The following is a 57,671-nucleotide window of genomic DNA, read 5'->3' as shown; positions in this document are numbered from 1 at the left end:
AGCAAAAGAATCCTGGCTTCCTGTAAATTCAAAGTTGACTGGTTATTTACGGGCAAATCGGCTTGACGTATCTGCGGCAAGTACTGTATTGGATTATGTAATGACCCATATTTTCCCTTCAGAATTATTTCGGGGAAATGATCATGAATGGAAGAATATATTTTCAAAAATGGAGCATGAGCTATTCTCAATTATCCAAGGCTTATGGGATCCGGTCTATACCAACCAGTCATTGCCGGTAGAACTTATCCGGGAATCCCGTAGGAAAAAGAAACGCAGAAGATATTAACAAATTTACCTAAATAAAAAACACCTATGAGCACGGGGGAAAACGAACAAGGATTAAGAGTAATTTTGGACTTTGTCAGAAAAGGAAGTATTGTGATACTTATCCTTCACTTCTACATTTTCTGTTATGGAACCTTTGAAAAATGGGGATTGACATTTTCAATTTTGAAATCAATACTCTTGGGTTTTTCGGGTATCGGTCTTTTTAATCATTCGATATATAGTAAACTTTTCGCGCTCGGGCTTCTCATATTGTCCCTGCTAGGTGTAAAAGGGAAAAAGGATGAAAAAATTAATGTATCGGCTATTATTGTTTTCATTTTATCCGGGCTATTACTTTATTTTTCTTCTGGTTTACTTTTCTATACTGTACTGCCCGCAGAGCCTTTGGCAGTATGTTATATTACCCTGACTTCATTTGGGTTTCTTCTTTTCCTGGCTGGTGGCGCCCGCTTGTCCCGGTTGATTAAACTGAATCTAACCAGGGACATATTCAACGAGGAGAACGAAACGTTTCCGCAGGAGGAACAGCTATTGGAAAACAAATACAGCATCAACCTTCCGGGAGTTTATAATCTAAGAGGAAAAATCCGGCAAATGTATCTTAATCTGATTAACTGTTTTAGAATGGTGCTCATAATCGGCTCGCCTGGAGCAGGTAAGACGTTCTACCTTGTTCGTGAGATAATTTTGCAGTGTATTAAGAAAAAATACTGCATCGTACTTTATGATTTCAAGTATGATGACCTGACGATCATTGCATATAATGCCTGGCTCAAATACAAAGGCAGCTATCCTGTTGAGCCTAAGTTCTATATTATTAACTTCGATGATCCTATTAACCGGTGTAATCCTTTAGAGCCTTCTACCCTTTTGGATATTACGGATGCAACAGAAAGTTCTCGTACTATTTTGCTTGGATTGAACATGCAATGGATCCAGAAAACCGGGGATTTTTTCGTGGAATCCCCAATAAATTTCTTTACCGCCATCATTTGGTTTTTAAAAAAATATAAAGATGGACTGTACTGCACACTCCCTCATGCTATAGAGTTAATGCAGGCAAATTATGACGATCTTTTCCCGGTTCTCTCTACTGAACCGGAAATCGAAGTATTGATTAATCCTTTTATCAGCGCTTATATGAACCGGGCAATGGAGCAATTGGAAGGACAGGTTGCATCGGCGAAAATTGCACTGGCGAGGCTGTCCTCACCATTGCTTTATTATGTTTTGTCGGGAAGTGATTTTTCTTTAGACGTAAACAATCCAAAAGAACCGAAGATTGTGGCCCTGGCTAATAATCCTGAAAAGACCCAGGTCTATGGCGCAGTTATATCATTATATATAAATCGGCTATTTAGAATCCTCCCAAAAAAGGGGCGGCAACATACGGCGATCATCGCTGATGAAGCAGCATCTTTTTTCGCCAATGGCATCCAGGAATACTTATCAATTGCGAGGGGATATTTATTGGCAACTTTTTTGGCGATCCAGAATGTGGCTCAATTAAGAAAATCTTATGGCCGGGAGCAAGCCGATGTTATATTCAATCTTGCTGGGAATATTATCTGTGGTCAATCAACCGGAGACACAGCAAAAGCGGTTTCTGAATCCATTGGAAAAATTGTACAAGAGCGGGAGAGCGTCTCCATAAATCGTAACGACACCAGTGTCAGCAGAAATACGCAACTGGATTTTGCAGTACCTACTTCAAGAATTGCGGGATTGAGTGCCGGAGAATTTGTAGGAATTGTCTCTGACAATCCGGACCAGAAAATCAAACGAAAGGCGTTTCATTGCACAATTGTAAACGATCCAGCATCTATAAATGCTGAGGCTCGTAGCTACAAGCCCCTGCCTAAAGGGAAAGTGTCAGCACGTGAGATTCAAAACAATTACATAAGGATTAAAAATGATATTACTGAGATTATTGAGTCAGAAATAGAAAGAATTAGAAAGGACCCAGAACTTGCCCATTTGCTGTTTGTAAAACCTGGTAAGGATTCACAATCCCCTCCATCCGAATAGTCCAGTACTGGTTCGCTGTAATAGTGCCGTCTCTATTGGGCGTTCAGATTTGCTAGTAGTTATTTGAATCCCCGATCTCTCAGTATTTTGTCAATCTTTTCCTGGATATTTGGCTTAGGTTGCTCTGTTGGCGTACCTGGTGTTGATCTTGAAATTTCGCTTATCCTGATTACCATTTTTCCATCGGGGTCTATAAATGGAGTCTTTTCGATTTCTTCAGCAATATCTAAGACTCCGAATTTTTGGATAAAACCAGTTTTCATTGGACAGTACCAATAGTCAGTAGTGAAAAACTTTTCTTGTGTATAGAATGTAGATTCTTTCTCATTTCGCCAGGATAATAAGTGATTTTTATAGTCTGCTAATTCAAACTCAAGTACTACGGGATTAAACGCGACTAGCATCATAAAATGTTGATGATAGTGGAGTTCTTCGGTACTTGGTGGAATTGAGGGTTTGAATGAAGGAGAAAGTAAAATCTTGTAAAGAAAATTAAACCTATTCTTAGCGTCATTTAGAGAACTGAAATGGATCAGTTCTGAAACATTACTATCTCTCACAATTAACGAATCAATATCATTTAGTTTTGATCCGAGCAGATATACTTTTGTACTGGTTTTTTGATGTTCCATTTGGCAATTTTTTTCATATTTGACCCTCCGGCTTTTAAATTTACGATATTTATTCATGCAATCGTCAGACCCGCAGTTCTTCAACAATCAAATTTATAATTATTTCCATCGCTTAGTAACTTATGGTTGACAAGGTTAAGCAAATCTGTTTTGTAAGTTTTTCCAATAGGTATCTGATCTCCGCAGTTTTTAAGCATTAAAAAATTGTTTTGAATCAGCGCTATTTTTGAAATCGGGATAATGTATGATTTATGTATTCTTTTAAAGTTTGATGAGGAAAGGGATGTTTCAATGTAATTCATTGTTGAATAGACCATAATTATTTTCTTACCACAATGGAATGCAATGTAATTGTTCTTAGCTTCAACGAAATCGATATCAACAAAATTTACCCTGAGTATTTTACCCTTAGATTCTGTTTTTACATAGATGTAATCGTCAGCTATTTCATCCGGTCCAATTTTTTCCGAACTGCTTGGGAACTTTCGGATTTTCTTTACTGCTTTCATGAAACGGTCAAATGGTATTGGTTTCATAAGGTAGTCAAGAGCTTCAAGATCATAACTTTCTACTGCAAAATCGGAAAATGCCGTGCAAAAAATCACTTGAATTTCGTGGCTCAGCATACTCATAAGTTCGATTCCAGAAAGTTCATCCATTTGGATATCGAGAAATATCACATCCGGATTGGTGCTTTTTATCAAATCAAATCCTTTGATGGGGTCCGTAGAAGTTCCAACCAATTCCAAATCAGAAACTCGCCTGATGTAGTTTATTAATACATCAATGGCAGCCTGCTCATCATCAATTACGACGCATTTAATCATAAATTAAGCTTTTATCGTTAAATAGAAAAAGTACATTTCGCCCTTTTTTTCTGCATTCATTTTATACCGGTTGCTAAATGCGACATCAAGCCTTTTACTTAGGTTGGAAATGCCGATATTGGATGACGAAATCTGAACACTACTTTTTTTAATCTTATTGGAACAGTAAAAAGAAACTTCTCCTGGAGTTAGACCCACCTTAATCGTCATAGGACAGTTTGGGTCGGTTAAATCGCCATATTTAAAAGCGTTCTCCACAATAGTTATGAATGAAAGCGGAGGGACCATATGACCGTTTATATTGCCTTCTATTTCATAGACAATCATCTTTCTTTCCCCAAAGCGAAGATTATGAATATCTATAAGGTTTTGGAGATGCGTCAACTCCTTCTGAACGGAAACTTTTCCACTGTCAAATTCCAGCGCTTCCATCGAGTATCTCATAATGGAGGCCAGTTTAAGTATGTTATCAGCAAATTCCGGGGAGTATTGCATGGCTTGTGAGAAGAAGGTATTCAAAGTATTATGCAGAAAATGTGGGTTTATCTGAGATCTTAAAAATGCATATTCGTACTGAAGTTTTTCTTGTTGGGCTTTAAGCTCCTGCTGTTTTAGTCGTTCGTTCTCCAGCTCTCGTTGGGACTTTTCCTGCTGCAGCAATCTAAGATTTTTTTCTTTCCGTATTGATTCCCGAATATAGAAATAAAGCATAGCAAATGAGAAGAAGCGGACGTAGCCAAGAACGGCTTCTTGAATAAATGGTTTAAATTGTTTTGATGTATATACTACAATACCAAACTCCGGAAGAATAAAGTACACATAGAAATATCCCAGGGATGCCATGAATATGAAAACGATAAAAAACGAGGCAATGGTCCAAGCGACTCCTTTTTTCTTATTAATTCCAAGGACGTATATGCTTATATAAAAAGTAAAACAAAATGGAAGCAGGTACAATAAAGTATTGATTATAGAAATATCTGGCTTAGTTAGCATCGCTGCTATATGGAGAAATATAGTGTAAAGAAGCCAGGCAAGAAAATGCCAGCCCAAGAGCTTTGTCGCTTTTTTATTTATTAAAAGAGATGAGTTGGGCACAAACTAGAGGTTAAGAAGCTATTAATACACCCTTTTTATATAGGTCCTGCAATAAAATTACATCAATAGTTTTTGATTTTGCGGCTCGATTTTGAAATTTGTTTAATAAAGCGTACAGCTGTGGTTGAATTTTGTAAGAAAGGAGATCCTTTTTATCAAAGATATAATTGTTGTTGTCCAGGGTAAATAGGCCATACCACTTACTATTGAAAGTTAGCACTTTAGGCATTTCATGCAAATGTTCCGGGATTTCCTTGTTTCTTTCTGTTTGTACAGCTACTTTATACAAGTAAAGCCAGGCCTCCCATTGCCCTGGGTATTTTTTTATATAATCGCTGGCAAAGTCATATATCTGCTGCATTAGTTGTGATGAAAACCGTCCGCGATCCATACCATTGTCAGGGAATATGGGATCCTTGAATTTGATGTTTATTGAGGTTAGGCTTTTCCGGTAGCAAATGACAGGCAGTACTGGCACCCTTGCTGCATGAGATAAAACCCCTACTCCTTTGCGCACAAAAATTTTGTTATTCAGGAAACTTACTTCGCAGCAGTTTTCATTTAGAATTGAAGGCTTTCCTGCACCTGTGTTCCCATCAAGATATACAACGAGGCTTTTATTTGATCTGAGGGCCTTTATCATCTTTAATCCCGCAGATGACTGCTCAGCGTCGATTAGGTCCAATTGCGCGTGCTTTGTCAAATTGCTAGAACGAAAAGCCTCCTGGATCAATTCTGTCTGCTTTTGAATAACGTTTCTTGAGACAACCAGGGAAAATGGAATTTGATTTTCAGCCAAAAACAGATTTATTAGTCTGTAGGATCCGAGATGAAAGGTGCATATAATAGAAGGGGTTCTTTTTAATAAATTAATAGCACTAAACTTATTTTCATATCGAACTGCATGCAACAATTCGGGTAGTTCCTGCTCTAGTAGGCTGAGTTTTTGATTAAAGAGAATCTTTTTAAAAAGATGACTGTGATCTTTGTAATCGATTGACGGTAAATAGTTTAATAACTCTGCGCTGACCAGGTGAAAAAGTCTTAATAAATGAGCATCTATATTTATATCGAGTCTTTCGTATTCTGCCATTATTTTAAATAAGCGCAGATAATGTTGTTTTAAAATGTCATTCATGTCGCAAGATTTATGGATTAAAAAAGGAACCATTAGGGCTCCTTAGTTTTACTTGAAATTGATTTCTCTGATTTAGGTTTGAGGGTAACAGGATGTTTCGATTGGGATATCCGATCCGGGAATCTCGTCCATGCTCATTCCATTTTCAAAGATTGTTGTAAGTGTTGGCATAGTACTTTTTTTTATGGTTTAGAATTTTGTTTGCACCCAAACTTCTAAAGTTTTGAAGCCCATAAAAAATGTGTTACGTGAAAGCAATGATGCTCTATGCACACACCTTTATTAGAGTTGTGAATGACTGATTAATTGAACCCTACATTTCGAAAATTTACCCGCCAATTTTCAACTTTGGGGTTAGCGTGTTAAATTTTTAGATATGCAGTTAATCTTTGTATGCTCTTGAAATGAATTGAAAGAATAAAGGTAAAAAATAGCCCCTTGTAGAAACAAGGGGCGTAACCAAAACTAACTGCTTATGAGAAATTTTAAATTTCTTTATTATATCTTAATTCACATTTTTAAGACAATACCATTATAACGGCATTTGTGAAAAAAAAATGTATTCCAAACTCTATTTGCCGTTTTTCGTGCGGATCTCTTCAATATTGTGGCACCATAACCATTTTCTAAATTTTACAACATCATCTGGCTTGAAATGAACAACGTCTCCCGATGAAAGCATTATCGAAAATATTTCAGAAGCGAATACAAATTTCTTAAGCTCTGATGACGGATATTTAAACCCGGGAAAATAGCTTGGGTCCTTCATGTATTTTTAATTTTTGGTTGCTGGCTGCTTTCAGGTTCAATACATATTTGGTATAAATGTAATAATTTAATTAAATACTCAGCCATAGGTTTGTGGTTTTGGGATATTTTTCAAATCATTTTTAGCGTTTTCAACATATTTTTTTGAAGTAATAAAATTTTTGTAATTTAATTATGGTGTTTTTCATAGGTTAGCAACGGCCTGTTTTTTTAAACGGGACTTTTTATACTTATCCATATACTGATGCTCCGGTAAACTCGGGCTGATAAAAAAATCAAATTTCCGTGCTTTCGTTATTGTAAATATGCAATTCAAAAGCCTGCATAAATGGGAGAAGTATTGGCTAGCTCCTTAGTGCTGATTGCGGCCTTGCTGTTTGTATTGGCAATTGTTCCTTTGTCTACACCAAGCTGCTCTAAATGATAAATATAGGTATAATGAGTTCCAGTGCCGCTTGCGTTAATTTCTACATTGATATTTTGATTAAGTGCAACGTTATCTTCCACTTTTATGGAAGTGACCTCAATTTTATCCTGCTCCAAGAGGGGTTGTTTTTTCTTAGAACATGTTGCTAGAAGTGATATTATAAGAATAGAAAGAAATAGACTTCTCATAAAATGTTTTCCGGTTTTAAAGCAGATCATTTGTACTTGGCATATTGGTACTTATTCAATGGTTAAATTTCAAACTGGTACACAATAATTAATTTCTTGTTAGTTTAATACTTCTTTATAATTCAAAAGCCGGTTGTCAAACTGGAATTAAGGGTTTTTAGAAATTTTTGAAGAATAGTATTTTTTAAACCATTCGGGAATATTGGCCTTGTTTGCTTTATCCCAGATCTTTTTGTTGTTTGTCTTTTTGAAATGAGCAAACATTTTAGATTCTCCTTCTTCCTGCGAATTGTCAAAAAAATAGGCTTGATAAGCAATCTGACTGGCATCATACAGCAGTTCCATTGACCTAAAATACCTGCTGATTATTTTTTCTTCCGGAACTCCATGCCCATTTTGTGCAACTCTTTTTTTTACGCGGTCAACATTAACTGTAGGCCCGCTTGTGGATATGAAATACAGATAAACTTTATAGCCGGCAGCAGCAGCTGCTTTCATTATATCCAGCTTACTCGAATGGGAAAATACTGTTTCAAACGAAAAGCGCTGACGACTTTCTAAAAGTAGTTTGCGTAAAGCGTCTGCTAAAATTTGGGCAATCCTTTGAATTACCTGGTCGTCGGTTGTTTTTACTCTGAAAATGTTTTTTCGAAGAGAATAACTTTTAAGGAACAGAGTTGATGAAAAATCATCGTTTACCAGTCCTGATTCGAGAGCTATTTGTTTAAACGTTGTTGGGGTAACAGATAGTTTATATTTTGTAAAATCACAGTAACTTTTCCTTAGTAAAGTTGCAAGATCATCTGCATTAACATAGTGCCCAATATCGTAGTTGGCTAATTCTTTTAAAATGGTGCTTTTCCCTGAGCCATTTGGCCCGGCAAACACCCTTAGGCGAAGGGGTTTTTCAGCAGGCATATTTTCTTAATCAAAGAGTACGGATACATGGTATCTTGCAATTTTAGATAATCTTTCTACTCTTCCACTCTGATAAAGTTTTACAATCCACCCATTTTTGGCCACAATATTATACCCATCTATGTTCATCCCAACTGCTGCTGCTTTTTTGGTGCCTCTTTTTGCAGCTGCCACAAGTGCTTTTTTTGTAATTGCTCTAGTTTTACTAATTGTACTCATACAACCTCCATTTTTATGGTCAATTGCCTCGTCCTTCAATTTATTTAAGAACGGTTAAAATGTTTTTAGGTTTTATCCACATCAAAGGTACGTAAAATAAAAGAGAGATTAACGGTATAAGACGATTACAACTTATTGCCCGCCTAAGCGTTTAACCTTTTCCTCCAGCTCATTAATCAATTTTCTTTGTGTTTCTACCAATTCAACCTTGGTGGCCAGCAATTCCTCTTTTTCTTTTAGCTGATTTTGAAGCTGTTCAATTTTTGCATTCCATTCATCAACTTCTTTTTGCCGGAATGAATTTAAAGGCTCTTTATCATAGTAATATTCCAGAAAATTCTGATTAGCTTTAGTGGAAAGCAATAATATTCTACCTATTAAAATGTCATCTTTTGTTAGAAGTTTTTCAAAGGCTGATTCTGATAATCCAATAACATTTCCTGCCTGTTTGTTGGAAATATCTTTAAATCGTAACCATTTTCGTATGTGCTGACCTATTGATTCGCTCATTTACAAATGTTTCAATAAGTTAGATTACCACAGCCCTCGACAACCTCCGTATTTTGGATAAAAAACATAAATATTTGGAGGTTTTAATTAATTTACATACATTTGTGATAAGCAACAATCGATTTATTATGGAAAAACTAAAAAAGAGTGACATAATAAAATTGAGCCTTCATAAATAAGGCAATATGATTACGTTTGGCCCTCCCCAGCCAAGAGAATGGAACCAAACGTATCGAGTGTAGCCCCATGTCGGAGTTTGTAAATATTTGTAATATATTTATGGACAAAAGCATGGGCAGCTCACTCGTCTTTCCGAACCTGGCTGGGGAGGGGGGCGAGTTGCAGCGGCCCGTGCTTTTTTCCTTGCTGCATTCTAAAACGATTCTAATTATGCTTGATGCAGCGGGGGATCTTCTACATATCGCCTACATATAATTCTTGCAACGCAAAGCTTTTATTTTTGTATGCCTGTAAGCCACGGCAACCACAATAGGTTATTGCCGGACAGGCAGGCTGCTTTTTTGTTTGATACCATCATTGCGGCCTCGCCTGCTCCGGCATCTGCCACGGCCATAAAGTGCATATGCACCTCATTTAGCTAACCTCCTTCCCCAATGGCCAACTTCTCCTACAACATTGCTTAATTCCTAAAATGCTATTACATGAAAAAATATTTGCTGGCGTATGCCCTGGCAGGGGCATGCCTATACGCGCAGGCCCAAGGTGGTATACGTCCATTAACTATAGGCGATACCGTACCGGATATAACGTTTAACAACCTGCTTAATTACCCTGCTAAAACAGCCAAACTATCTGACTTCCGTGGCAAACTGGTTATTCTTGACTTTTGGGCCACCTGGTGCGCGAGCTGCATTGCAGCATTTCCGAAACTCCAAAAACTGCAGGAAGATTATAAAAAGGATCTACAAGTGCTAATGATAGCATCTCCAGAAAGTGGAGATGACTTCCCAAAAATTTCTTCTCTTTTAAACCGCCTTAAAAAAAACAATAAAGCGGTAAACCTGCCGATTACGATCAACAGTGAGGCAACAACATTATTTCCGCATACTGCTCTACCCCACTATGTTTGGATAGAAAGAGATGGCCGAGTGCTTGCCATCACTGGTGCTGACGAGGTAACGACGGATAATATAAAAACAGCACTTACCAAGGGGGCTTTGGAAGTTGGACAAAAAAAGGATTTTAACAAAAACAATCTATTCGGACTGGATTCGTCAATTGTACCATTAAAGAAAATTGAAGGGTATTCTATTTTAATAAAAGGCCGAATGACGAATCTGAACGGAGGTGGTGGATTTGGATATTATAGGCAGCGGGATAACAGTTATTATGGCTACTTTTTTGCTAATGCTTCTTTAATTTCAATTTACAACCAGATAGCCGGAGAAACCATCAACGATTTTGATGGCGATTTTGCAAGAATAGTATTTCCCGCAGCAGACAGTAATCTATTGGGGCTCTGGCATTACCCGGATACAGATTCACTGATTCGATGGTATAATAAAAATGGCTATACACTTGATTTTTATGGCCCACCTACCAACCATAAGGAATTGTTTAAAAAAGCGCTATGGTTATTAAACGAAGGAACACCTTTTAATGCAGAGATTGTAATTCGAAAAACTACCTGCCTGGTATTACGGAGAATAGATACCGCTAAGGAATGCGGTAATAAAAATTATACTACAATTCAATATAATGGACAACAACGAACCGTTGCCATTTCTGATATTAAATCAATTTATAAAGATTGGCTAAATGGGCGCATGCCCTTTGTAGATCGCAGTGGCTTAAAGGGTGATCGTTACTTTAAGCCCGATAAATATCCGTTAGGCATTTATGACGCCCAAAAAGTGCTGGCAGGGAATAATTTAAAAATAACTGAAGAGCAGCTGGCGCTGCCTCTGATGATCATTACAAGTAAACCTAAACTTTAATGCTATGCTGCATAATCTATATAAATTTTACATTTCAGTTGTTCTGTTGTTTGTATTTCCCGTAGTGCTTTTTGCACAGATTGACAGAGGCACAAAAAATGATGCCTCAACGGTTAGCAATATTGAAGGGGTCATTAGTGATTCCTTAGGAACAGCCATAGCGGGTTGCACCATTCAAAATAAAAAAAATGGTCAAATGACTTTTAGTAACAAGATAGGCCACTTCCAAATAGCTGCTTCACTCGAAGATTCCCTGCTTATCAGTCATACCAATTATTTACCACAAACAATCGTTATTACTTCTGTGTACAAACTATATATCCACTTAATAGAACGAAATGGATTGGAAGAAGAAGTATTTGTCAGCAGTGGTTATCAGCGGATCTCTAAGGCGCGGACAACCGGAGCCTTTTCCAAAATAAATGAAGCTGTATTAAGGGAACAGGTTAGCCCGAATATTTTGGACCGATTAAAGAATGTATCCAATGTGTATTTTGACACTAAAAACCTAAGCGACCGAAATACCAATATAACATTGAGGGGATTAAGCACGATAAACGGTAATATGGCCCCTTTAATTGTGCTGGACAATTTTCCCTATAACGGTAAAATATCGGATATAAACCCGGAAGATGTAGAAAGTATCACGCTGTTAAAGGATGCTACAGCAGCTTCCATCTGGGGAGCAAAATCAGCAAACGGGGTTATTGTAATTACCACCAAAAAGGGGCGTTATGATCAGCCGATTGCGGTAGACTTCTCTACAACCGTTTCTGTCAGTGAATTGCCTTCGTTCACAAAACCGTATGATATGAGGAGGAGTGATTATATAGCTGTTGAGGAGTATCTATATAAAAAAGGATATAAATTATCCGACACATCTTCCTCAATCCACCCGCCTTTTACACCGGTTTATGAGATGCTGTTGCAAAAACAGAAGGGGTTAATTTCAGAGTCAGATTCGGCAGCTTTTATTCAAAACTTATTAAATGTAAACACGCAAGATCAATATAGAAACGCGTTTTACCGGAAAGCCATTACACAACAGTACAGCATTGGATTAAGGGGAGGTGGGAAAAATTATACATGGGCTATTTCAGGCGGGTATAATAAAATGGCAAGTACGCTCCTGCTGAATAACAGTGACAAAAAGAACCTCCGGCTGGAAAACCGGTTTAAACCTGTAAAAGGGCTTGAAGTGGGTTTAAATTTATTTTATACCCAAACCAACGTCAATACCCACCCAACACCGAGCTATAATAGCATAAAAATCGGCTCTAAAACAGTACCATATCTGAGTTTTACAGATGCACAAGGCAGTCCGGCTGCCATTGACCAATATTATAGGGGAGAGTTTATAGACACATTGGGCGGTGGACGCTTACTGGACTGGCATTATTATCCCCTAACTGATTATCGATATAACCAATCCATTAGCAGCATGCAAAACCTTCTGATGGGTCTTACAATTAACTATAACTTTTTAAAGCACTTCAACCTTTCTTTGAATTATCAGCAGGAGGGACAGCAGTCCGACATCAAAGAAATACATGAAAAGGAAAGTTATTATACCCGCAACCTAATCAACCTTTTTACAATGCCAGCTACACTTTCCAGCAACCCTTTAACTTATAATATACCCTTGGGAGACATTCTCAACCGAAGTAGCCAGAAGCGGTTGGCTCGATACGGGAGGGTGCAACTTAGCTACCAAAATGCATGGGAGGAGTTTAATTATACCGGGTTTACTGGCGCCGAAGTAAGTGAAACAAAATTGTACAACCAGGATGCGTCTACGTATTATGGATATAAGGAGGATCCTTTGTCATTTGCCACTCTGAGTTTTAATACCTATTACCCTACCTATATTGATGGTAGTTTGCAGTTTATTCCCGGAGCTCCCAAGTTAAACAGTTCAAACTTTAATCGCTTTATAAGTGGCTTTATGAACCATGAATTCACGTTTAAGCAGCGGTATATTATTAATGCCAGCCTCAGGAGCGATGCTTCCAATTTGTTCGGACTTAGCGCTAATGACAAATGGAATCCGTTTTGGTCGGGCGGTGTTGCATGGAACATAGCAAACGAAAGTTTTTTCTCAAAGAAAGTCTTTTCATTTTTTAAATTGAGAGCTACTATTGGCATCGGTGGTAATGTAGATCCTACCCGAACGGCATTACCGGTTGCAACCAGCTGGAATGACCCGGTAACCAACTATTATTCTTTGAATATTTTCCAGATCAATAATCCTTCCTTAAAATGGGAACAGTCAAGACAAATAAATTTTGGCGCCGATTTTGAAATATTGAACCAACGCATTTCCGGATCTGCTGATTTTTATCTGAAGAAAGGCACTAACCTTTACGGTCCATCTTCAATAGATTATACGGCCTGGGGTAAAACAAATACCGTGATAAAGAACGTTGCGGCAATGAAAGGAAGTGGTATAGAACTTTCATTACAAAGCAAAAATTTAACTGGACCATTTGTATGGACCAGCAGTCTACTGTTCAACTACAATCAAAGCACAACCACGGACTATTATCAAAGTAATGCTTCAAATGTTTATTACTTTATTTTGAGTGGAGGCGAAATAGCGCCGGTTGTTGGCAAACCGTTATACGCCATTGCGGCGTATAAATGGGGTGGTCTTGACAGCAAAGGAGATCCGCAGGGCTATATAAACGGGGAGCTAAGTACGGATTATGATAAAATAAGAGAAAGTGCCTATAATGGAGACCAAAGCGGTATTGTATATATTGGACAGCAGGATCCAAAGTTTTTCGGAGCCTTGAACAATAGTTTTGGGTATAAATCCTGGCAGTTGTCTTTTAATCTATCCTATAAGTTAGGGCATTATTTCCAGCGGCCTGCATTAAACTACAATACTCTATACGCAACCGGAACAGGCAATAGTGAATACGAAAACCGCTGGCAACAGCCAGCCGATGAAACGAGAACTAATGTGCCGGCAATGGTATATACAGATTATCCCAGTTTCTCTGGAAGGGATGCTTTTTATACCGCTTCGGAAATTAGTTATTTAAGAGCTGATCATGTTCGGCTGGAGTACATCAATCTAGGCTATTCATTCCCTCATGACGGCAAAGGTCACTCCTTTTTTAAAGAACTATCTGTCAACAGTAATATAACCAATTTGGGGATAATCTGGCGAAAAAACAAAGAGCACTTAGATCCGGATTATTACTATACGAATATGCCGCCACGCCAATACAGTCTGAGCTTGCGTGCTACTTTTTAATTATCCAAAATACCCTTAAAATTTTAAAGCAATGATGAAACCTATAAATATTTTATACTCCCTTCTGCTTCTGATCATTTTTACAGGAACAGCGTGCAAAAAGTATCTTGAAAAAAAATCATCCACCAGTTTTGTTTCGCCTCAAACGCTCGAAGACCTTCAAGGTTTGCTTGACGATGGGGCAGGCGTTATGAACAAGAGATTAACTCCATCTCTTGGAGAAGCATCAACAGATGATCAGTTTATGTTACCCTCAACGTTCGCCAACCTGATAACACTTGACCAGCATTTTTACCTATGGCAAAAAACGCCTTACTATTTTGAAAATGACTGGTCAAAAAGCTATGCGGCGGTTTACAACGCCAATTTTTGTTTGGACGGTTTAACCAAAATAGAGCGGAGGGTGGCAAATGCCAGCGCCTGGGACTTGGTAAAGGGTACAGCCCTTTTTTACCGGGCATACTGTTTTTTAAACCTTCTTTGGAACTATTCAAAAGCTTATAACAACCAAACATCGGAAAGTGATCTGGGAATCGTGTTGCGCGACGGTTCAGATTTCAACGTACCCTCAGTTAGATCGAGTGTGAAGGAATGCTATCAGCAGGTAATAGACGATGCTAAGGCATCTATTACACTATTGCCGAACCTTAACACTCACGTTTATCGCCCCTCTAAGTGTGCGGCTTATGGATTGCTGGCAAGGATTTATCTTTCCATGCGAGAGTACGACAGTGCACACAGATATGCGGATCTCTGCCTTTCTATAAAAAGAGATCTACTCGACTATAACAGTATCAGCAGTTCTTCTAACCAGCCTTTCCCAGCCTTTAACAATGAAATTATTTTCTATACCGAAATGTTCCCAGTTGTCTCAGTAGTAGGGTTAGGCTTAATGGATACTTTATTGTATAAATCCTATGAAGCAAATGATTTAAGGAAGACAGCTTTTTTCAGAGCAAAGAGCGGGTATTATGCCTATAAGGGCAGCTATGCTACCAGTGGATTTTTTACAGGAATTGCCACAGATGAATTATACCTGATCCGGGCGGAATGCAATGCAAGAATGGGCAATGATCAGTCCGCGCAAAACGATCTAAACGAATTATTGAAAAACAGGTATCTGCAACCTTATATTCCTTCAACTGTTTCGAAGGACTCCATCCTGCCGATTATATTACAAGAACGAAGAAAGGAACTGTTACGAAGGGGGCTGCGCTGGATGGATATAAAGCGGCTGAACCTGGAAGGCGCAGATATTAATTTGGAACGAGTTCTAAATGGAATAACCTACAATTTAAAGGCAAATGATAATTATTTTGCGTTGCCTTTGCCAACAGATATCATAGAAATATCAGGTATTGAGCAGAACCCATAAAATTCCTATTAGGAAAGCGGCAGGAACTTCCTGCCGCAATTAACTAGAAAACAATATGCCGTAATTTATTAAGGCTCTTCTCCCAATGTTTCTGAATACTGGATATTGTTATTGGATGGATCTTTTACAGCAGTCACTCTGTTAAAACCTGAAATGGCACCTGCCTGAACGGTTGCTTTTGCAGGATCTAATTGTGTTCCGCTGTTTAAGCCGGTAGGGAGGTCCATTGAGCAATCTACCTGGTTAACAGTTCCGCAATTAAGCGCGGTTTGAGAACCACCAATTTGCCAGTTGCTTTCTGTCTGAAGATTAGCAACACTGAAATCTGGTCCGGTATAGTGGTAAGTGTCAGTGGCGAATTTTGCTTTAAACGCGCTTGTTAAAGCAACAATACCGAGAGCGGCAATTGCAACGACATTAGTTTTTACAATTTGTCTTATGGACATATGGCTGGTCTTTTTTTGGTTCAAAAAAAGATTCCCTTAAAAAACTTGAGTTTTGAGAGTATAATTTAAACAGTCTTTTGGCCGACAAGCCCTCGGTGCAGTTCCCCGCTGGGGATTTGCACTTTGTTGTTTTTTGTTAGATAAATACCATAGGCACTTAATATTAAGAGGAAAAAATTAAAGAAAAAGTGCATCGGCCAACTCATGCCGGTTATAACCGCGCCGCAGTGACAAAGCGCGTTTTTGTACCCGCCGACTAACGCCAGGCCAATGAAACAGGTGAATATGATCATTAGCACAAGAGAGCAATAAAGCCCCCAAAGCCTGGTTCTGCGGAATATTAATAACACAACCGTCGTGGCCTCTGCTACCGGCACTAAATGAGCCACTGGATTTTTTAACCACAGCGGTATGGGTTGCCTGAAGACGCTATTTTTAAATTCTCCGAATTTTATGATTTTTTCGTAGGCTACGGGAATCCAAAGCAACAGCAATAGAATAATTATGACTTCAATTAATGTCCGACGCAGTGGAGTATTTATTTTCTTTTCCATTGATTTGTTTTTTAAAGCAACCCCTCATGCTAAACCATATGAAGGGTTGCCTGTTTGCCCTTTTTACCATGCGGGTCTTAGCTGGTGCCCCATATACTCATTTTATTAATTAACGGTTCTGCTCGTGTAAAAAAGATTACGACCATTTCGTACCGCTATATGGCTATTTAATTACTGAAGAAATTCTGCATATAATTGCAGTTAACAAGCGATTGGTTTTATTTTAGTGGCGAGCTTAGAAATATCCAGGCTAAAGGGTTATAGGTCCGGGCTTGTAGGATTTTTTTCCGTTCGTTTGTCAATACAAAGATGCGTTTCCAGAAGCCTCAAAAAAATGGACCGAAGTGACTTTTTTGGTACTGAAAATCTCACAATTGGTCACTTCAGTCCATTTTTTAAATTTTGACCAGCGTTTTGGCCATTTTGGGAGATACTTTATAGAAGCGCGAGAAAAGTTTGCTAAAATTATATTGATCGGCATAGTTTAATCTATGTGCTACTTCTGAAATGGTTAATTTTTCTATTACCAGCAGATAAAGTGCAAAATGCATTCTCAATTGATTGAACGAGTCGCGTAGATTTTTGAGGTCTATTTTTTTCCATTGGGTACGCAAGTGTTTCCCCGATATAAAAAATAGCTTTTTAATCCTGGTAATCAATTCCGGAACAGGAAGTTCTATATTGTTAGCAATAAAGGCGTTGAGCTCCGCAATTAATTTGGTTCCTTCGGGGTTTGATTTTTCATAGTGAAGTTGTTCGTAGTAGTGAAGTACAAACTCGTTAATTATGGTTCTTATAGTAAATGGAGAATACACGTTGTCTGGTGCGAGACTCTTCAATTTGGAAATCAGGAAAAGCACCTTTTGATCAAATGGAAGCCTTTCTGCCAGGCTTCCTGCTTCCTGGAAATCATTAAGCCCCAATAATACTTTTTTGATTCCTTCATCAACGGATGAAAGTGAGGTAATTGCAGGCCCTGGGTCCAAATACAAGTAATGAAATGTTCCCGGGGCAAATAGTACCTGATGCGCTCCTTCAGGAATATATTGTAAGGTATAAGTGTCGTGAAAAAGAGGCAGGCATCCATGTCCTTTTAAGTAACCAAAACTGTTTCCCTTTATTGTATATTGAAATACTGTTATGGCTCTATTACATTTAACCTTTATAATGGTGTAATCTGAAATTTGGACAGTTAGAAAAACGACAAAAGATCCTTCTGTATTATATGCCTGCTGCAGAATGTAATTTACTCCACTAAATTTCCATTCCAGGAGCTGCACTTTTGCCAACTGGATAGCAAATTCCTGATCGGCTGGTATAGCCGTGCTTTTCTGAATACTATAATATGCGGATTTAGGGGGTATAAATTCAAGGGGGATCATTACGTTGGGCGGATTTGCACTTTTATCAGATCCCGATGTCAGGCTCAACAATCAGGAATATGAAATGCAGGTTTAGGTCTATCGTTATTTATGTGTTGCTACAATTCTGAAATACATTTAGCCTATGGAGAGCTGATTAATTTTTGCTTTCAAAAGTATTTTATTACAAAAGAACCTTGTATTGAATTTGGGAATAATAATTGTGAATTTGGGATTTTTTTTATTAGCGGGTATTGTGCTGACTGGTCTATATTAGGTTGTAATACACACTGAGAATTTGAACGTTTGCACTGCGAATCGTGCCTTTCGCCAAATATAGTTTTATGCATGGGCTGGTTTTGTTAATTTAAACTTAGTCGGTCAAGAATGATCAATTTCCAAAAGATGAGCATACAATTTCTTTTATCTGATAACATTGCATTGAACGCTGAAAATGAAATTCCGTACTCGTTCCGTATACCGCTAATAAATGGTGCTTCCTTTAAGTTTTTTAAAAAGGAAGCGAATCAAATATTAGTGCAGGAGATTGATGAAATAGATTTTCGGTATCGATTGATTTCCGGAAATCTTTCTTCTAGAATGACTGCTGTGGGCAATTTTAAAGACCGAGGTATTTATATTACCCTAATGCTTACTAATTCAACAATTAAGGAAATCGACAATTTTGGCAGATTCTCTTTGTACTCCAATTCCTATCTTATTTTTTATGGGGGCAGTACTAAATACACGTACTCGGTGAAGCGGCCAGGAACATTCGAAATAGTGGATGTTTTTCTTTCTGCTGCGTTGGTTAAGCAATTGCATGGAATATATCCACAATTAAAAGATATCTTAAAGGGCTCTGAAGACAAAGTATTATGGCATCGCCTCAAGATGTTACCTCCCACGGTATTGAAAATCTGGCAACAGATCCGGTGCCTGCCAGCCGGAGAGGCCGCCAGACAGTATTATTTGGAACTTAAAATCAAAGAGTTTTTGTTTATACTCTTGCGGGTGGCTTTCAACGAAGAGCAGGAGTCGGTGAAGTTCACGAATTTTGAAATCTCAATGATCCACAGGGCAAAGGAAATTCTGGAACGTAGCATAGCAGACAGACCTCCTTCGTCAAAGACTTTATCAAGGATGGTTGGAATCAATGAAGTGAAGCTAAAGCAAGGGTTCAAGCGTTTTTTTGACAGGAGTGTTTATAAGTGGGTCAGTGATCGGCGAATGGTAAAGGCAAAGGAGCTGATCCTTACCAGTGATCGAACAATTAAAGAGATCGCAGCGCTAACCGGCTTCCCTTTTACTTCAAACTTTGTGCATGCATTCAGAAAGCATTTTGGTGTTCCTCCAGGCGCCTTGAGAAGATAAAAACACCGGCAATTTTAGTTGCAATCAGGTGTAGGAGGTACGTTTTTTTGGACCTGCGACAAATATTTCTCATCTGTCAATTTCTCAAAAATCTGCATATTCCAATCGCTGCTGTTGATCCATTCGTCTAACTCAATATGACCCTTCTCCGTCAATGTTCCTTTAATATATCCAGCAATTAAGTAAGCAATTCGATATGCATGATCATTTGTAATATCAATCTGTGAGCTATTCATAATCAATGTATTAGCTTTAGCTTCTAAGACAACGATATTCAATAAAAGTGAATTTTAGAAACGAGTCCTAATAATTTATAACGCGCGTAAAATTCCATGTCCTTTTCAGATATTCGATTGTGACTATAAATTTACAAAAAAAGCTATTATTTAAGACGATTTAATTAATGTGGTGCCTATTAGGAGTAATTAAAACAATGGATTTTATTTTATTTTCCGGATGGTATCAAATAAAAAAGAGCAAAATAGAGAAGAACAATTTACCGACTTTTTGAACGCTATTGGCTCAAAATTGAAGGAATTACGAGAAAAGGCTGGCTATACGAGCTACGAGCACTTTGCTTACGATCATAATTTTGGCCGCGCACAGTATGGAAAATATGAACGTGGTACTGAAGATATGCGGTTGAGCAGCCTCTTTCGTATTTTAGAGGTTATGAACATTTCCTGGTCGGATTTTTTCAAGGATATCCAAAACAAGTAACTAACATTTCAGTCATTAATCGTAAGAAAATACTACAGAAATCACAACTATTGCTCCCAAAATCACAACACATTTTTTTGATTGGGCATAGATATTGAATTATTCCAATCAAAGACTGCGAAATGCGTGAAGCCCAAAATACCGATAAGAGTTCCGTTGTCGAGATCTTAGCGAGGTCATTTGCAACAAACAAAAGTGTCAATTATATCATCGGCGACGGTAAAAAACGAACGAGAAGGCTTAATGCGCTTATGGCCTATTCTTACGATTTCTGTAAACGCAATGGCGAAGTATTTTTATCTGAAGATGGCAGTGGATGTGCCCTTATTGTTATGCCCGACGAAAAGAGGACAACCCTTTTAAGCATATTTCAGGACCTCCGCCTGGTTTTTACGTGCATCGGTTTGAAAAACCTTTCGAAAGCAATAAAACGTGAATCAATAATAAAAAGACATCATCCTAACTCGAAATTATACTACCTGTGGTATATAGGAGTAGATCCATTGGCGCAAGGAAATGGCATCGGCACTGTATTACTCAGCGAACTTATCCAGCGGGGTCAGGCATTAGGAAGGACAATCTGCCTTGAGACTTCCACCGAAATAAATCTGCCGTGGTATAAAGAAAATGGATTTGCAACATATAAAACTATTGATTTGGGGTATCCATTATATTTTTTGAAGCATCAGCGATAAAAGTTGGGTTATGCTTATTCCAGGCACAGAAATGCATTTGATTACATTCTGTTTTGTTTGTATCGAATTCGTTATCCTGTCTTACCTATGCATATATCGCCTGGCAAGGAAAGACGACAAAACGATTATTCTTGACCTGTACCTATGTCTGTTCCTTTTGGCGTATAACGTTTCCGGCGGGCTGCTGCCAGATGCAAAACTCCCCGGAGGTTTTTTTCTTCAGGAATGTATTGCATATGCAACAGGCTTTTTCACCCCTTGTTATTTCCCGTACTACGTATATAAAGGGTTCGACCTAAAACTAATGAAATTTCATGCGAAAGTTGGGGTTTTCGTTTTCCTTGCGACCTCCTATCTTGTTTTTGTAATTGTTTTTGGCCTAACAGGAGATATAGGTGTTGCCAAAAATATTCTTATTGTACCAACTTTATATTCTATATGGGTTTTGTATTCGGTACACCGGGCAATACGTCTTAAATATAACAATCAGATCAAATCCAGGGAAGCGAGGGAAGAGCTAATTGTTCTGGCGTTCTGCTTAAGTCCCTGGCTTATGCTCCCTTTAATTACTTACTTCGATTTGGGCCAAGCGATAGAAGCGACTGCCACTAATACCGGATTTTTATTGTTGCTTGCCCTTCACTTAAAACGCAACATAGTTCAATTGAGACAGGAACATAAACGCCTACTTGAATCCGAGCTATACCTAAAGAAGTGGAACCTGATCCTACAGCAGGAAGTTGAAAAGCGGACACGGGAAATTGAACAGTTAAACAGGGAAGAAAAATTCAGGCTTAACTGTTCCCAGTATCAGCTTACCAGCAGAGAAAAGGAAATTGCATTTTTGGTGTTTATGGGGGAAACATACAAAGGGGTCGCGGGGAGATTATCTATAGCGGAGCGGACTGTGGCAAAGCATCTCCAAAACATTTTCTATAAAATAAGGGTATCAAACCGTGTTGAACTCTGCCAAAAATTAGGTTTGTGACCTACGTATTTAATGACCGGTAAGAAAATTAGTCATTTTTGCGTAGCAAAATAGTGGTTTTTACGTAGCATGGTAGGCTTAGTCTTTGGGGCTACAGATGTTGTAAAACATTTGTCCACCTCAAACCAACAAACATGATAATAGAAACCCTCAAACTCCTGGAAGAAATGAATAACAAATTGTCTGCACTTTCAGGTCTTGCTGAAGATGATTTATTTAGTATTCAACAGGCAATTCTAATTACTTCTGAATCGATTGCCCAGCTAAAGTCCATGCTAACAAAATCTGATTTTGATTCAATAACAGCAGAAATTCGCTTCTTCAAAAAGTTAAAACCCCAGTTTGATGGCAGGCTTATTTTTTACCTGATGCAACTCCGGATGCAAACAAAATCCTTTTCTTCTGATCGTTCTTTATCTTATGAAAAGGAATTACAACATGCTGAAGTGTTTTATCAGAGCCAATATTCATTTTGGCAGTATTATAAGATGGGACTATCTGATCTTGACGAACATTATTTTACTAGAAAGGGAGGCGAGGAACCGCTTTTCCTGGATGAACAGCAAATTCATTATGACAGTAAGTCTAACACTCCAATGAGTGCAGTCGTTGCAAGATTTCATGCCTATGAACTTTTAAAAGATCATTACTCGAGGTTGACTACTGCCCCCGCTTTGCCCACTTCTCAAACAAAAGGTAAGGTATTAACTCTTTCCTGGACTTCATCTAAGTCAGAACTGATCGAACTTATTTATGCGCTGCATGAATACCGTGCATTCAACAACGGGCAACTGGATATAAAGAAAGTAGCTGAATATTTCTCAACGGTATTTAATGTCCGGTTCAGTAATATCTATAAAACATACGAAGATATCCGGCTTCGTAAAAAGAACAATACTCCTTTTCTGGATGCTCTGAAATCTTGCCTTGAACGACGCATTGACCGCGACAACGAAAATGCCATGTAAAAAAGATTTTTTACTATCTAACAGTTTCTAACAGTAACCGCCTTTCAGGTAGTTCAAATTTGCTGTGTATTTAAAAATTATTAATCACACAAAATCTTGAATTATGCTGGAACAAATTAGCTGGAAAGAATTTCTTGTGGCTATCGGCGGGGCAACAGCCGCATATTATGGAATTCTTGTTGTCGCGGGGAAATTAAATATAAACCGTAAAAAAGCAGTAACAGATTCTACTGTTTATACAAATGACAAGTTCACAACACCTGCAGATAGCCCCATTAGAGACAACCAGGTAAAAGAGGAACCGTCTCAGGCTATAGTTGAAAACCAGGATGAAGATCCCGAATCGGAATTCTCATTACTGGAGCAGCTCGCCGATGAGCTCCAGGTGATCATCACTCAGTGTGCTTCAGGTCCTGGAAGCAAAGAGGATCTGATAGAGCAAATGGCAAAAGAAATTTCCATATATACACAGCTAAATAAACCTGCATTTAGACGCGCGATCAATAGCCTGATAATCAAAGTTACAAAGGAAGAATCAGGGTTTGAGATCACTGAAGAAGAAGCTAATCAGTGCTGGCCGCTGCTACCCTATGCCAGCCAAAAATAGGGGAAATGGCGGTGAAATGAGGCAGGAAATGCTTTTCATGGAGCCGCCCTCCCTTATTACTATGAACCCCAGTTTTTAAAACCTAAAAGTATATATGAAAAACCCATTCACATTTTATAAGAATCAAAAATGGATTGAATCTTTTTTAAAGTTTCAACTTTTATCAACTATTGTATTGCTTGGCTCCACTGAATTATCCGCACAAAGCGGATCTGGTGGAATTCAGGCAGCAACCACTGAAGTAAAAAGTTACTTCCAGGTTGGCACTACATTAATGTATGCAATTGGTGCTATAACCGGCCTTGTAGGGGCCATAAAAGTCTACAATAAATGGAATTCGGGCGATAACGACACAGGGAAAGTGGCGGCCAGTTGGTTTGGGAGCTGTATTTTTTTGGTTGTCGTTGCGACGGTGTTGAAAGGCTTCTTTGGAGTTTAAACCTTTAAAAAAAAAAAAATTTTATGGCAAGCGTTTATGAAATCAACAAGGGAATTAATCGTCCCATTGAGTTTAAAGGGTTTCGCGCCCAGTATGTTACTTACCTAGCAATCGGCCTGGTTTTGCTATTGTTGCTTTTTGCGATCGGTTATCTGGTTGGTATTTATCCATATGTATTAGTCGCAGGTATTGGCGGCGGCGGCTTTTTTATGATCAGCTGGATCTATAAGATGAGCCATAAATATGGAGAGTATGGATTAATGAAGGTTTCTGCTTACCGTGGTATTCCTGCTGCAATTGTATGCAAAAGCCGCAAACCATTGCTTCATCTGAATGAGAAAGGGGGTGCCAAATGATTGTTTTTCTCCTTTTATGCCTTGTCATTTTTTCTGGCTTGCTTTTACAATTGGGCGAACCCAAAAAAGACGCAAAAGACCTTGATAAACTGTTGCCTATATATAAAATTGAGCAAGATTGTATTATTTCTAAACAAGGGGATATTACAATAGTCTATGAAATTAGCCTGCCGGAGGTCTTCACACTATCAGCGGAAGATTACGAGCAATTGCACCACATTTTGCTGCGTGCAATTAAGCTCCTGCCGGCAGGCACTATTTTACATAAACAGGATTGGTATACAGAGGACTTCTACAAGGCAGACAATTCGCAAGACCAGTCTTTCCTCAAAAGAAAAAGTGAATCTTACTTTGAAAACCGTCAATTCTTAAAGCATCACAGCTATCTGATGATCACTCGGAAGGCAGATAACCGGAAATTATCAAATTCTGTGTTTTCAAATTTGTTGCGACCAACTCTGGTACCCTCTGTGTCACTTCAACCACAGGTACTGCAAGATTTTCTGGATAAAACGAGCCAGGTGATGAAGTTGCTATCGGAGGGAAGTCATATACGCTCAAGGCAACTAACTGCTGATGAAATCGCTGGCGATGAAAAGAAAGCTGGTTTACTTGAACGATATTGTTTCCTGCTTTCACCAGAAGAACGACCCATTCGCCGTGACATTATTTTCAAACCGGAATGGCAAATTGGGGAAAAGCATGTCCAGATGTTTAGCCTAGCCGATCCGGAGGACCTGCCTGCTATTTGCGGTAGCCGGATCACCTATGATAAATATTCGACTGACGTCAGTAAATTTTCAGTAGGTTTTGCGGCCTCTGTTGGTTTGCTTTTGCGTACCAATCACATTTATAACCAATTCCTTATTGTTCAGAACACTACAAAAACTGCTAAGCGACTGGAAACCCGACGCAGAAGGCTTCAGTCACTTTCTGCCTATTCTCGCGAAAATGCCATTAGTTGTGATGCCACAAATGCATTTCTTAGTGAAATGATCAGCCAGCAGCGTCAGCCGGTAAAAGCACATTTCAATATTATTACCTGGACAGATAATCCGGAGGAATTAAAAGATCTCCGCAATAAAGCTTCATCTGCTATTGCGCAAATGGATGCTTCGCCGAGGCAGGAAATTAAAGGGGCGCCTCAGCTGTTCTGGGCTTCGCTCCCAGGAAACGCTGCAGATCTTCCAATCAATGAAACTTTCGACAGTTTCGCTGAGCAAGCAACTTGTTTTCTTGCCCAGGAAACCAATTACCGGACTGTAAAGCCTGAACAGGGAATCCGCTTTACTGATCGCTTTGGTAGGCCTGTATACGAAGACCTGTTCGATTTGCCACGAACTGAATATGGATGGACTTCCAATATGGGCCTGCTTTGCTGCGGTAGCTCGGGGGGCGGTAAATCGATGACACTAAATCATATTCTTCGATCCCTCTATGATCAGGACGCGCATTGTGTTATTATCGATATAGGAGGCTCTTACAAGGGGCTGTGTGAATTAGTGAAAGGGTATTACTTTACTTACGAAGAAAAAAATCCCATTAAATTCAATCCTTTCTGGCTTCCAGAAGGATTATCACTGGATACGGAAAAAAAAGAGAGCCTTAAATCCCTATTAATTGCACTATGGAAACAGGAAAACGATCCCTATAACCGTTCTGAGTATGTCGCACTGTCCAATGCTTTGCAGGGATATTATCAACTTTTGGAAAATGATGAATCGGTTTTTCCTTGTTTTAACACATTTTATGAGTATTTACAGACAACATATGCTGAATTACTCAAAGAACACCGGGTTAAGGATAAAGACTTCGATTTGGATAACTTTTTATATGTCTTAAGACCCTATTACAAGAATGGTGAATTTGACTATCTATTGAATGCTACAGAGAATTTAAACCTTCTTGATCAGCGCTTTATAGTCATAGAACTTGATAATTTGAAGGATCATCCCGTTCTCTTCAGCGTTGTAACATTGTTGGTTACAGAGATGTTCGTTTCAAAGATGCGAAAATTGGCGGGAACCCGCAAAGTATTGATTATTGATGAGGCATGGAAGGCAATCGCCCGAAGCGGAATGGCAGATTTTCTGAAATATGCATTCAAGACCATTCGGAAGTTTAACGGTATACCCGGAGTAGTCACCCAGGAGCTGGATGACCTTGTCAGTTCACCAATTATTAAGGACGCTATCATCAACAACGCAGACATTAAGATCCTGATGGACATGCGCAAGTTCATGTTCAAATTCGACAAGCTACAGGACGTTCTTGGCTTGTCAGATAAGGCCAAAACAATCCTCCTTTCTGTTAACAAGGATAACCATGAGATTTTCATAGATCTGGGTGGCCAGATGTCAAAAGTTTTTAAAAATGAGCTCTGCCCCGAAGAATATTTTGCATATACAACCGACGGTAAAGAACGCGTGAGAGTACTAGAGTATGCGGAACGGTTTGGTGGCGACATGGAACTCGCGATTGGCAAGCTCCTTGAGGATATTAAGAAAGAAAAGCATTTATTAAACTAAAAAATAAAGTAAACATGAAAACTGCATCTATTGGCCTGCTCATTTTGATCTTTCCGTTTGCCTGCAATTATTCTAAAAGTAATAAGGCCTCGGTAGCTGGTACTTATGTCCGCACTGTTGAAAGCGATATTTATACACTACATGATACTGTCAGTTTCTCTCCTGTTGGCAAGAAAGGAAGCGATGTGTACCGGATCAATCAACGGTCACAAACCCTTTTTAAGAAAGAGGTAGAACAAAAATTTAATAAAAGAGCGAATCATTCGATGACAGGCACCTTCGATGCGGAAAAGAATATCATGCATACTGGTGATCCAGGCATTCTGTATTCTTTTGACGGCAAGGGAGGTTCCGTGGTCGTAAATGGTATTGAGTATCGGAAAATTAATTGATTAAAAATTATTACATGACCTATAGAAAAACACTATTTGCCGGATTGCTTACGGTCCTGCTTTTGCTTGGCAGTGCTCCAATTCAACAGGCCAATGCTATAGGCATTTGGCAAATCATAAAAGAAGCTATTGTTAAAGTCATAAAGGCCATTGACTTGGCGGTTCAGCGGGTTCAAAACCAGACAATTCGTTTACAGCATATTCAAAAGCAAATCGAAAATGCGATGGCGAAGTTAAAACTGAAGGAGATTGCCGAATGGGGAGAAAAACAACGGAAGCTGTTTAAAACATATTATGATGAGCTTTGGAAGGTAAAGAGAACTATTGCGTATTATAAAAGGATAAGGAGCATTATTGAAAATCAGCTACAGTTAATTAAGGAATACAAAAGAGCCTATGCCCTTGTTAGCAACGATAAAAACTTTAATCCCAAAGAACTGCTTTACATATTTGATGTTTACACCGGCATTCTGGACGAAAGCGCAAAAAACATTGATGAGTTAATGCTTGTGGTACAGTCCTTTTCCACCCAAATGTCTGACGCTTCAAGACTTGAGCTGATCGCGAAGACGGATGACGCAGTCAGCAAGAACCTATCACATCTTCGTCGGTTCACCAATCAAAACATAATGCTGAGTATTGAACGTTCCAAAGACGGGCAGGAACAACAGACTATTAAATCTTATTATGGTCTGAAATAATTAAAAATAAAAATACCTATGAATACCACAGATGAATACACCAGGCATCACCGCCCGTTTGAGTCCTTGCTCCGCTCAAAAGGGTATAATGACCGTTTTGAAATAATCTCAAAAGCGGCTGACTTCCATCATTATGGAACTCTACGCGAAACACTACATCAGTTTTTGGCACACATGGAGAGACAGAATCTTCGTGCTGCTAATATTTCTCTTAAAACTTATGCAGAATATCGCAACCCGGACGATTATAAAGAATGTCAGCTCCTGGGAAATTTTGATATTGAAAAGGGCTTTGTTATTGAGCGTATTTTTATAGAATCACGCTATCCAAATGAAACACAGCAATTAAAGCTGCGCAACAATCATGAGATTCCAGGTAAAAATGCTGTTATAAGTAGATTCAGGAGACCAAAGCCCTGGGATCGTCAATTAAAAGGAGATTTTAAGATCCGGCGAAAACGATAAATAATATTATGAAAAGCGCCTACCTTCTATTATCATTCATCTTTTGCTTAATGTCTGCTCCGGCTTACTCTCAGCAATTGAATGAGTGGTTTAATCAAAAGAAAACACAGATTAAATATCTCGCTAAGCAAATTGCTGAACTGCAGATTTACCTCGGGTATGTAAAAAAGGGATATAAAATTGTTTCTGGAGGACTGAATACGATAAATGATATCAAAAACGGTGAGTTTAAGCTCCATGATCTTTATTATAAATCTCTGAATCTTGTAAATCCGCGGATTCGAAACGCTCCCCAGTCAAAGGAGATTATCAGGCACCAAATTTATATCCTCAAAATCTGTGAAGAAATGAGGATGCTGGTGAGAACGGATAACAATTTATCACATTCACTGAAAACTTATGTTAACGACTTTATCGATCGGCTTTTGGACGGTGTTGAATTTGTCAGAAAAGATCTTGTTGATATCACGACAGACAATTCGGTTAAAATGACCGACAATGCAAGGTTGGCCCGGTTAGGTGCTTTATATGAACAGAGCAAGGGCCAATTTGTATTTGCTCAAAAATTTTCATCAGAAACAATCACGATGATCAGGTCTATTCGGCAGGAACAACTGGATGACCGAACCCTGAAAGAGCTACATGGTCTGTAACAACATTTTTGCTAATACCGATAACATCAAAGGATGAGTGAAATAATAACAAATGCTATAAGGGAGTACAGTCCCAAAAGAATATTGCTGCTTTTTTCTGGTGGGCATGATTCTCTTTGTAGCACACATTATTCAGCAACCTTTCTTAAATCTTTAGGACTGGATTTTACGGTATATCATGGGAATACGGGAATTGGAATCAGGCAGTCCAGGGATTATGTGCGCAGGACCTGCATGGAGCAAGATTGGAAACTTTATGAAGGGTACGCCGGCGATGCATATGAAAAACTAGTGTCAAAATATGGCTTCCCAGGTCCTCAATCACACAAATTCATGTATATAACGCTTAAAGAGCGGCCATTAAAAAAATATATTACCCATTTCTGTAAATCATCCCCCTACGCAAGAGAAAACATCCTTCTGATTACGGGTATACGCAAATCAGAGAGTAGAATACGAATGGGCTACAGAGATTTTATAAAAAAGGAGGGAAGCGCAGTTTGGCTTTCACCAATCTTTTACTGGACGGAATCAGACTCTGAAATCTATATGAGGCAAAACGAACTCCTAAGAAACCCTGTTAAAGATAAGATTTGTATAAGCGGCGAATGTTTATGTGGGGCGTTTGCGGGGAACGAGGAGTGGGCTGAAATAAGGCACTCATTTCCTGAAGCCGCTCTCGAAATCGAACGGTTGCACAAGATCGCCATCCAAAATGGCAAACCCTGGGGGTGGGCGTCATCACCGACAAAGTACTATAAGCATAATCCGCAGGGGCAGATGAAAATGTTTATGTGTATTGGATGTGAGGAAAAGAAACAGCAACGCAGAGAAACCATCTCCAATATCAACACGATTTGACCATTTCCAATTGATAAACACCTAGTACATGAAAAAGATATTCATAACCACAACCCTATTTGTTATCTCATTTACATCGCTACCGTTAAATACGATTGCACAGGAGCAAGAGATAGCCCAACTTGTACTTAACCTGGAAAAGTTGAACCAGCTGCGCAAGATCTTGCAGCAATTGTATGACGGGTACAAGATCATTAGCGAAGGGTACAATAAAGTAAAGGGAGTCACCTCTGGAAATTATAAAATACACGAACTGTTTTTAGATGGGTTGTATAAAGTAAGTCCTGCCGTAAAAAAATATCGCCGGGTTGCTGATATCATTCGTGATCAGGCCGCAATATTAAAGGAAAGTAAAGCGGCATTAAAAGACCTTACCTCGTTCAACGTATTTACAAATGGGCAAATCGAGTATGTCGACAAAGTATACGATAGGCTGATCGATGACAGTATGAAGAATTTAGATGAATTATTGATGATTATTACTGCCGGCCAGTTGCGTATGAGTGACAACGAGCGGCTAAAAGGCATTGATCGGATATATCAGGATGTTCAAAAGAAATTGCTTTTTCTGCGAAGTTTTAACAACAGGCAAAAAATGATAGCAGTAGAAAAACTCAGGGATAAAAGCGAAAATCAAACACTGGAATCATTCCACGGAATTAAATAGAACATCACACAATAAAATATTTAACCTATGACTTTTAAAAACATAAATAGAACATTGCTGTTATTGCTACTGATAAGTTTTCCGGGAATATTATTTGCCCAGGGTATGCCGGAACAAATCAGGGGACTGCACAAAATCCTTGAAAATCTGTATAATGAGATGCTGCCAATGTGCGGGAATCTGATCGGTGTGGGTCAGGCGCTGGCGGGTTTTGCGGCATTATTTTATATTGGCGTGAGGGTCTGGCGACATATTGCTGCTGCAGAGCCGATAGATTTTTTTCCACTATTTCGACCTTTTGTATTGGGATTTTGTATCCTGAACTTTCAATCTGTTATTGGAATTATGAATGGCGTTCTCAGTCCTACAGTTCAGGGAACGAGTTCTATGCTGAATAATACCAATAGATCTATAGAGAAACTTATGGAACAGCGTGAGAAGGAGCGAAAAGAATCGATGGCGTACAAAATGTACGGAGTTAATGATGGAGCTGGGGATCGCGATATTTGGATGCAGTATACCCACAGCGACAAAGTTAATAATGAAGGCATACTTGGAAGCGTGGGATACGATATTGAATTTGCTGTGTCCAAAGCATATTATAACTTTAAAAGCATGTTTAAGGACTTTATTTCCTTCCTTCTTCAACTACTTTACGAGGCTGCTGCTCTTTGCATCAACACTATCCGCACCTTTAAGCTATTGGTTTTGGCAATTTTAGGGCCTATTGTGCTTGGGCTCGCTGTATTCGACGGTTTTCAGCACACACTCCCTGTATATTTGGGGCGTTACATAAATATATATCTGTGGCTGCCAATAGCGAATATCCTGGGATCCCTACTCGGTAAAATACAGGAAGAAATGATCAGATTAGATACAGCACAAATACAACAAACTGGCGATTCGTTTTTTAGTACTGCAGATATTGGTTACATAGTATTTATGATTATTGGTATTGTTTGTTATTTTACAATTCCGAGTATAGCAAATATGGTAGTTAATGCTGGCGGGGGTAATCCAATTACTGCAAAGACTACTAGCTTATTCGGGGGAATAGCAACGGGAACAGTGGCAGCCACAGCCGCTGTCACAGGTGGTGGTGTCGGAATGGTCGCAGATGCCATGGGAAACGCTAATCTAATGATGAGCCAGGGAATGAGTAAATCCGGGACGAATAGTGGTTATTTCCGAGACAAAGTGGATGACAAAAAATGAAGCGAAATATGAGAAAAGATTCTGTTTTCTTATTTGAATGGGGCGATTTTATTTGGGGGATTCATAAGCCTTGAAGTATATCAATGAAAGAGGTTCTAATTCATGAATAGTTTTAATATTAGCAATATCTCGTCCTTTAGTTTCTAGTATTACGGAAACCGCTTTTCGCCTATGTCTTCTATAATTAATGTATTAAATTAATACCCTATAGTCTAAAGATGTTGGATCAATTAAATCATAGCTGTTATATGTAAACATTACTATTTGATCTGTCAATAAAGGATGAGTTTCTAAATTTTCAAAAGAGGTAAGGTTAAAAAATTGTATACCTTTAATCTGTTTATAAACTGTAAAGCCTATAGTGATGATAGCCTATTTATTCAAACGATGCGTTGCCTCGTGTATCTTATTTTGCTATCTGCTTGGTTCTGCACAGACTGTACTTCCCAAATATATACAAGCTGAACAGAACCTTGAACAATTATATCACAAAAGGGATCTTTTTAAACTGCGTTCTCAGTTTAATAGAGTAAAATCCGGCTTACCCGACGACAAAAAATTGTTTTATCAGGCGGTAATTGACAATGTTTTCAATCGTTGTGAGACATCTAATGAAATGATTGAGCAGTTCAATAAACGTTTCCCCGCCGCAACGGATTCGGTGCGAAGAGCCTTGCTCCTTCTTCAGGCCGATAATTATAGTAAGCTGTATCAATACCAACAAGCGGCAAATTGTTACGACAGTTTGATTCACTCCTATCCAGCACTCAAAGATAGCGCCATAAGGGAGGATTTAGAGGGATCCAAAGCGTTGTGGACAGCAATAGCCAGTGTGCCGGCTCAGCAAATTTCTATCAACTACCCGGCTATCGTTCCTTTTCAAAAAGATAAAATCGGCCTCATTGAAGTACCAATGACACGAGAACAGGATACCTGTAATCTAATATTTGATACTGGCGCGAATATATCTGTGATTACAGAAAGCAACGCGCGGAAAATGCATATGGAAATCTACCCGGTGAACATTGATGTGGCCAGTGGTATTTCCGGGCAGGTAATTCAGTCATCGCTTGCAGTGTCCGATACCCTATTCTTAGGAAAAATATTGATCACCAATGCAGTATTTCTATTATTACCGGATGATATGCTGTATTTTAAACAGCAGGATTACCAGCAACAGGGAATTATAGGTCAGCCCATCATTTCACAGCTAGAGCAAATTATTATCCGTCAAAGTGGAACTATTGAAATCATGAACGATCCCGTAAAAAATAAGGAGTACAATCTGGCTTTTGATGGCCCGATGCCCATCGTCAATTTTACAGTCGGACAAGATCGTCTCCCCTTTCGCTTCGACACCGGTACCTCTTCTTCGGTGTTGTACCAGCCTTTCTTTACCAGGTATAAAAATATGATTGTCAAGGAGGGAACGCCTTATGAGCTGAAATCAGCCGGCGTGGGGGGCATGGTAAGCACCGCTGCTGCTTACAAGCTCAAAAATTTCAGGATTGATGTTGCTGGTCATAAAGTAATGTTACCTGAAATCAATGTCAGAACGACGCCCCTTGGTGAAAGCGAGAATTACTATGGCAATTTAGGCATCGATCTTCTTCAAGGGTTTAAATCATTTACTATTAATTTCAAAGAGATGTTTATAGAAGTGGAATAATCTGAGGGTGGTTAAAAAAGCATTGACTATCATATACATTAGTTAAAGAGAGTATACAACTGTACAATCAGTTTAAACTTGTCTAACACTGCCAGTAAGGCTAAATACTAGCTATTGCATGTTATACATTAAAATATACCTAACGCTTGGGATTGTTTTCTGTTACAAAGAAAGCATTAAAATTTCACAGGGTTCGTTATATTCTCTAGTCATTGCTATTAAATATATAATTTTAATTCTTGTATAAAATTAATCCGTAATTTTGCAGTTCCGATGAGATGGATAATAGCAATAGCAACATTAGGATTTTACCTCGCAACGCTTTTTGGCGTATCGTGTAGTGATATCGATAATAGTTGTGAACAGGCAAAATCTGTATCTCAAATAATGAAATATAGTCATAATGACGACAAGGATGACAATTGTACACCCTTTTGTCAATGTACTTGTTGTAGCGTTTCAATAACCTCATTTAGTGCTCTCTCACCAGAATTTAGTATCCCTTCACAAGACTTTACAACCAAAAAAATTGTAATCGGAGAATTTTTGTTTGTTTCCAATTACTTCGGCAATATCTGGCAGCCGCCGAGATTTAACGCTTAATTTTCTTTAGATCGTGTCTCATCGTATGAAACACCCTCGTGTACTTCATACGAGACAAAAGTGCTTTTTAGCGCTGATTAGGTGTCGTACAATATACGTATGATATTCCATAGCACGCATCTATTTCCTGCTTTTTCTATCCCCAGAAGAAGATTACATATTTTATTAAGCGTTAAATAATCAGATACATTGTGTTAGATCGTATTATTAAATTCAGTATAAAGAACAAAATCATTATTGGATTAATGACTTTGGTACTTATTATATGGGGGGCGTGGAGCGCCACCAAATTACCCATAGATGCCGTTCCTGATATAACCAACAATCAGGTACAAATATTTACCACCTGCCCAACATTAGCGGGCCAGGAAGTAGAACAACTCGTAACGTTCCCTATAGAGCAAAGTATAGCGAATGTTCCAAAAATTGAAGAAATCCGCAGTATATCCCGTTTTGGTCTCTCCGTGATAACTGTTGTTTTTGAAGAGGGTGTCGATATATATTTTGCCAGACAGCTCATTAATGAACGACTCAAAGAGGCTGTCGATAAAATCCCCCAAGGTATTGGTACCCCAGAGATGGCGCCTGTAAGTACAGGTCTGGGTGAGGTCTACCAATACATCATTCACCCTAAAAAGGGAAGCGAAAACAAATACAATGCAAAGGATCTGCGTACTATGCAGGATTGGATTGTAGCCAGACAGCTATACGGCACACCCGGTATTGCTGAAGTAAACAGCTTTGGTGGCCAATTGAAACAGTACGAAGTTGCCGTAAATCCCGATAGATTGAGAGCAATGGGCGTAAGTATCCCAGATATCTTTACCGCTCTTGAAAAGAACAATCAGAATACCGGTGGTGCATACATCGACAAAAAACCAAATGCCTATTTTATCAGGGGTATTGGTTTGGTAACATCGTTAGATGATGTTAAGAGAATTGTCGTAAAAAATTCCGGTGCTGTACCAATATATATAAGTGATGTGGCTAATGTGAGATTTGGTAGTGCGGTCAGGTATGGTGCCTTAACGTATAACGGTGAAGTAGATGCTGTAGGTGGGGTAGTGATGATGTTGAAAGGGGAAAATAGTAATGAGGTAGTGAAGCGTATTAAAGAAAAGCTGCCTACTATCGAAAAGTCGCTGCCTGAAGATGTTACTATCGAACCTTATCTGGATCGGACTGATCTTGTTGGTCGTGCTATCAGCACCGTGGAAAAGAATCTAATAGAAGGGGCATTGATAGTAATTTTCGTTCTGGTATTGTTCCTTGGAAATTTTCGCGCCGGACTGATCGTAGCTTCTGCCATTCCGCTTGCTATGCTGTTTGCCCTGGGAATGATGAACGTATTCGGCGTGAGCGCTAACTTGATGAGCTTAGGAGCTATTGACTTTGGACTTATCGTCGATGGAGCAGTTATTGTTGTTGAAGCAACCATGCACCATCTTGGCCTGCGAAAGTCGACAGCCAGGCTCACTCAGACTGAAATGGACAAAGAAGTATTTACTTCGGCCTCTAAAATACGTACCAGTGCCGCCTTTGGAGAAATTATCATCCTGATCGTATATATTCCTATTCTTACTTTGGTTGGTGTTGAGGGAAAAATGTTCCGTCCTATGGCCCAGACGGTTGGTTTCGCAATATTCGGGGCTTTGGTATTATCCCTTACGTACATTCCGATGATGTGTGCCCTGCTTTTATCAAAAAAACCAAGCCACAAAAGGACATTCAGTGATAAAATGATGAGTAAGCTTCAGGGTTGGTACCAACCTTTGTTACAAAAGGCCATCAGAATTAAATATGTTATAGTAGGCGTCACTGTTGGCATTTTTGCAATTGCAGTATTTTTCTTCAGCAGAATGGGCGGCGAGTTCATACCCCAATTACAGGAGGGGGACTACGCTTTTCACTGTATCCTGCCACAAGGTAGTTCGCTGAATCAAAGTATTGAAACCTCCATGCAAGCATCGCGAATTATCAAACAATTTGACGAAGTCAAGATGGTGGTGGGTAAAACGGGGGCTGCCGAAGTTCCTACGGATCCAATGCCACCCGAGGCTACCGACCTGATGGTGGTACTTAAACCACAGGATGAATGGAAATCTAAAAGAAGTTACACAGAACTCGCAGATGCAATCATGGAAAAACTCGAAGTTATACCCGGCGTATTCTTTGAAAAAAACCAGCCCATCCAGATGCGTTTTAATGAGTTGATGACCGGGATCAGACAAGATGTAGCGGTAAAAATCTTCGGAGAGAATATTGATACGCTCGCTTCATACGCCAAGGAAGTGAGTGAAGTTATTCAAAGTGTGTCCGGAGCAACCTCTCCTCAAGTTGAACGGGTTAGCGGGCTTCCACAGATCAATGTCGAATATGACCGCACCAGGATTGCCAATTATGGATTAACAATACAGGACGTAAATGACGTTGTGAGTACCGCTTTTGCCGGTAAGAGTTCCGGACAAGTGTATGAAAATGAGAGGCGTTTTGATTTGGTAGTTCGTTTGGACAGCGCACACAGAAGTAGCATAGATGACGTAAACAACCTGATGGTCCCGACCAATACAGGTGTGCAGATACCTTTATCACAGATTGCAAATGTTGAATACAAATTGGGGCCTGCACAAATAAGCCGTGAAGCGGGAAAACGTAGGATTGTAATCGGATTTAATGTTGCCGGCAGGGATGTACAAAGTGTTGTGGAAGATATACAGCAGCAGTTGGCAGCAAAAATAAAACTTCCATCTGGATATTATTTCACTTACGGAGGGCAGTTTGAAAATCTTAAGAAGGCCAGCGACCGTTTGATGATAGCGGTTCCCGTATCCTTGCTGCTCATTTTTATGTTACTGTATTTTACCTTCCATTCTTTCAAACAGGCGACTTTAATATTTACGGCTATTCCTATGAGTGCAATCGGCGGAGTTTTCGCATTGATGCTTCGTGGAATGCCTTTCAGTATCAGTGCTGGTATCGGATTTATCGCCCTGTTTGGTGTGGCAGTATTAAATGGTATTGTATTGATAGGTACGTTTAACCAGTTACAAAAAGAAGGTATGGGTGATGTTTTTCAGCGAGTCAAGGAAGGTACGATGACCCGTTTGCGTCCCGTATTGATGACAGCAACAGTGGCATCTTTAGGCTTTTTACCAATGGCGATCAGTACCAGTGCCGGCGCGGAAGTTCAAAAGCCTCTGGCAACAGTTGTGATTGGCGGATTGATCACAGCGACGTTTCTTACACTGTTTGTATTGCCGCTACTGTATATCATCTTCAACTCAAAATTAAAAATCAAAGGAAAAGGTAATATGAAAACAACGGCAGTAGTGATCTTACTCTTCCTGGGAAGTTTTTCATCTGTTAATGCACAGCAACAACAGCGAATTTCGATCGACAAAGCTTTAGCGACCGCGTTAGCGAATAATCAACAATTTGGTGTGAATACAGCTCAAATCAAAAGTGCTTCGCTAAATGTAAAGACGGCTAATGACATTCCTAAAACGGGCGTATTCGCAGAAAACGAGGATTTCCGCCCATCGGATAAAGTCGGTATTTTAAAAGTTGGAGTTTCACAAGGTATAGCCTGGCCGGGATTGTACTCGGCCCGGAAGAATTATTTCGAAGAACAGCTGAAATACGCAGAACTCAATACGGATGTTTTGAACGCCGTTATTAAAAGAGATGTGCGCACGGCCTATTATCAGCTTTGGTATTTGCAGGATAAACAAGCACTCTTTCAACGTCTTGATAGTATTTACACGATGCTGTTCAAAACTACAGAAGTTCGGGTAAAGACTGGAGATGTAGCAAAGCTGGATCAGGTAGCGGCAGAGGCAAAACTTAAGGAGCTCCAGGCTTTCCTTGAACAGAACAAGAAGGAAGCGACCGTACAGCAACGACAGTTAATGATGCTTTTAAATCAAAATGAGTGGCTGCTTCCTGTCGCTGAACCGCTTAAAAAAATAGCAGTAGAATTGCTGGAAAGCAACATGGCTCATCCGGTGCTAGCTTTGCAGGAACAGAATGTAAATATTGCATCTTCCAATATTAAAGTACAAAAAAACACCAATAAACCTGAGTTTTCAGGACGGTTTTTCAGTCAACGTTTATGGGGCGCTAAAGACCCTTTTACCGGATTTTCTGTAATGGCATCGTTTCCATTGTTCGGGACTGGTGCCTACAGGAATAAAGTTAAGGTTGCAGTTGCTGAGAAAGAGGTTCAGGGGAAGGCACTTTCCTACCAGACACAGTTGTTCCAGACCCAAAGAGCATCCGCAATTGCTGAAATAGAAAAAAACTATTCCCTGCTGAATTTCTATGAAACTTCAGGATTAAAACAGTCAGAGGAAATTATCAGCGCGGCTAGCCTGAGTTATAGAACGGGAGAGATAAGTTTTGCGGATCTGGGACAGTTTCTTAACCAGGCTATTAGCATCCGTCAAAACTACCTGGATGTATTGAACCAGTACAATCAATCAGCAATTCAATTTAATTACTTCAATAACAAATAAGATAAAATGAAAATTATAGGGAAAATATTAGTTGCAGCTATCCTCGTATCATCTTTATATAGCTGTGGTGAAGAGGCAAAAGGAGAAGGCGCTAACGCTTCAGCGGAAACAAAGACGGTCGAAGCCAAAGGTGAAGAAGGGCATGGAGAGGAAGAGTCATCCACTATTGCGTCACTTACTCAAGAACAGATCAAAGCGGTTGGAATAACCCTCGGAAACATCGAAAACAAAAATCTTACGGCTACAGTTAAGGCAAACGGGGCGCTAAGGGTGCCTAACAACAAGAAAGCAAATGCAACTTCACTTTACGGCGGCGTTGTTAAAAGTCTTCGCGTACAGTTGGGCGATTACGTCCGTAAAGGTCAGATGATTGCTACTATTGAAAACCCACAATTTGTCCAGTTGCAGGAAGAGTATATCACCATTGACAGTAAGATCACACTGGCACAGCAGGAACTAAATCGCCAACAAGAGCTTAACCAGGGAAGCGCCGGGGCTTTGAGGAATCTCCAATCCGCTACAGCGGATCTTAACACCTTATTGGCGCGTAAGTCTTCATTGAAAAAGCAGATACAACTAATGGGCATCAATCCATCGAGTATAAGCCGAGAAAATCTAAGAGCTGCATTGGTAGTTACAAGTCCTGTTAGTGGCACGATCAGCAATGAACTTGCCAAGATTGGTAGTTACGTGGATGTATCATCTCCTGTAGTTGAAATCGTGGACAACAGCTTACTCCACCTTGATCTCCAGGTGTTCGAGCGTGATCTGCCCTACATGAAGGTAGGACAAATTGTGAATTTTACCATTACCAATAATCCCCGGGTAACATATACTGCTAAAGTATTCAATATAGGATCCTCCTTTGAGAACGAAAGCAAAACGGTTGCTGTACACTGCACAGTAGTAGGCAATAAGACCGGATTAATTGATGGTATGAACATTACGGGGATGGTGAGTGTAGAAAATGTTATGGCGTCCACAGTGCCAAATGAGGCTATTATAGAAGCCGATGGGAAGTTCTATGTCTTTGTTCATACGGACAAAGAACCGGAAGCTGGTCACGAAAAAGGAGGTCAAGAGCACAAAGAGGGAGAAAGCCACGACCAGAAGGCTGAAGAAGATCACGCTCATAAGCCGGGCGAAAAGCATGATCATGCCGTTGAGAATAAACAAAGTGAGCCTAACATGAACTTTGAAAAGATAGAAGTAGCCAAAGGAGTTTCTGAATTGGGATATACCGTGATCACCCCTGTGACCGAAATCCCGAAAGACGCAAAAATAGTTACTAAGGGTGCATTCTTTATCAATGCCAAACTTAGTAACACAGGTGGTCATGAACATTAATCTTGGAAAAGAGAGAAGTTATGAGTCCGTTGATAAAGTCTGTAGAAAAAGATGTTCCAGTTTTTCTTAAAAAAAACCTGGCACCAAACTTTGTGTTTCATAACCTTAACCATACCTATGAGGTTGTTCAGGCAGCTTGGGAGATCGGGCAAGGCAGCGATTTGGCTACATCCGAAATGGATATACTGATCGTTGCCGCCTGGTTTCACGACTGCGGATATGTAAATGCATACATTGGACACGAGGAAGAAAGCAAGAAGATGGCTCAACATTATTTAGAGGAATATAATGCCAATACTGAATTTATTAATTCAGTATTGGCTTGTATTGAGGCGACAAAGTTTCCGCAGCACCCAATATCTATGATAGAAAAAGTTTTATGTGATGCGGACCTGTACCATTTTACCAGACCATCCTATCCTCGATACGCAAAAGCTATCAGGAAAGAGTTTGAAGTATTTCTGGATAAAATATATTCGGAGGAAGAATGGCATAAAGTAAATACCTCTTTACTTACGGCACACAGCTATTGTACCGATTATGGGAAGTCGGTGCTTAGCAGATTTAAGGACGTTAATATCGAATTGATGTATAAGAAAAATAGGTAAACAATGAAACACGAGAATATTAACAACTCATCGGATGATGTAATTAAAAAAAAGGTTGATAATACTCTTGATTTCGCATTTGACAGAAAAGTCACATTGGTATTTGATGACATGGTTAGTAGGTCTGTACCCTTCTATGCGGAGATCCAACAGATGGTTAGTGAATTAGTAAAAACCATGTGCAGCCACAGACAAAAGCATATGATATAGGCTGCCCCACGGGAACCACCTTAAAACAAATGTCTAAACTGATGCCTGAAAATGTAAGCCTTGTAGGAATAGATGATTCCGAAGAAATGATTGTTAAATGCAGGGAAAAATTAGATAGTTTAACCCTTGGTATAGAAATCGAACTCAATATGGTTGATATTACTAAGGATGTGCCTGTACAGCAAGTCTCTGTTGTCACAATGGTACTGGTTCTTCAATTTGCGCGACCCATTAATAGACTCGAGGTTGTCAAAAGATATTCAATGGGCTTATCGAAAACGGGGCGTTTATCATCATCGAAAAAATCCGGGTGTTGGAAATGACACCAGCAGTATAAAAAAATGAAAATATAAAATACCAATATTCTTTATGTTATTGAACCGAAAAATATCCATTTGGTACTTTGTCAATGAAATCAAATCACAGCTCATTTTGATCTGTGTTTTTGCAGTATCTATCGGATTGCTGGATATGCAGCCGACATTCAAAAAAGTATCCTTACCCCTAAGTGTTCCTGCTTTGGTTGGAACCGCAGTTTCCATATTGCTTGCTTTTAGAACAGCACAATCCTATGAACGGTGGTGGGAGGCCAGGACTGTTTGGGGCGCTATCGTCAATGATTCAAGAACTTTGCTTAGACAGTTCATCCAGTTTGTACCCGAAAGCCGCTTATACCAAATTAAAGAGTTTGCCGATAGGCAGATTGTCTGGACCTATGCTTTGGGAGAATCGCTGCGAAGGCAAGAATTTTCGCCTTCTGTTTTAGCATATCTGAACATTTACCAGATTATGGCCGTAAACATACCGAATGCTTTGCTGGATAAACATTCTGAGACTATTAAGCAGCTGGCCTCTGAAGGAGTAATTACAGATATCAAGCAGGTGCAGTTAAATGAAACGCTTGCAAGGCTTTGTGATAGTATGGGTAAATGTGAACGTATAAAGAATACTGTTTTCCCTAGATCTTACAGCCTGTTAGTCCATATGTTGATCTATGTTTTTGCTGCCATTCTACCCTTTGGGCTGGAGGATTCGCAGCTTACAGTTGAGATAGTGATGACCATTCTTATACCTACGCTTTTTATTGTTATTGAAAAAACGGCCATCATTATGCAGGATCCTTTTGAGAATACTCCTGTTGATACTCCAATGACTTCGCTGGCACAAACAATTGAAATAAATATATTGGAAATGATCGGAGAAAAAGACATTCCGTTAAAACCTAAAAACGACTCTTATTTTGAAATGTAACCTATTTGTTAATAATGTAAACCGTAAACGTTATGGATATCCAGTTTGAACTTTTACTCTCGGCTAAATTGTTACTGGCGCTCCTGTTGGGAGGTATTGTTGGTATAGAACGGGAAATAGAACAACAAAATATAGGTATCAGGACTTTTGCCTGTATTTGCGTAGCCTCATGCCTATTTGTATCTGTGGCTGCTCATCTATCGGAAGATAAATCTGCAACTGCGAGAATGTTGGCAGCAATTGCTACCGGTTTGGGCTTCATAGGTGCTGGTATAGGTTTCCGGGATGATAAGAATATGCCAAAAGGTTTGACGACAGCCGCAGGCCTATGGACTATTGCAGCCATTGGAATAGCCATCGCGCTTAATATGTTTGCTTTAGCCGTTTCAGCGACAGCTATTACCCTGCTGATATTCTCCATTAATAAATTTGCTTGGTACAGAGGATTTGTAAAAAAATTATTCAACAGCAAGAAAGACGACCATGAAACAAAGTAATATTCAATTCAATTTGCATATGCAAAAAGTATCCACTTTATTAAAAGCGGCTCAAAAAGATCAAAACCCTGCCTTTTACCTTTTTCAAAACGGTTTGAGAGCTCCGTTGTTCCAACTCGAGGCACTGGCCAGGATTTATACTTCCACCGGTCCCGACAAAAAGAAATTCAGAAAAATACAGGAAAAATTTAAGGCATTGGAAGATGTGCTGGGTAGTATAGACTACTTTAACGCTTTCGGTAAAGAGTTTTCAAAGGATAAGAGGATACCTGAAAACGTGAAGTTCTATTTTTTCGATAAGGAGGCGGAAACTATAAGCAAGCTTAATAAATTGCTCAATAGTAAGGGCTGGCTAAATGGGAAGCAATTGAAAAGGATTAACAGCTCTCTGGAAAAAACGGATTGGAAAAGTAAAGGCGAGCAACACAAGCGGCTTCTTAAATTCTACAGGGCAGAAATTGAAGAGATAATGAATTTTGCAAAGAAAGGTAAGGTTACTTTTACTGATGTAGAATCGGGTATCCACGAGTTCCGCAGGAAATTACGCTGGTTGAGTATATACGCACAGGCACTACAAGGCTGTATAAAACTAGTCGATATTGAACAGGAAAGGCTGGACCTAAAGAGCTACCTTACCGATTCCGTATTGAACTCTTCATATAACACGCTACCGCCAGTAGAAGATAAAATAATGCATCCCCTGGTACTTTCCAAATATGGCTTTTTCGCTTTGAGCTGGATAATTGAGCAATTGGGAATGCTGAAAGACCGGGGACTTGGGTTACTTGCTCTGGCAGAAGCTGTGAAGGAAACTGAAGGAGCAAAAAATAGCAAAGGGGTAGTCCAGGCTAAGAAGTATCTGGGCAACAAAGCCCCTTCATTAGATGCTGTTATTGATGAGGCAAATAGTATCACAAAACAGTTCTTCAAAGATAAAATATTGAAAACCCTTCTAAAATAGAAAATATGGAACACAAGCATCAATACGACGCGCAGGGCAGACAGATGTGCTGTACGCAAACTGAAAAGGTTTATACCAAGGCTGGCGCAAAAGAGCTAATAGAAGAGAAACATGATAAAAATGACGGACATGATCATGGGCATAGCGACGAGGATGGACATGATCACAGTAATGCAGATGGCAATACATTTAAAATGTTCCTTCCCTCCATTCTTTCCCTGGTACTTTTGCTCATAGCCATAGCTTTCGACAATTGGCTTCCACAGGAATGGTTTAAAGTGACAGTGAGATTTGTCTGGTATCTGGTAGCCTATGGGATCGTGGGTTTTCCGGTTATCAGGGACGCTGTCAAGAGCATTGCCAAGGGTGAGATATTCTCTGAGTTCCTTTTAATGAGTATCGCTACCATTGGAGCGTTTTTTATCGGGGAATATCCAGAAGGCGTCGCGGTTATGCTGTTCTATGCGGTAGGTGAAGTCTTCCAGACCCTTGCTGTTTCAAGGGCACAGAGCAACATCAAGGCATTACTTGACCAGCGACCCGACGAGGTTACCGTGATCGTTGATGATAAGGCCAATACCATCAAAGCAGAAGATGCCAAGATTGGTGATATTATTCTGCTAAAGCCCGGAGAAAAACTGGGACTGGATAGTGAGTTGCTAACAGATAATGCATCCTTCAATACCGCTGCGCTTACCGGAGAAAGTAAACCCGATACCAAGAACAAGGGGGAAGCTGTATTGGCAGGTATGATCAATCTAAACACCGTGGCCCAGGTTAAGGTGACTACCGCTTATACGGACAGTAAACTAAGCAAAATACTGGAGCTGGTACAGAACGCTACTTCCCAGAAAGCTCCCACCGAACTTTTCATCAGGAAGTTTGCGAAGGTATACACGCCTATCGTAGTCTTACTGGCAATAGGCATCTGCCTTGTTCCTTATTTCTTCGTAGATAATTATGTATTCAACGACTGGCTGTACAGGGCTTTGGTATTCCTTGTGATTTCCTGTCCATGTGCCTTGGTAATTTCCATTCCCCTTGGTTATTTCGGTGGTATCGGCGCTGCCAGTCGCAATGGTATTCTATTTAAGGGCAGCAACTTCCTGGATGCAATGGCTGCGATACAGAATGTCGTAATGGACAAAACTGGTACAATGACCGAAGGGGTCTTTAAGGTACAGGAAGTAGTGTTCAATCCTGAATTTGATAAAATGGAGATATTGAAGCTCGTCAATGCGATAGAGAGCCTAAGTACGCACCCTGTGGCAACGGCCATACACGAGTATGTAGGAGAAGTCGATAGTTCGATAAAGCTCGAAAACACGGAAGAGATCGCAGGACATGGTTTAAAGGCAACTATAAACGGTAAGGAACTATTGGTCGGGAACTTCAAACTGATGGATAAATTCGGCATCAGTTATGATGTTGATCCCTCGTCCATTGTGTATACCACTATCGCGGTGGCCAGTGAAGGTAAGTTCGTGGGATATATTACTATTGCGGACAGTATCAAGGAAGATGCCCAACAGACTATTGAACTGCTGCATAAACTAAATGTGAAGGTGACCATGTTAAGTGGCGATAAAACCACGGTCGTGAAATTTGTGGCCGATAAACTGGGAATCGACAATGCGTTCGGGGATCTGTTACCGGAAGACAAGGTCAACAGAGTAAAAGAAATCAAAGGGAAGAACGAAACGGTAGCCTTTGTGGGTGACGGTGTAAACGATGCCCCCGTAGTGGCCCTGAGCGATGTAGGCATCGCAATGGGCGGACTCGGAAGCGACGCGACAATAGAAACAGCGGATGTGGTCATTCAGGATGACAAACCTTCCAAGATCCCAATTGCAATCAATATCGGCAAGAAAACAAAAAAGATCGTATGGCAGAATATTACCCTTGCTTTCGTGGTAAAAGGCATTGTGCTGGTATTGGGAGCAGGAGGCCTGGCTACGATGTGGGAAGCCGTTTTTGCTGATGTTGGGGTATCTCTGATTGCCATATTGAACGCCATCAGGATACAACGAATGAAATTTTAGTGTCAGCTTAACGATAGTCTTCAGAATTAAAACATCTTTTTCGGTCAAAAGGAAGGAGTTATGCAAAGTAGTACGGGCGAAATATACATTACCAAAGCATCCGGGAAGCGTGTGGCTTTTGATAGTAACAAATTAAAACGATCACTGTCCCGATCGGGAGCGACTCTCCAGCAGGTAGAGGTTGTTCTGCAAAAGGTGCAGGATATCCTTAAAGACGGAATGGGCACCCGTGATATTTACAGGACTGCTTTCAAATGGCTGAAAAAAATGTCAAAGCCTGCTTCTGCTCGGTACAATCTCAAAAAAGCAATCATGTCGCTTGGCCCTACCGGTTTCCCTTTTGAGAAGCTTATTGCGGCGATATTGGAATCATTGGGGTATAATACCCAAACGGGAGTGATTGTTCCTGGCCATTGTGTAAAGCATGAAATAGATGTTATCGCTACAAAAGAGGGGCACCATATCATGGTTGAATGCAAGTTCCATAACCGGCAAGGATTTGTAAGCGATGTCAAAATTCCCCTGTACATCCGGTCAAGGTTTCTTGATGTGGAGAAACAATGGCAGGATAGCGGCTGTCATGCGCGCCAGTTTCATCAAAGCTGGATAGTGACAAACGGCCGCTTTTCTGACGATGCGATACAATTCGGCACGTGCATGGGAATGTCTTTGCTAGGGTGGGATTATCCGAGGGATAAAGGTCTAAAAGATCTTATTGACCGCTCCGGTCTTTATCCTGTGACCTGCCTGACATCCTTAACCGAAAAGGATAAAAAAATCCTGATAGCTAATGATATAATTGTCTGTAAATCTTTGCTTCAACGCCAGGAAATATTAACCCAAATGGGACTGATGCCGAAGAAGATAAGCGATGTGATCAATGAGTGCCGTATACTTTGCAAATAACCAAAATGGAACTAGGAAAAGAATGGATACTATCAACCATAAGGAAATTAAGACAAACTGGTACGTAATTACAGGAGGACCATGTACGGGGAAAACCACCATAGTGGAGCTGCTGGCAAAACTGGGATATGTGACTATTGCAGAACAGGCAAGGCATTATATCGACACACAAAAAATAAAGGGTCGCACAGTTGAAGATATCAGGAGTAACCGAGAACAATTTCAGTTGGATATATTGAATCTACAGATCGGGCAGGAATCGACACTTGATGTAAACAAGATCGCTTTTCTGGATAGAGCGCTACCGGATGCGATGGCTTATTATGAGTTTCTTGGGCTGAAATATGACAACAGACTTGTCGCAATGTGCAAGAAATTCTGTTACCAGAAAGTATTTGTCCTTGACCGTCTTCCGTTGATCAACGATTATGCAAGACTGGAAGATGAAGATGAGCAGATCCGCATACATAAATTGATCATTGAGGTTTATAGCCGTTTTCCATGCCCGGTAGTCCATGTTCCTGTATTGCCACCGAATGAACGGGTAGATTTTATTCTACAGAACCTATAAAATATTTATATCCCATATCAGTGATTTCAAGAATAATTTTAATAATTTTTTTAACAGCAGTCCATGAACGATCCTTTGCGCAAGTTCAGTCTGTTCTGAGGACTTCCGATCAGACTGATTCGATAGTAAATAGCCAAAATGATTATCGGTTGGGGTACAGGAAACTCATCCTTCCCGCGTCCCTCATCACGGTGGGGGCAATTAGTTTTGCCATTCCGGCGATGAAAAAACTGGATGTTTCAACTAAGATGGAGATTTCCCATAACAGACTGGGGAGAACCACATTAGACAACTATACCCAGTATTTCCCGGCTGTGATGGTGTATGGTCTGAACCTGGCTGGAATAAAAGGAAAACACAGTTTTAGAGATCGAACAATGATCTTTACAATTTCCCAGTTGATATCGGCGGCTATCGTTACTCCAGCAAAAAATATGATCGCAGAGGAAAGACCCGATGGTTCCAATAGAAAATCATTTCCGTCGGGGCATGCGGCTACTGCCTTCTCTACTGCACATTTTATGTACAAAGAATACAGGGATAAAAATCTACTGCTGAGCCTGACAGGCTATCCTTTTGCTGCCTTTACGGGCGTTTACCGGGTCTTGAATAATAAACATTGGATGACGGACGTAGTGGCAGGAGCTGGTGTGGGAATCCTTTCAACCGAACTTGCCTATTGGCTATATCCTAAGTTCAATTCCCTTTTGCGCAACAAAAAGAAAAAAAATAAACACTGTATGATTGTACCCTACTACCAATCGCAAAAGTTTGGTCTTTCCTACCAGATGTTGTTATAATAGTATAAAAATTGAAAAAGACAAAAATACGTCACAGAAGAAAATCCCCGACACACGGCCAGAAGGTTCAAAATAAATCACTTAAGCATCGGTCAAATAGGAAATATTCTGTTATCAAGACTATACTATTTGTTGTGGCGTGTGCGATTCTAATTCTGGCAATTATTGCTCAATTAAGGCATTATTACCTTCATCTGAACAGTGAAGCGCACAAAGCAAAATTCGAAGAGCAAAAATAGGCTTTAACTTTTAACTAAAGTCCAAGTTCGTTTGTCATAAATTCCTTTGCTCCTTTTGGCCCGGTCAGGGAAAGCCAAGCTTCGCTTTTATCACCACTAGCTGAAATAGTAAATATGAAAAAACTACAGCATAACCTCTCTGTTTTAATAAACTCATTTAGAACATCCAAAACATCATTCGTCCCATAAAACTTATAGGCATATCCATTGGTCAACTCTTTTTTATCCAGTATTTGGTGCCTCAAACTCGCAATAGTCGTTTCTTTTCTTATTCGCAGTTCGGGACTTGTCAATTTGCAAGCTACTTGCGCTTCTTTGTTGTTAGCCATGTACCCTGCACTATTCTGTATTTGTTTTTCCCGTTCATTTTTGATAGAATTTGCGAATAACTGTTTAAAGGCAGTAACGAAAATGTGAAGGTGATCACTGTGACGATGTAAGTATCTCTGCTTGTCATCTGACTGATTTTGTGTTTACCTTTGTAAAGATAAACCGTGGAGTGTAGTCCACGGTCAAGAAAAGATTCTAAAAAGTTCAGAATGATGTTGATTATTAATCAATTTTGTGCAGACAAAGAGTCTACTAAAAACAAAAAAAACTTGCTTCCGAATGTTCCGTATCGGTCGAGTGATCATAGTGCGTTATTTTATATTCTCCGGATCTGAAAAATTAAAACTTCCAAACCACATTCACAAAAACATTCCTGCCCATTCTGGGTATTCGGTTCCAATCCGCAAATGTTGTATAATTCTTATCGAAAATATTTTCTACGCCGGTCTTTAGAATAAATATCTTTGTGCCAAACTTAAATCGATTGGCCATAGAAAGGTTAAAAATAGTATAGGCCGGCAACTCTGACTCCCCAAATTCTGGATTGTACTTGTTATATCGGGATGAGCCGCTAAGAGACACATCAGCTGAAAACGATTTTGCTGAGAAAGTAAATGCAGAGCTGTAGGACAGTGGTTGGATTAATGGTAACAATAAACCATTTTCACCCCTTCCCCTGCGGTACCCTATCTGTCCGGCCCATGAAAAGCCATCTATAATTTGATAACTCATATCAAGAGAGGTATTTAGAATGCCTGCATAGTTTAGCTGTTCGTAAACTTTCACGCCTGTAGCCCCAATAGTCATTACATTTAAACCAGTCTTTGGCCTGCCTAGGATATAATTCATAATATGAAAGTAAGAACTGGTTAGCTTTGCAGAGAACCCTGTATTCTGATACGAAATACTCATATTGACACTTGCTGATTTTTCATTTCTCATATCAGGATTGCCTATATAATCAAAACGGTCAAAACTGTTAAAAAGATAGAATCCATACCCTTCGGAAACACTTGGTGCACGTTCTCCGTAAGCGACTCCCAAATTGTAAGACCAATTGTTCCTTTCAAACTCGAACATTGCTGATAGCCTCTTGAGCAATCGTGTCTTGCTTTTGGACATTCCTGGATAGAAAATCCGAAGACTCTCCAACCCAAATTGGTTACTTACCAAATTCTTATGGATCGCTAGTCCGGCACTCACTATAGCACTCCAATGTTTTGAAAGAGAATAGATGTCCTCACCGAAAAAGTCCCCGTAATAGGTATTTATTCCCGGCCAGGTAAGCATGAACATATCCTTTTCACCCGCTGTATTGGAAAACATAGTCATTTCTGCCAGTGACTTATTATAGTGACCACTGACATTGGTCTTCCAGTTATGTTTACCTGTGCCTCCCTCTAACATGGAATAGAAGCCTGCGGTTTTGGTCCATCCGGGCATATCCATGCGGATTGGAACGACTGGACGTTTGGAATCATCCATGATATGGGTGACATCGTTGTAGTAAAACTTGGTCTGCCATTGTTTTATCTGCCGTGATATATGATGACGGGTGTAGGAAACTGAACCGATAAGAGCCTTGGCAAGGGACACATCCATTGGCAAGGCCGGATAACCTACATCAATAGCCCGGTCATAGATCAATGAAGCCTCCAACTGCTGGTGCTCATTTAATTTGTAACCGATGGTCGCCGATGCGTTATATTTAGTATACTGTGAATGCAGTATTTCCTTACTTCCGCCCGCCCTGTAATTATCCGCATCCCGAAAGGAAAAATCAACATCGGCGAAGAATCTGGGTAGCGAATAGTTCAACGCCGCACCAACGACTTTCTGCGTATTATTGGTCTCAAATCCGGTAAAAGCCATTCCGTTCATAGACCGCTCACCGAACGAGCCCTTTTTCCTGACAAGGTCCAGAGTTCCGGCGATGGTAGATCCTGCCGTAGACCCGGACGACCCGCTGTGGATGTTTGCTTTTGAAAGATTGGTCACCTCTACATAAGAAGTTATGGGATCCATTTTGTCTGTGCAGGCTGCGTAGATCCTCATCCCATCTATGGTAATAACGCTACGTTCTGAAGCCATACCGTTCAGGTAGGGTTCCCATGCATAGGCGCCGCGCTTTATCATATTGATTGCACTGGATTTTTCAATATAGTTGTCCAATGTTGCCAATGGTTTTGCTGTCTTGTCTGTCCGGTTGCGCTGTCCTATTACGATAACCTCCTCCAGTTGCTTAGATTTACTAGAGTCCTGATTTTGTCCCGTACGTGATTGGGCATAAATCACCACTGAGCATAACATACAGAGTATGCTAAATATAATTGATCGAAACATGGTTAAAGATTTGCGGTATGTTACTAACTGCTTGCAGTCCGATCCAAAAACAATGGGTTTGACCGGAACAAGTACAGATTATTCATACCGAGTCTTAGAATTCCAATTCAAAATAGATACTGCTGCTTTTGTTGGTATCTGTTACTGCTTCTCCCTTTATCACAGCTCCCGCATCATTCTGTAACATAAGGTTGATTTTCCAGTAACCTGTCATTGTAAGACTAAGTTTGCCCTGATACATTTTGTCGCCTCCCTGTATGAGGTCTGTATTGTTTGGAGAACTATGATTTCCCATACCTGGCATTCTGGGGTCTATCTTTATTTTATAATTTTCTACAACAGGAAAACTCATCATTGTTTCCATACGATACAGAACTGCTGTCATATCATTTGTCGCCACGCGAGGATTGGAGGGTTCAACCATTGCCAATATATAACTCTTACCGTCACTTCCCTGAAAGGATTCCACAACACGCCTAGGTGCAGACGATACCGGTATTTTATTCTTCACGCTGTAATTAGTACCGTTAATGGAATAATTCAAGATCAGGTCCCAATATTCACTATCATTTCCGGCCATCTGGAAAACTATAAAACCGGTATAAGTGGACTTTGAATTTTCTTTTTTGCTTACTGATGAATACGGGCAAGAATGTTTCATGCCTGTCATGTTCATTTCCGGAATCCATGAAGCCGTAGCATTATCCATAAGCGTACCATTCATGTTTCTTATCTGGAAATATACTTTATTGTAGCCTGTTTGAAATCTTCCATTAACAGTGTAGAATTCTATTTTGTGCGTAGCATTTGAAATGGTTGTTACCAATTGTAAGCCTTTTAGCTCATCATTGATAATTGGACCATCTTTTTTTGAGCAGGAAATAAAAAAGCAGGTAGCAAAAATAGCGAGAGTGTATCTTAGTATTTCTGTAATTTTCATCTTTAAAATTTTTAAATATATACCAGCATCGATTGAATACTTAGGGATTCAATGTAAAAATATATGCGGCTCTATCTGACAACATAAATTGGCCACAAGGATTTACCTTACGAGAAATCCTTATATGGCATAATTAATCATTAAACGGTTACTGCGATTTCTAAACTAATGGTAACTTCTAGGGTTACACTGATAAGTACAGACACTAAAAAGTGCTGTAATTGAAATACACACAGTAAAATCAAGAAAAGGGATTATATACTCATACCTGTGGAGGCCTGTAGTTTCTGGCCATGAAAAGAAATGTATAGAGATTTTGATAGCCTGTCAAATGCTTCTCATTACTAACAGTGCTTTCTTGTCTGGAAAAGCCAATCCATTTTTGAGGGAAACAAAATACTACATCGGATTGCAGTTGTTTTAATACTTTGGTGGCCTCTTCATTCTTTTCCTCCTTCAACATCTTGGCGAGCTTGCACTTTCCATTACAATGAAGTTGAGGTCTGTTCTTGTTTTCGCAGAACATACTAATAAAAAGCTCCGCATCAAATTTATAAAGAACATATAATAGACTGTTCCTCATAATTCCGAAAAGCATTATGAAAACTAAAAACGGGGTTACTATTTTTGAAATTTTCCTCAAGATTCAGTCATATAAACTGACTGAACAAAGGTATGTTACTTTTCCCAATAAAATGGAATGATAATAACTATCTTTTAGTGGGTACTTAAAAAAATATAAATGGGTTTTTGGGGCAGTTTCCACTTACGAAAATGAGAAAGGAGTATTTAAATGCCGGCGTCCGTTCTTAAAAAAGAAAGCACAAATGTCGTATATTTAGATTGCTATATTTGTTGACTTAATTTCTTTGCAAATGGTTCAGAATCTTGATAAGGAGCAAATTGATGCTGTTTTCTACAGCCAGGTTTTAGGGCATTTGGGTTGTCACGCAGAGGGAGTTACTTATGTAATACCAATTTGTTATGCTTACGATGGGACTTATATTTACGGACGGACATATGAAGGTATGAAAATCAATATTATCAGAAAAAATCCGGAGGTTTGTTTCCAGGTTGAGAGTATAAAAAATATGATTCAATGGCAAAGTGTAATCGGCTGGGGGAAGTTTGAGGAGCTTAAGAATGATGATGTGCGTAATAACGCAATACTTGTTTTGCAGAGCCGCATTTCGGCAGTAGTAGATAGCAGCCAACTAAAGACATCACCATATTGGCCCTTTGCTGCTCCTGGAACTAAAGGGATCGTGTTCCGAGTTCATTTAATAGAGAAAACCGGGCGGTGGTCACTTTAAAAAGTAATTCATTCTGCTTTTAAAGAATACGTTCAAAAAATATTAGCTCGAAACTATTATGTTGTTAAAGTGAACTTTGAGCATCAACGAAAATATAGTCTAGTTCCTCCAAACCATAATAAAAAGACTGGAGTTTAGTCGCTTTTAAATAGATAAAACAGCCTGGGTGGCCGCAAATTAAACAAAAGCACCTATTGTTTGGTTATATAACCAATATGTTCTTGTGTTTTGCAGGCTATAAACGGTAAATTTATTACTAAAATTGGTTCAATATGAAATGTCCAAATTGTGGTGAAACATTAATGATGACTGACAGGTCCGGAATAGAAATTGACTATTGTCCAAAATGCCGAGGAGTTTGGCTTGATAAAGGGGAACTGGATAAGATTACAGAACGATCGCTGCAATACAACGAGAATTCAGAGGGTCCTTCTTTTAATGATGAAAAGCATAGTAATAGAGAGTATGAAAAACGGGATTGGCATCGCAAGAAAAGAAAGGGTGGCTTTCTTGGCAATCTATTCGATTTCGATTAATTTTAATTACTCTTATAGGATCCCTTAACTCAAATACAATTCTCTAATAAGGGCAAGCGTAAAATGTAAAAACAATGTGAAAGTTACAATCTTTACCAAAAGCGTAAGCAATCAGCTACGGTTAGACTTACAACGCTGCAATAGCCAATATCCTCCGGTAGATATTGAGTTTTTTTTCGATGCCCACGACCGTTTTTTGATTATTAACAATGCAAAACTCTATCACCTAGGGGCATCATTCAAAGACTTGGGTAAAAAATGGTTGGTCTTTTCGAGAATGGATATTGAGGTCGACTAGATGCTTCAAATCCTGAACAAGCCATGAACCTCCCGAATTATCGGAGATTTTTGTTGCTCCAACATGCAAATCCGAGTTTTCAAAACCAAATTCGTATTAGCGGTTCGTTGTTGTTTATTATTTCGGTTTGTAATTTAGTTGAATTAAGCCTGTTTCAAACGTCTTTGCCTTCACAAATTCAAGTATTTGTTCTGGTCTTCCATCTTTAAAAAGCCTTGTTCCATTACCTAGTAAAACAGGTATAACCGAAATTATAAACTCATCTATTAAATCGTGTTTTAATAGATCATTTATCACTTCTGCACCACCGTCACAATAAATATTTTTACCGTTTTCCGATTTCAGTTGCTGCACTAACTCGGTTAAGTTTCCTGTATAGAATGTTGTTTTGCCAATATTTGGTCTTTCTGTTCTTGTGATAACATACACATTTCTTTCTCCATTATCGTAGTGAGAAGCACCAATTTCTTTAACGACATAATCGTAGGTTCTTCGCCCAATAATTAAGGTGTCAATGGTTTCGATAAATTCTTTATAGCCGTAATCTTCGCCCTCTTTTTCTACTAATTTCAGAAAACTAAGGTCGTCATTGGGTTTTGCAATATAGCCGTCTAAACTTGTTGCTATAAATAGTGATAATTTTCGCATTTTCCTAAATTTTTAATGTTTCTGCAAAATTAATTACAGAAAACAATCAGCACTTTGGAAAAATGCGACAAAATTAAAGTTGCGATGGCGAAAGCCCTGTGTTGCGTTTGAATGCATTGGTAAGGTGCGAATGGTCATAATAGCCGCATTTAAAAGCAATCTCTAATAAACTTCGATTTTTATCTGAATTTTTGATTAAGCTCAAAGCATATTGAAAACGGATAATATTTGAATATTCTTTCGGGGATATTCCAATGAGTTTTTTAAAATTTCTCTCTAGTTGTCTTACAGTCGTGAAATTTCGTTTTGATAGTTCGTGAATACTGATTTGCCCGTTTGTTGAATGTATATCATTGATCACTAATTGCAATTGGTTGTTTCTGCTTTTTATTCTGCCGTAAAAAAAATCGTCAAGATAATTGAATGGGCTGTCAAGTATTTTATCACTATTGAATGCTTTGGATTTTTCAAACTCAACAGTATCGTTAACCAATTCATTTTGCGAGGCATAGGTATAAAAATTAGCAAAAGTCGCAGGTTTTAGGCACACGCCTAATAAATATGTATCGCTATCAATTAAGCTGTCTTTGAATGAAGTCATTGCGCCTACTACATAAGTTTTCCCAAACTCCATTGAAACCGAACCGTTGTCTGTCAAACAAGTATTTCCTAAATTCATTACTATACCAGTACAACCATCTGGGAAAACCCGTTCCCATTGTCTTTCGAGTTCGTTTCCTTTTAGTTCCCAATAAAAATGAATAAAGGGCTCTAATTCTTTGTGAGGTTTTATTTTTTTGTACTCCATCGCTTTCTCTGGTGGGTTTGGCACATTGACCGCCAATCTGTAATTGTACATATACATATCTTGTATTACTTCTAAATCAAAGAAGTTTTGTAAAAATACAAATTAAATTTCTGGCTATTAATTTCATTATGCCAAATCCTATTGTCTTTTGATGGCATAGCAAGCCACAAGAATAATGTTGTTGGCAAAGACATTAATAATCTCATCGTTGTTTATTGTTCAGATGAGGTCCCCAACCATGGCATGGGCTTTATCATTGGTCTTGATGATAGAAAGCTGTCCGGCGCAGAAAGTCAGTATAGCACAACATAGATGGTACAACCGGCTATATTGGCTGTGTAGTTGAGACACGCCAAAAACGGGCAGAAATAAGGCCGGAATACAATATAGTTGACCAGAAAGCCTATGATATGCGTGTAAACAAAGGAATGCTGCCAATGATGGATATTACGAGACATACTTTCTTTGTGGGTATACGAATGGATAAACTTAGACCTAAAGATGATTTCCTTTCAAAAGGTATTGCGTTTTCGGATATAGCAATCTACTATGATGAAGATATAAAAGACTTATACCATTCCTGACAATCCAAAAACACACGAATTTCAGGAATCAGATTAGTGGACAATCAAAGAGCTTCCCAAAGCTTTAATCGCTGTGCAAATTCCCTCTGAAAGACTGCTTGACAGGATTGGATGGAACAGGCATTACTGATTTGAACTGACACACGGACTGGCAAAGCAAGGCTTGAAATTGCAGTTTGAAGCGAAGCAAATACCGTGGAAAACTCTTTCTTGTTGGATATCGAGAAGTTGAAAATGATCTTTCGTAAACCCCGCTTTTTATAGCAACTCCTGTACTGCATGTCTATTAATATCGAAATATGATTGCTGGATTTTTATGATAAGGCCTAAACAGGCTAGTGATGCCCATCGCAAAAACAAAAAAACTTAAACTTCGGCTAATTAGCTTCTGGAAATGATATAAAAAATGCACTGGTATTGCAAATACTCATAAAAAAGTTTTGATAAACCAAAGTTTCTTTATTTTTGTGTAAAATGAGGACTTTTTCCTACATATTGATGATCGTTTTGATGGCGATGCAGTTTATGCCTTGCTCTGATAAAGTATCTTCAGTACGGGGGGCCGGTTCTATCAGGCTTGAGACAGTAAAGAAAAGTGCCAGCGAGAATCATAAGTCAGATCGTTGCACTCCTTTTTGTACCTGTTCTTGCTGTGCCGCGCAGGTGATCCCCCAACCTTCTTTAAAAATTGCACTTAATATTTCGGTTTTTTCACCGACTTATGTTGATCATTATAGAGAGAACTATATCGATATTTCCCTTCCTATTTGGCGCCCTCCTCAATTAGTTGCTTAAGCCGTTTGTTGTATTTCTGTGCCTAATCTAGGCATTTAATTTCCCTTCATTTTAATTTCTATCAAATGATATGGCTAAAAAATCCAGATCATTCGATGGCGGCAATATCAAAAGAAAGAAGACCCGTAAAAAGGTCAAAACGCCGCTTTGGTTACGAATTATAAAATACTTTTTTATAGTCGTTGGTTGTGCTATTCTAATACTGGCTACCATCGAAAGAATCATCCATTATATATCTCATATTAAACAACTTAAATAAAGTATGTTAAAAAAAATCATTGAGTTTTCGATTAGAAATAAATTGGTCATTGGGTTGTTTACGCTCGGCCTGATTGCCTGGGGAATATATTCCCTAAAAAAACTTCCGATCGATGCTGTACCAGATATAACCAATAATCAGGTTCAAGTAATTACATTGAGTCCTGCACTTGCAACCCAAGAAGTCGAGCGACTCATTTCTTTTCCGGTGGAGCAAACAATGGCGACAATTCCGGAGATCGAACAAGTGCGGTCCATATCGCGTTTCGGTCTGTCTGTTGTTACCATTGTTTTTCATGATGACGTTGATATTTATTGGGCTCGCCAACAGGTTAATGAGAAACTCGCTGAAGCCAAAAACAATATACCTCCAGGCTTGGGTAATCCGGAAATTGCTCCGATCTCTACTGGACTGGGAGAAATTTATCAATATGTTGTTCATGCAAAAAAGGGCTTTGAAGAAAAATACAATGCAAGAGAATTACGGAGCATTCAGGACTGGATTGTCCGAAGACAACTATTAGGAACTCCCGGTATCGCTGAAGTAAACAGCTTCGGCGGCTTACTAAAGCAATACGAAATAGCGTTGGATCCGGATAAACTTAGAAGTTTTAATCTAAGTATCAGTGATGTTTTTGCTGCGTTGGAGAAAAATAACCAGAATACTGGAGGTGCATATATTGATAAGAAGCCGAACGCTTATTTTATCCGAAGTGAAGGGCTTGTTGAAAATTTAAAGGATATTGATCGGATTGTTGTGAAGAACACAGCAAATGGCATTCCGGTATTGATCCGAGATATCGCCACTGTACAGATTGGAGCGGCCATTCGTTATGGGGCTTTAACAAGGGCTACTAAGGAAGGCCAGGGAGAAGCAGTAGGAGGAATAGTTATGATGCTGAAGGGCGCAAATGCGAACCAGGTAGTAAAACTAGTTCAAGAAAAAATTGATCGCATTAACAAGACCTTAC

General features: G+C 39.4%; 56 protein-coding genes (2 of these 56 cut by a window edge). 38 read left to right on the top strand and 18 right to left on the bottom strand.

Annotation, left to right across the window (positions count from 1 at the left end):
* Positions 1 to 289, top strand: partial view of a relaxase/mobilization nuclease domain-containing protein gene (locus K7B07_RS08700; protein WP_223708980.1) — the end only. 1,226 nt of this gene lie to the left of the window's left edge; 289 of the gene's 1,515 nt are visible here — the last part of the coding sequence; its start codon lies off the left edge, out of view; the stop codon is at positions 287 to 289.
* Positions 290 to 315: 26 nt separating this feature from the next.
* Entirely contained in the window at positions 316 to 2,319 is a 2,004-nt protein-coding gene (mobC, locus tag K7B07_RS08695) for a conjugal transfer protein MobC (RefSeq protein ID WP_223708978.1), read from the top strand.
* A gap of 59 nt (positions 2,320 to 2,378) precedes the next feature.
* Here the strand turns inward: mobC and K7B07_RS08690 are convergent, their stop codons facing one another.
* The 9 genes from K7B07_RS08690 to K7B07_RS08650 all read right to left on the bottom strand — a co-directional run bounded on the left by K7B07_RS08690 (position 2,379) and on the right by K7B07_RS08650 (position 9,044).
* Positions 2,379 to 2,951, bottom strand: a complete 573-nt coding sequence (locus K7B07_RS08690) for a hypothetical protein (RefSeq protein ID WP_223708977.1) — start codon at positions 2,949 to 2,951, stop codon at positions 2,379 to 2,381.
* Positions 2,952 to 3,031: 80 nt separating this feature from the next.
* Complete coding sequence (locus K7B07_RS08685) at positions 3,032 to 3,778, bottom strand: LytR/AlgR family response regulator transcription factor (protein WP_223708976.1); 747 nt, start codon at positions 3,776 to 3,778, stop codon at positions 3,032 to 3,034.
* Positions 3,779 to 3,781: 3 nt separating this feature from the next.
* Complete coding sequence (locus K7B07_RS27790) at positions 3,782 to 4,876, bottom strand: sensor histidine kinase (RefSeq protein ID WP_223708975.1); 1,095 nt, start codon at positions 4,874 to 4,876, stop codon at positions 3,782 to 3,784.
* Positions 4,877 to 4,886: 10 nt separating this feature from the next.
* Entirely contained in the window at positions 4,887 to 6,014 is a 1,128-nt protein-coding gene (locus tag K7B07_RS08675) for a lysophospholipid acyltransferase family protein (RefSeq protein ID WP_223708974.1), read from the bottom strand.
* 571 nt (positions 6,015 to 6,585) lie between these two features.
* Positions 6,586 to 6,783: a hypothetical protein gene (locus K7B07_RS08670; protein WP_223708973.1), complete on the bottom strand. Its 198-nt coding sequence runs from the start codon at positions 6,781 to 6,783 to the stop codon at positions 6,586 to 6,588.
* Between the two features lie 311 nt (positions 6,784 to 7,094).
* Entirely contained in the window at positions 7,095 to 7,397 is a 303-nt protein-coding gene (locus K7B07_RS08665; RefSeq protein ID WP_223708972.1) for a hypothetical protein, read from the bottom strand.
* 147 nt (positions 7,398 to 7,544) lie between these two features.
* Positions 7,545 to 8,315 carry an ATPase gene (locus K7B07_RS08660; RefSeq protein ID WP_223708970.1) on the bottom strand — a complete coding sequence of 257 codons (771 nt, stop codon included), beginning with the start codon at positions 8,313 to 8,315 and terminating at the stop codon, positions 7,545 to 7,547.
* A gap of 6 nt (positions 8,316 to 8,321) precedes the next feature.
* Complete coding sequence (locus K7B07_RS08655) at positions 8,322 to 8,534, bottom strand: hypothetical protein (RefSeq protein WP_223708968.1); 213 nt, start codon at positions 8,532 to 8,534, stop codon at positions 8,322 to 8,324.
* Positions 8,535 to 8,666: 132 nt separating this feature from the next.
* Positions 8,667 to 9,044 carry a hypothetical protein gene (locus tag K7B07_RS08650; RefSeq protein WP_223708966.1) on the bottom strand — a complete coding sequence of 126 codons (378 nt, stop codon included), beginning with the start codon at positions 9,042 to 9,044 and terminating at the stop codon, positions 8,667 to 8,669.
* A 662-nt stretch (positions 9,045 to 9,706) separates the two neighbouring features.
* On the opposite strand from K7B07_RS08650, the gene K7B07_RS08645 reads away from it, so the two are divergent.
* From K7B07_RS08645 to K7B07_RS08635, 3 genes are read left to right on the top strand one after another with little or no spacing between them, the layout of a single operon-like run.
* Positions 9,707 to 11,002, top strand: coding sequence for a TlpA family protein disulfide reductase (locus tag K7B07_RS08645; RefSeq protein WP_223708964.1), 1,296 nt, complete (start codon positions 9,707 to 9,709; stop codon positions 11,000 to 11,002).
* Between the two features lie 4 nt (positions 11,003 to 11,006).
* On the top strand, positions 11,007 to 14,264 hold the full coding sequence (locus tag K7B07_RS08640; RefSeq protein ID WP_223708962.1) for a SusC/RagA family TonB-linked outer membrane protein: 3,258 nt from the start codon (positions 11,007 to 11,009) through the stop codon (positions 14,262 to 14,264).
* A gap of 31 nt (positions 14,265 to 14,295) precedes the next feature.
* Entirely contained in the window at positions 14,296 to 15,639 is a 1,344-nt protein-coding gene (locus K7B07_RS08635) for a RagB/SusD family nutrient uptake outer membrane protein (protein WP_223708960.1), read from the top strand.
* A 68-nt stretch (positions 15,640 to 15,707) separates the two neighbouring features.
* Here K7B07_RS08635 and K7B07_RS08630 read toward each other — a convergent pair whose 3' ends face one another.
* The 3 genes from K7B07_RS08630 to K7B07_RS08620 all read right to left on the bottom strand — a co-directional run bounded on the left by K7B07_RS08630 (position 15,708) and on the right by K7B07_RS08620 (position 18,021).
* Positions 15,708 to 16,085, bottom strand: coding sequence for a hypothetical protein (locus K7B07_RS08630; protein ID WP_223708959.1), 378 nt, complete (start codon positions 16,083 to 16,085; stop codon positions 15,708 to 15,710).
* A 65-nt stretch (positions 16,086 to 16,150) separates the two neighbouring features.
* Positions 16,151 to 16,639 (bottom strand): MauE/DoxX family redox-associated membrane protein, encoded by a 489-nt coding sequence (locus K7B07_RS08625; RefSeq protein WP_223708957.1) that lies wholly within the window; start codon positions 16,637 to 16,639, stop codon positions 16,151 to 16,153.
* 395 nt (positions 16,640 to 17,034) lie between these two features.
* Complete coding sequence (locus K7B07_RS08620; protein ID WP_223708955.1) at positions 17,035 to 18,021, bottom strand: helix-turn-helix transcriptional regulator; 987 nt, start codon at positions 18,019 to 18,021, stop codon at positions 17,035 to 17,037.
* 384 nt (positions 18,022 to 18,405) lie between these two features.
* On the opposite strand from K7B07_RS08620, the gene K7B07_RS08615 reads away from it, so the two are divergent.
* Entirely contained in the window at positions 18,406 to 19,374 is a 969-nt protein-coding gene (locus K7B07_RS08615) for an AraC family transcriptional regulator (protein WP_223708954.1), read from the top strand.
* A gap of 14 nt (positions 19,375 to 19,388) precedes the next feature.
* Here the strand turns inward: K7B07_RS08615 and K7B07_RS08610 are convergent, their stop codons facing one another.
* Entirely contained in the window at positions 19,389 to 19,652 is a 264-nt protein-coding gene (locus K7B07_RS08610) for a hypothetical protein (protein WP_223708952.1), read from the bottom strand.
* A gap of 178 nt (positions 19,653 to 19,830) precedes the next feature.
* On the opposite strand from K7B07_RS08610, the gene K7B07_RS08605 reads away from it, so the two are divergent.
* The 28 genes from K7B07_RS08605 (at position 19,831) to K7B07_RS08475 (ending at position 47,608) form a co-directional block, all read left to right on the top strand.
* Positions 19,831 to 20,094: a helix-turn-helix domain-containing protein gene (locus K7B07_RS08605; protein WP_223708950.1), complete on the top strand. Its 264-nt coding sequence runs from the start codon at positions 19,831 to 19,833 to the stop codon at positions 20,092 to 20,094.
* 122 nt (positions 20,095 to 20,216) lie between these two features.
* Positions 20,217 to 20,789: a GNAT family N-acetyltransferase gene (locus K7B07_RS08600; protein ID WP_223708948.1), complete on the top strand. Its 573-nt coding sequence runs from the start codon at positions 20,217 to 20,219 to the stop codon at positions 20,787 to 20,789.
* Positions 20,790 to 20,799: 10 nt separating this feature from the next.
* The gene (locus K7B07_RS08595) at positions 20,800 to 21,777 is read left to right on the top strand and encodes a helix-turn-helix transcriptional regulator (protein ID WP_223708946.1); all 978 of its coding nucleotides are present in this window, start codon (positions 20,800 to 20,802) and stop codon (positions 21,775 to 21,777) included.
* A 134-nt stretch (positions 21,778 to 21,911) separates the two neighbouring features.
* On the top strand, positions 21,912 to 22,745 hold the full coding sequence (locus K7B07_RS08590; RefSeq protein WP_223708944.1) for an RteC domain-containing protein: 834 nt from the start codon (positions 21,912 to 21,914) through the stop codon (positions 22,743 to 22,745).
* A gap of 103 nt (positions 22,746 to 22,848) precedes the next feature.
* Entirely contained in the window at positions 22,849 to 23,352 is a 504-nt protein-coding gene (locus K7B07_RS08585) for a hypothetical protein (protein ID WP_223708942.1), read from the top strand.
* Positions 23,353 to 23,446: 94 nt separating this feature from the next.
* The gene (locus K7B07_RS08580; protein ID WP_223708940.1) at positions 23,447 to 23,791 is read left to right on the top strand and encodes a DUF4134 domain-containing protein; all 345 of its coding nucleotides are present in this window, start codon (positions 23,447 to 23,449) and stop codon (positions 23,789 to 23,791) included.
* Between the two features lie 23 nt (positions 23,792 to 23,814).
* Positions 23,815 to 24,147 (top strand): DUF4133 domain-containing protein, encoded by a 333-nt coding sequence (locus K7B07_RS08575; protein ID WP_223708938.1) that lies wholly within the window; start codon positions 23,815 to 23,817, stop codon positions 24,145 to 24,147.
* The gene (locus K7B07_RS08570; protein WP_223708937.1) at positions 24,144 to 26,675 is read left to right on the top strand and encodes a TraG family conjugative transposon ATPase; all 2,532 of its coding nucleotides are present in this window, start codon (positions 24,144 to 24,146) and stop codon (positions 26,673 to 26,675) included. The genes K7B07_RS08575 and K7B07_RS08570 overlap by 4 nt, the downstream gene beginning before the upstream one ends.
* 14 nt (positions 26,676 to 26,689) lie before the next feature.
* Positions 26,690 to 27,067, top strand: a complete 378-nt coding sequence (locus K7B07_RS08565; RefSeq protein ID WP_223708935.1) for a hypothetical protein — start codon at positions 26,690 to 26,692, stop codon at positions 27,065 to 27,067.
* Positions 27,068 to 27,081: 14 nt separating this feature from the next.
* Positions 27,082 to 27,768 carry a conjugal transfer protein TraI gene (locus K7B07_RS08560; protein WP_223708933.1) on the top strand — a complete coding sequence of 229 codons (687 nt, stop codon included), beginning with the start codon at positions 27,082 to 27,084 and terminating at the stop codon, positions 27,766 to 27,768.
* Between the two features lie 18 nt (positions 27,769 to 27,786).
* Positions 27,787 to 28,233, top strand: a complete 447-nt coding sequence (locus tag K7B07_RS08555) for a hypothetical protein (RefSeq protein WP_223708932.1) — start codon at positions 27,787 to 27,789, stop codon at positions 28,231 to 28,233.
* 8 nt (positions 28,234 to 28,241) lie between these two features.
* Complete coding sequence (locus tag K7B07_RS08550) at positions 28,242 to 28,886, top strand: hypothetical protein (protein WP_223708930.1); 645 nt, start codon at positions 28,242 to 28,244, stop codon at positions 28,884 to 28,886.
* Between the two features lie 33 nt (positions 28,887 to 28,919).
* The gene (locus K7B07_RS08545; RefSeq protein ID WP_223708928.1) at positions 28,920 to 29,747 is read left to right on the top strand and encodes a phosphoadenosine phosphosulfate reductase domain-containing protein; all 828 of its coding nucleotides are present in this window, start codon (positions 28,920 to 28,922) and stop codon (positions 29,745 to 29,747) included.
* A gap of 28 nt (positions 29,748 to 29,775) precedes the next feature.
* Positions 29,776 to 30,414 (top strand): TerB family tellurite resistance protein, encoded by a 639-nt coding sequence (locus tag K7B07_RS08540; RefSeq protein ID WP_223708926.1) that lies wholly within the window; start codon positions 29,776 to 29,778, stop codon positions 30,412 to 30,414.
* 27 nt (positions 30,415 to 30,441) lie between these two features.
* The gene (gene traJ, locus K7B07_RS08535) at positions 30,442 to 31,629 is read left to right on the top strand and encodes a conjugative transposon protein TraJ (protein ID WP_223708925.1); all 1,188 of its coding nucleotides are present in this window, start codon (positions 30,442 to 30,444) and stop codon (positions 31,627 to 31,629) included.
* Between the two features lie 364 nt (positions 31,630 to 31,993).
* Positions 31,994 to 33,298 (top strand): retropepsin-like aspartic protease, encoded by a 1,305-nt coding sequence (locus K7B07_RS08530; RefSeq protein WP_223708924.1) that lies wholly within the window; start codon positions 31,994 to 31,996, stop codon positions 33,296 to 33,298.
* Positions 33,299 to 33,571: 273 nt separating this feature from the next.
* Positions 33,572 to 33,901 carry a DUF6660 family protein gene (locus tag K7B07_RS27875; protein WP_420847742.1) on the top strand — a complete coding sequence of 110 codons (330 nt, stop codon included), beginning with the start codon at positions 33,572 to 33,574 and terminating at the stop codon, positions 33,899 to 33,901.
* 191 nt (positions 33,902 to 34,092) lie between these two features.
* Positions 34,093 to 38,415, top strand: a complete 4,323-nt coding sequence (locus K7B07_RS08525) for a CusA/CzcA family heavy metal efflux RND transporter (RefSeq protein WP_223708923.1) — start codon at positions 34,093 to 34,095, stop codon at positions 38,413 to 38,415.
* 6 nt (positions 38,416 to 38,421) lie between these two features.
* Positions 38,422 to 39,762, top strand: a complete 1,341-nt coding sequence (locus tag K7B07_RS08520) for an efflux RND transporter periplasmic adaptor subunit (RefSeq protein ID WP_223708922.1) — start codon at positions 38,422 to 38,424, stop codon at positions 39,760 to 39,762.
* A 2-nt stretch (positions 39,763 to 39,764) separates the two neighbouring features.
* Positions 39,765 to 40,370: an HD domain-containing protein gene (locus tag K7B07_RS08515; protein WP_223708921.1), complete on the top strand. Its 606-nt coding sequence runs from the start codon at positions 39,765 to 39,767 to the stop codon at positions 40,368 to 40,370.
* 179 nt (positions 40,371 to 40,549) lie between these two features.
* Complete coding sequence (locus K7B07_RS08510) at positions 40,550 to 40,903, top strand: methyltransferase domain-containing protein (protein WP_223708920.1); 354 nt, start codon at positions 40,550 to 40,552, stop codon at positions 40,901 to 40,903.
* Between the two features lie 46 nt (positions 40,904 to 40,949).
* The gene (locus tag K7B07_RS08505) at positions 40,950 to 41,831 is read left to right on the top strand and encodes a bestrophin family protein (RefSeq protein ID WP_223708919.1); all 882 of its coding nucleotides are present in this window, start codon (positions 40,950 to 40,952) and stop codon (positions 41,829 to 41,831) included.
* Between the two features lie 32 nt (positions 41,832 to 41,863).
* On the top strand, positions 41,864 to 42,328 hold the full coding sequence (locus tag K7B07_RS08500) for an MgtC/SapB family protein (protein WP_223708918.1): 465 nt from the start codon (positions 41,864 to 41,866) through the stop codon (positions 42,326 to 42,328).
* A gap of 19 nt (positions 42,329 to 42,347) precedes the next feature.
* A complete protein-coding gene (locus tag K7B07_RS08495) occupies positions 42,348 to 43,289 on the top strand; it encodes a hypothetical protein (RefSeq protein ID WP_223708916.1) in 942 nt (313 codons plus the stop codon).
* A gap of 5 nt (positions 43,290 to 43,294) precedes the next feature.
* Positions 43,295 to 45,331: a heavy metal translocating P-type ATPase gene (locus K7B07_RS08490; protein ID WP_223708914.1), complete on the top strand. Its 2,037-nt coding sequence runs from the start codon at positions 43,295 to 43,297 to the stop codon at positions 45,329 to 45,331.
* 60 nt (positions 45,332 to 45,391) lie between these two features.
* Positions 45,392 to 46,237 carry a restriction endonuclease gene (locus K7B07_RS08485; protein WP_223708912.1) on the top strand — a complete coding sequence of 282 codons (846 nt, stop codon included), beginning with the start codon at positions 45,392 to 45,394 and terminating at the stop codon, positions 46,235 to 46,237.
* A gap of 22 nt (positions 46,238 to 46,259) precedes the next feature.
* Entirely contained in the window at positions 46,260 to 46,808 is a 549-nt protein-coding gene (locus K7B07_RS08480; RefSeq protein WP_223708911.1) for an AAA family ATPase, read from the top strand.
* Between the two features lie 149 nt (positions 46,809 to 46,957).
* The gene (locus K7B07_RS08475; protein WP_223708909.1) at positions 46,958 to 47,608 is read left to right on the top strand and encodes a phosphatase PAP2 family protein; all 651 of its coding nucleotides are present in this window, start codon (positions 46,958 to 46,960) and stop codon (positions 47,606 to 47,608) included.
* A 253-nt stretch (positions 47,609 to 47,861) separates the two neighbouring features.
* On the opposite strand, the gene K7B07_RS08470 is transcribed toward K7B07_RS08475, so the two are convergent.
* The 3 genes from K7B07_RS08470 to K7B07_RS08460 all read right to left on the bottom strand — a co-directional run bounded on the left by K7B07_RS08470 (position 47,862) and on the right by K7B07_RS08460 (position 51,460).
* Complete coding sequence (locus tag K7B07_RS08470; protein WP_223708907.1) at positions 47,862 to 48,176, bottom strand: hypothetical protein; 315 nt, start codon at positions 48,174 to 48,176, stop codon at positions 47,862 to 47,864.
* Between the two features lie 340 nt (positions 48,177 to 48,516).
* Entirely contained in the window at positions 48,517 to 50,487 is a 1,971-nt protein-coding gene (locus K7B07_RS08465) for a TonB-dependent receptor plug domain-containing protein (protein ID WP_223708906.1), read from the bottom strand.
* A gap of 127 nt (positions 50,488 to 50,614) precedes the next feature.
* Positions 50,615 to 51,460 carry a hypothetical protein gene (locus K7B07_RS08460; RefSeq protein WP_223708905.1) on the bottom strand — a complete coding sequence of 282 codons (846 nt, stop codon included), beginning with the start codon at positions 51,458 to 51,460 and terminating at the stop codon, positions 50,615 to 50,617.
* An 875-nt stretch (positions 51,461 to 52,335) separates the two neighbouring features.
* Here K7B07_RS08460 and K7B07_RS08455 point away from each other — a divergent pair.
* Together K7B07_RS08455 and K7B07_RS08450 are read left to right on the top strand one after the other, a co-directional pair.
* Positions 52,336 to 52,773: a pyridoxamine 5'-phosphate oxidase family protein gene (locus tag K7B07_RS08455; RefSeq protein WP_223708903.1), complete on the top strand. Its 438-nt coding sequence runs from the start codon at positions 52,336 to 52,338 to the stop codon at positions 52,771 to 52,773.
* Positions 52,774 to 53,045: 272 nt separating this feature from the next.
* Positions 53,046 to 53,309 (top strand): TFIIB-type zinc ribbon-containing protein, encoded by a 264-nt coding sequence (locus tag K7B07_RS08450; RefSeq protein ID WP_223708902.1) that lies wholly within the window; start codon positions 53,046 to 53,048, stop codon positions 53,307 to 53,309.
* 415 nt (positions 53,310 to 53,724) lie between these two features.
* On the opposite strand, the gene K7B07_RS08445 is transcribed toward K7B07_RS08450, so the two are convergent.
* Together K7B07_RS08445 and K7B07_RS08440 are read right to left on the bottom strand one after the other, a co-directional pair.
* Complete coding sequence (locus tag K7B07_RS08445) at positions 53,725 to 54,255, bottom strand: dihydrofolate reductase family protein (protein WP_223708901.1); 531 nt, start codon at positions 54,253 to 54,255, stop codon at positions 53,725 to 53,727.
* A 73-nt stretch (positions 54,256 to 54,328) separates the two neighbouring features.
* Positions 54,329 to 55,114, bottom strand: coding sequence for a helix-turn-helix transcriptional regulator (locus K7B07_RS08440; RefSeq protein WP_223708900.1), 786 nt, complete (start codon positions 55,112 to 55,114; stop codon positions 54,329 to 54,331).
* Between the two features lie 1,007 nt (positions 55,115 to 56,121).
* Between K7B07_RS08440 and K7B07_RS27870 the strand changes: the two genes are divergently transcribed.
* Positions 56,122 to 56,442 (top strand): DUF6660 family protein, encoded by a 321-nt coding sequence (locus K7B07_RS27870; RefSeq protein ID WP_420847741.1) that lies wholly within the window; start codon positions 56,122 to 56,124, stop codon positions 56,440 to 56,442.
* A 262-nt stretch (positions 56,443 to 56,704) separates the two neighbouring features.
* Positions 56,705 to 57,671, top strand: partial view of a CusA/CzcA family heavy metal efflux RND transporter gene (locus K7B07_RS08435; protein ID WP_223708899.1) — the 5' end (the start) only. It continues 3,413 nt past the right edge of the window; the window shows 967 of its 4,380 coding nt (coding positions 1-967); the start codon lies at positions 56,705 to 56,707; the stop codon falls past the right edge of the window.

This window comes from Niabella beijingensis (genome assembly GCF_020034665.1).
In the GTDB taxonomy this organism is placed as follows: domain Bacteria; phylum Bacteroidota; class Bacteroidia; order Chitinophagales; family Chitinophagaceae; genus Niabella; species Niabella beijingensis.
The sequence above is the reverse complement of the archived record's forward strand: the minus strand, read 5'-3'. Positions and strand labels throughout refer to the sequence as shown.

Coding starts and splice junctions, on each gene's coding strand:
- K7B07_RS08450 (WP_223708902.1), top strand. CDS start 53,046: ATGAAATGTCCAAATTGTGGTGAAACATTAATGATGACTGACAGGTCC.
- K7B07_RS08550 (WP_223708930.1), top strand. CDS start 28,242: ATGAAAAGCGCCTACCTTCTATTATCATTCATCTTTTGCTTAATGTCT.
- K7B07_RS08505 (WP_223708919.1), top strand. CDS start 40,950: ATGTTATTGAACCGAAAAATATCCATTTGGTACTTTGTCAATGAAATC.
- K7B07_RS08445 (WP_223708901.1), bottom strand. CDS start 54,255: ATGCGAAAATTATCACTATTTATAGCAACAAGTTTAGACGGCTATATT.
- K7B07_RS27870 (WP_420847741.1), top strand. CDS start 56,122: ATGAGGACTTTTTCCTACATATTGATGATCGTTTTGATGGCGATGCAG.
- K7B07_RS08645 (WP_223708964.1), top strand. CDS start 9,707: ATGAAAAAATATTTGCTGGCGTATGCCCTGGCAGGGGCATGCCTATAC.
- K7B07_RS08480 (WP_223708911.1), top strand. CDS start 46,260: ATGGATACTATCAACCATAAGGAAATTAAGACAAACTGGTACGTAATT.
- K7B07_RS08635 (WP_223708960.1), top strand. CDS start 14,296: ATGATGAAACCTATAAATATTTTATACTCCCTTCTGCTTCTGATCATT.
- K7B07_RS08660 (WP_223708970.1), bottom strand. CDS start 8,315: ATGCCTGCTGAAAAACCCCTTCGCCTAAGGGTGTTTGCCGGGCCAAAT.
- K7B07_RS08470 (WP_223708907.1), bottom strand. CDS start 48,176: ATGGCTAACAACAAAGAAGCGCAAGTAGCTTGCAAATTGACAAGTCCC.
- K7B07_RS08615 (WP_223708954.1), top strand. CDS start 18,406: ATGAGCATACAATTTCTTTTATCTGATAACATTGCATTGAACGCTGAA.
- K7B07_RS08590 (WP_223708944.1), top strand. CDS start 21,912: ATGATAATAGAAACCCTCAAACTCCTGGAAGAAATGAATAACAAATTG.
- K7B07_RS08545 (WP_223708928.1), top strand. CDS start 28,920: ATGAGTGAAATAATAACAAATGCTATAAGGGAGTACAGTCCCAAAAGA.
- K7B07_RS08630 (WP_223708959.1), bottom strand. CDS start 16,085: ATGTCCATAAGACAAATTGTAAAAACTAATGTCGTTGCAATTGCCGCT.
- K7B07_RS08580 (WP_223708940.1), top strand. CDS start 23,447: ATGAAAAACCCATTCACATTTTATAAGAATCAAAAATGGATTGAATCT.
- K7B07_RS08600 (WP_223708948.1), top strand. CDS start 20,217: ATGCGTGAAGCCCAAAATACCGATAAGAGTTCCGTTGTCGAGATCTTA.
- K7B07_RS08685 (WP_223708976.1), bottom strand. CDS start 3,778: ATGATTAAATGCGTCGTAATTGATGATGAGCAGGCTGCCATTGATGTA.
- K7B07_RS08670 (WP_223708973.1), bottom strand. CDS start 6,783: ATGAAGGACCCAAGCTATTTTCCCGGGTTTAAATATCCGTCATCAGAG.
- K7B07_RS08455 (WP_223708903.1), top strand. CDS start 52,336: ATGGTTCAGAATCTTGATAAGGAGCAAATTGATGCTGTTTTCTACAGC.
- K7B07_RS08650 (WP_223708966.1), bottom strand. CDS start 9,044: ATGAGCGAATCAATAGGTCAGCACATACGAAAATGGTTACGATTTAAA.
- K7B07_RS08460 (WP_223708905.1), bottom strand. CDS start 51,460: ATGAAAATTACAGAAATACTAAGATACACTCTCGCTATTTTTGCTACC.
- K7B07_RS08465 (WP_223708906.1), bottom strand. CDS start 50,487: ATGTTATGCTCAGTGGTGATTTATGCCCAATCACGTACGGGACAAAAT.
- K7B07_RS08565 (WP_223708935.1), top strand. CDS start 26,690: ATGAAAACTGCATCTATTGGCCTGCTCATTTTGATCTTTCCGTTTGCC.
- K7B07_RS08620 (WP_223708955.1), bottom strand. CDS start 18,021: ATGATCCCCCTTGAATTTATACCCCCTAAATCCGCATATTATAGTATT.
- K7B07_RS08495 (WP_223708916.1), top strand. CDS start 42,348: ATGCAAAAAGTATCCACTTTATTAAAAGCGGCTCAAAAAGATCAAAAC.
- K7B07_RS08625 (WP_223708957.1), bottom strand. CDS start 16,639: ATGGAAAAGAAAATAAATACTCCACTGCGTCGGACATTAATTGAAGTC.
- K7B07_RS08540 (WP_223708926.1), top strand. CDS start 29,776: ATGAAAAAGATATTCATAACCACAACCCTATTTGTTATCTCATTTACA.
- K7B07_RS08440 (WP_223708900.1), bottom strand. CDS start 55,114: ATGTACAATTACAGATTGGCGGTCAATGTGCCAAACCCACCAGAGAAA.
- K7B07_RS08690 (WP_223708977.1), bottom strand. CDS start 2,951: ATGGAACATCAAAAAACCAGTACAAAAGTATATCTGCTCGGATCAAAA.
- K7B07_RS08605 (WP_223708950.1), top strand. CDS start 19,831: ATGGTATCAAATAAAAAAGAGCAAAATAGAGAAGAACAATTTACCGAC.
- K7B07_RS08500 (WP_223708918.1), top strand. CDS start 41,864: ATGGATATCCAGTTTGAACTTTTACTCTCGGCTAAATTGTTACTGGCG.
- K7B07_RS08585 (WP_223708942.1), top strand. CDS start 22,849: ATGCTGGAACAAATTAGCTGGAAAGAATTTCTTGTGGCTATCGGCGGG.
- mobC (WP_223708978.1), top strand. CDS start 316: ATGAGCACGGGGGAAAACGAACAAGGATTAAGAGTAATTTTGGACTTT.
- K7B07_RS08555 (WP_223708932.1), top strand. CDS start 27,787: ATGAATACCACAGATGAATACACCAGGCATCACCGCCCGTTTGAGTCC.
- K7B07_RS08490 (WP_223708914.1), top strand. CDS start 43,295: ATGGAACACAAGCATCAATACGACGCGCAGGGCAGACAGATGTGCTGT.
- K7B07_RS08655 (WP_223708968.1), bottom strand. CDS start 8,534: ATGAGTACAATTAGTAAAACTAGAGCAATTACAAAAAAAGCACTTGTG.
- K7B07_RS08485 (WP_223708912.1), top strand. CDS start 45,392: ATGCAAAGTAGTACGGGCGAAATATACATTACCAAAGCATCCGGGAAG.
- K7B07_RS08640 (WP_223708962.1), top strand. CDS start 11,007: ATGCTGCATAATCTATATAAATTTTACATTTCAGTTGTTCTGTTGTTT.
- K7B07_RS08570 (WP_223708937.1), top strand. CDS start 24,144: ATGATTGTTTTTCTCCTTTTATGCCTTGTCATTTTTTCTGGCTTGCTT.
- K7B07_RS08675 (WP_223708974.1), bottom strand. CDS start 6,014: ATGAATGACATTTTAAAACAACATTATCTGCGCTTATTTAAAATAATG.
- K7B07_RS08520 (WP_223708922.1), top strand. CDS start 38,422: ATGAAAATTATAGGGAAAATATTAGTTGCAGCTATCCTCGTATCATCT.
- K7B07_RS08560 (WP_223708933.1), top strand. CDS start 27,082: ATGACCTATAGAAAAACACTATTTGCCGGATTGCTTACGGTCCTGCTT.
- K7B07_RS08595 (WP_223708946.1), top strand. CDS start 20,800: ATGCTTATTCCAGGCACAGAAATGCATTTGATTACATTCTGTTTTGTT.
- K7B07_RS08665 (WP_223708972.1), bottom strand. CDS start 7,397: ATGAGAAGTCTATTTCTTTCTATTCTTATAATATCACTTCTAGCAACA.
- K7B07_RS27875 (WP_420847742.1), top strand. CDS start 33,572: ATGAGATGGATAATAGCAATAGCAACATTAGGATTTTACCTCGCAACG.
- traJ (WP_223708925.1), top strand. CDS start 30,442: ATGACTTTTAAAAACATAAATAGAACATTGCTGTTATTGCTACTGATA.
- K7B07_RS08530 (WP_223708924.1), top strand. CDS start 31,994: ATGATAGCCTATTTATTCAAACGATGCGTTGCCTCGTGTATCTTATTT.
- K7B07_RS08575 (WP_223708938.1), top strand. CDS start 23,815: ATGGCAAGCGTTTATGAAATCAACAAGGGAATTAATCGTCCCATTGAG.